47 protein-coding genes and 1 tRNA gene (1 of these 48 running past the window's edge) are annotated in these 48,593 nt (G+C 72.4%); 20 read left to right on the top strand and 28 right to left on the bottom strand.

The window, feature by feature from the left end:
- Positions 1 to 323 precede the first annotated feature (323 nt).
- The 4 genes from nhaA to ABT129_RS01790 all read left to right on the top strand — a co-directional run bounded on the left by nhaA (position 324) and on the right by ABT129_RS01790 (position 3,515).
- On the top strand, positions 324 to 1,721 hold the full coding sequence (gene nhaA, locus ABT129_RS01805; protein WP_351895255.1) for a Na+/H+ antiporter NhaA: 1,398 nt from the start codon (positions 324 to 326) through the stop codon (positions 1,719 to 1,721).
- Positions 1,722 to 1,778: 57 nt separating this feature from the next.
- Positions 1,779 to 2,264, top strand: coding sequence for a phage holin family protein (locus tag ABT129_RS01800; RefSeq protein ID WP_351895253.1), 486 nt, complete (start codon positions 1,779 to 1,781; stop codon positions 2,262 to 2,264).
- Positions 2,261 to 3,199, top strand: coding sequence for an alpha/beta fold hydrolase (locus ABT129_RS01795; RefSeq protein ID WP_351895251.1), 939 nt, complete (start codon positions 2,261 to 2,263; stop codon positions 3,197 to 3,199). Before ABT129_RS01800 ends, ABT129_RS01795 begins: the two co-directional genes overlap by 4 nt.
- Before the next feature lie 118 nt (positions 3,200 to 3,317).
- Positions 3,318 to 3,515 carry a hypothetical protein gene (locus ABT129_RS01790; RefSeq protein ID WP_351895249.1) on the top strand — a complete coding sequence of 66 codons (198 nt, stop codon included), beginning with the start codon at positions 3,318 to 3,320 and terminating at the stop codon, positions 3,513 to 3,515.
- Positions 3,516 to 3,527: 12 nt separating this feature from the next.
- Here ABT129_RS01790 and ABT129_RS01785 read toward each other — a convergent pair whose 3' ends face one another.
- From ABT129_RS01785 to nth, 3 genes are all read right to left on the bottom strand, one after another.
- On the bottom strand, positions 3,528 to 4,727 hold the full coding sequence (locus tag ABT129_RS01785; protein ID WP_351895246.1) for a MarP family serine protease: 1,200 nt from the start codon (positions 4,725 to 4,727) through the stop codon (positions 3,528 to 3,530).
- A gap of 66 nt (positions 4,728 to 4,793) precedes the next feature.
- Positions 4,794 to 5,489, bottom strand: coding sequence for an NUDIX hydrolase (locus ABT129_RS01780; protein WP_351895299.1), 696 nt, complete (start codon positions 5,487 to 5,489; stop codon positions 4,794 to 4,796).
- 329 nt (positions 5,490 to 5,818) lie between these two features.
- Positions 5,819 to 6,667 carry an endonuclease III gene (gene nth / locus ABT129_RS01775; protein ID WP_502981615.1) on the bottom strand — a complete coding sequence of 283 codons (849 nt, stop codon included), beginning with the start codon at positions 6,665 to 6,667 and terminating at the stop codon, positions 5,819 to 5,821.
- Positions 6,668 to 6,897: 230 nt separating this feature from the next.
- Between nth and ABT129_RS01770 the strand changes: the two genes are divergently transcribed.
- On the top strand, positions 6,898 to 7,572 hold the full coding sequence (locus tag ABT129_RS01770) for a Crp/Fnr family transcriptional regulator (RefSeq protein ID WP_015034542.1): 675 nt from the start codon (positions 6,898 to 6,900) through the stop codon (positions 7,570 to 7,572).
- A 77-nt stretch (positions 7,573 to 7,649) separates the two neighbouring features.
- Here the strand turns inward: ABT129_RS01770 and ABT129_RS01765 are convergent, their stop codons facing one another.
- From ABT129_RS01765 to sp36, 5 genes are all read right to left on the bottom strand, one after another.
- A complete protein-coding gene (locus ABT129_RS01765; protein ID WP_351895242.1) occupies positions 7,650 to 8,534 on the bottom strand; it encodes a prohibitin family protein in 885 nt (294 codons plus the stop codon).
- Between the two features lie 231 nt (positions 8,535 to 8,765).
- Positions 8,766 to 9,596: an MBL fold metallo-hydrolase gene (locus ABT129_RS01760; protein ID WP_351895239.1), complete on the bottom strand. Its 831-nt coding sequence runs from the start codon at positions 9,594 to 9,596 to the stop codon at positions 8,766 to 8,768.
- On the bottom strand, positions 9,593 to 10,606 hold the full coding sequence (locus tag ABT129_RS01755) for an NUDIX hydrolase (protein ID WP_351895237.1): 1,014 nt from the start codon (positions 10,604 to 10,606) through the stop codon (positions 9,593 to 9,595). Before ABT129_RS01755 ends, ABT129_RS01760 begins: the two co-directional genes overlap by 4 nt.
- An 87-nt stretch (positions 10,607 to 10,693) precedes the next feature.
- The gene (locus tag ABT129_RS01750; protein ID WP_351895235.1) at positions 10,694 to 11,164 is read right to left on the bottom strand and encodes a RidA family protein; all 471 of its coding nucleotides are present in this window, start codon (positions 11,162 to 11,164) and stop codon (positions 10,694 to 10,696) included.
- The gene (gene sp36, locus ABT129_RS01745; protein ID WP_015034547.1) at positions 11,161 to 11,319 is read right to left on the bottom strand and encodes a Sp36 family protein; all 159 of its coding nucleotides are present in this window, start codon (positions 11,317 to 11,319) and stop codon (positions 11,161 to 11,163) included. Before sp36 ends, ABT129_RS01750 begins: the two co-directional genes overlap by 4 nt.
- A gap of 123 nt (positions 11,320 to 11,442) precedes the next feature.
- Here sp36 and bagA point away from each other — a divergent pair, with 123 nt between their 5' ends.
- Together bagA and bagB are read left to right on the top strand one after the other, a co-directional pair.
- Entirely contained in the window at positions 11,443 to 12,405 is a 963-nt protein-coding gene (gene bagA, locus ABT129_RS01740) for an ATPase BagA (protein WP_351895232.1), read from the top strand.
- 221 nt (positions 12,406 to 12,626) lie between these two features.
- On the top strand, positions 12,627 to 13,955 hold the full coding sequence (gene bagB, locus ABT129_RS01735; RefSeq protein WP_351895297.1) for an ATPase BagB: 1,329 nt from the start codon (positions 12,627 to 12,629) through the stop codon (positions 13,953 to 13,955).
- Between the two features lie 134 nt (positions 13,956 to 14,089).
- On the opposite strand, the gene ABT129_RS01730 is transcribed toward bagB, so the two are convergent.
- Positions 14,090 to 14,434 carry a WhiB family transcriptional regulator gene (locus ABT129_RS01730; RefSeq protein WP_015034550.1) on the bottom strand — a complete coding sequence of 115 codons (345 nt, stop codon included), beginning with the start codon at positions 14,432 to 14,434 and terminating at the stop codon, positions 14,090 to 14,092.
- A 583-nt stretch (positions 14,435 to 15,017) separates the two neighbouring features.
- Between ABT129_RS01730 and ABT129_RS01725 the strand changes: the two genes are divergently transcribed.
- On the top strand, positions 15,018 to 17,261 hold the full coding sequence (locus tag ABT129_RS01725) for a transglycosylase domain-containing protein (RefSeq protein WP_351895230.1): 2,244 nt from the start codon (positions 15,018 to 15,020) through the stop codon (positions 17,259 to 17,261).
- 176 nt (positions 17,262 to 17,437) lie between these two features.
- Here ABT129_RS01725 and ABT129_RS01720 read toward each other — a convergent pair whose 3' ends face one another.
- A complete protein-coding gene (locus ABT129_RS01720; protein ID WP_351895228.1) occupies positions 17,438 to 17,902 on the bottom strand; it encodes a GatB/YqeY domain-containing protein in 465 nt (154 codons plus the stop codon).
- Between the two features lie 74 nt (positions 17,903 to 17,976).
- Between ABT129_RS01720 and ABT129_RS01715 the strand changes: the two genes are divergently transcribed.
- Together ABT129_RS01715 and ABT129_RS01710 are read left to right on the top strand one after the other, a co-directional pair.
- Positions 17,977 to 18,915 (top strand): metallophosphoesterase, encoded by a 939-nt coding sequence (locus tag ABT129_RS01715; protein WP_351895226.1) that lies wholly within the window; start codon positions 17,977 to 17,979, stop codon positions 18,913 to 18,915.
- 278 nt (positions 18,916 to 19,193) lie between these two features.
- Positions 19,194 to 19,267 (top strand) — tRNA-Pro (locus tag ABT129_RS01710).
- A 120-nt stretch (positions 19,268 to 19,387) separates the two neighbouring features.
- Here the strand turns inward: ABT129_RS01710 and ABT129_RS01705 are convergent.
- On the bottom strand, positions 19,388 to 20,266 hold the full coding sequence (locus ABT129_RS01705) for a glycosyltransferase family 2 protein (protein WP_351895224.1): 879 nt from the start codon (positions 20,264 to 20,266) through the stop codon (positions 19,388 to 19,390).
- Positions 20,267 to 20,555: 289 nt separating this feature from the next.
- Between ABT129_RS01705 and ABT129_RS01700 the strand changes: the two genes are divergently transcribed.
- A complete protein-coding gene (locus tag ABT129_RS01700; RefSeq protein WP_502981614.1) occupies positions 20,556 to 21,731 on the top strand; it encodes a serine/threonine-protein kinase in 1,176 nt (391 codons plus the stop codon).
- Between the two features lie 30 nt (positions 21,732 to 21,761).
- Here ABT129_RS01700 and ABT129_RS01695 read toward each other — a convergent pair whose 3' ends face one another.
- Entirely contained in the window at positions 21,762 to 22,043 is a 282-nt protein-coding gene (locus tag ABT129_RS01695) for a hypothetical protein (RefSeq protein ID WP_351895219.1), read from the bottom strand.
- Between the two features lie 161 nt (positions 22,044 to 22,204).
- Between ABT129_RS01695 and ABT129_RS01690 the strand changes: the two genes are divergently transcribed.
- The gene (locus tag ABT129_RS01690) at positions 22,205 to 24,043 is read left to right on the top strand and encodes an alkyl/aryl-sulfatase (protein WP_351895217.1); all 1,839 of its coding nucleotides are present in this window, start codon (positions 22,205 to 22,207) and stop codon (positions 24,041 to 24,043) included.
- A gap of 66 nt (positions 24,044 to 24,109) precedes the next feature.
- Here the strand turns inward: ABT129_RS01690 and ABT129_RS01685 are convergent, their stop codons facing one another.
- Positions 24,110 to 25,129, bottom strand: a complete 1,020-nt coding sequence (locus ABT129_RS01685) for a YdcF family protein (RefSeq protein WP_351895214.1) — start codon at positions 25,127 to 25,129, stop codon at positions 24,110 to 24,112.
- Between the two features lie 100 nt (positions 25,130 to 25,229).
- On the bottom strand, positions 25,230 to 26,573 hold the full coding sequence (locus ABT129_RS01680; protein WP_351895212.1) for a tetratricopeptide repeat protein: 1,344 nt from the start codon (positions 26,571 to 26,573) through the stop codon (positions 25,230 to 25,232).
- 209 nt (positions 26,574 to 26,782) lie between these two features.
- Between ABT129_RS01680 and ABT129_RS01675 the strand changes: the two genes are divergently transcribed.
- Entirely contained in the window at positions 26,783 to 27,817 is a 1,035-nt protein-coding gene (locus tag ABT129_RS01675; protein ID WP_351895210.1) for an Lrp/AsnC family transcriptional regulator, read from the top strand.
- Positions 27,818 to 27,906: 89 nt separating this feature from the next.
- Here ABT129_RS01675 and ABT129_RS01670 read toward each other — a convergent pair whose 3' ends face one another.
- Positions 27,907 to 28,737: a class I SAM-dependent methyltransferase gene (locus ABT129_RS01670; protein WP_351895207.1), complete on the bottom strand. Its 831-nt coding sequence runs from the start codon at positions 28,735 to 28,737 to the stop codon at positions 27,907 to 27,909.
- A 62-nt stretch (positions 28,738 to 28,799) separates the two neighbouring features.
- On the opposite strand from ABT129_RS01670, the gene ABT129_RS01665 reads away from it, so the two are divergent.
- The gene (locus tag ABT129_RS01665) at positions 28,800 to 30,644 is read left to right on the top strand and encodes a S9 family peptidase (protein WP_502981613.1); all 1,845 of its coding nucleotides are present in this window, start codon (positions 28,800 to 28,802) and stop codon (positions 30,642 to 30,644) included.
- A gap of 23 nt (positions 30,645 to 30,667) precedes the next feature.
- On the top strand, positions 30,668 to 31,408 hold the full coding sequence (locus ABT129_RS01660; RefSeq protein ID WP_351895203.1) for an SURF1 family protein: 741 nt from the start codon (positions 30,668 to 30,670) through the stop codon (positions 31,406 to 31,408).
- An 86-nt stretch (positions 31,409 to 31,494) separates the two neighbouring features.
- Here ABT129_RS01660 and ABT129_RS01655 read toward each other — a convergent pair whose 3' ends face one another.
- The 7 genes from ABT129_RS01655 to ABT129_RS01625 all read right to left on the bottom strand — a co-directional run bounded on the left by ABT129_RS01655 (position 31,495) and on the right by ABT129_RS01625 (position 37,838).
- Positions 31,495 to 32,670, bottom strand: coding sequence for a hypothetical protein (locus ABT129_RS01655; RefSeq protein ID WP_351895200.1), 1,176 nt, complete (start codon positions 32,668 to 32,670; stop codon positions 31,495 to 31,497).
- The gene (locus ABT129_RS01650) at positions 32,667 to 33,398 is read right to left on the bottom strand and encodes a SigE family RNA polymerase sigma factor (protein WP_351895198.1); all 732 of its coding nucleotides are present in this window, start codon (positions 33,396 to 33,398) and stop codon (positions 32,667 to 32,669) included. Before ABT129_RS01650 ends, ABT129_RS01655 begins: the two co-directional genes overlap by 4 nt.
- 264 nt (positions 33,399 to 33,662) lie before the next feature.
- Positions 33,663 to 34,721, bottom strand: a complete 1,059-nt coding sequence (locus ABT129_RS01645) for an aspartate-semialdehyde dehydrogenase (protein WP_351895196.1) — start codon at positions 34,719 to 34,721, stop codon at positions 33,663 to 33,665.
- Positions 34,718 to 35,989 carry an aspartate kinase gene (locus tag ABT129_RS01640; RefSeq protein WP_260228236.1) on the bottom strand — a complete coding sequence of 424 codons (1,272 nt, stop codon included), beginning with the start codon at positions 35,987 to 35,989 and terminating at the stop codon, positions 34,718 to 34,720. Before ABT129_RS01640 ends, ABT129_RS01645 begins: the two co-directional genes overlap by 4 nt.
- 128 nt (positions 35,990 to 36,117) lie before the next feature.
- On the bottom strand, positions 36,118 to 36,777 hold the full coding sequence (locus ABT129_RS01635) for a DUF5063 domain-containing protein (RefSeq protein WP_351895194.1): 660 nt from the start codon (positions 36,775 to 36,777) through the stop codon (positions 36,118 to 36,120).
- 35 nt (positions 36,778 to 36,812) lie between these two features.
- Positions 36,813 to 37,412: a recombination mediator RecR gene (recR, locus tag ABT129_RS01630; protein ID WP_351895192.1), complete on the bottom strand. Its 600-nt coding sequence runs from the start codon at positions 37,410 to 37,412 to the stop codon at positions 36,813 to 36,815.
- A 90-nt stretch (positions 37,413 to 37,502) separates the two neighbouring features.
- On the bottom strand, positions 37,503 to 37,838 hold the full coding sequence (locus ABT129_RS01625) for a YbaB/EbfC family nucleoid-associated protein (protein ID WP_030209773.1): 336 nt from the start codon (positions 37,836 to 37,838) through the stop codon (positions 37,503 to 37,505).
- 268 nt (positions 37,839 to 38,106) lie between these two features.
- Between ABT129_RS01625 and ABT129_RS01620 the strand changes: the two genes are divergently transcribed.
- Positions 38,107 to 38,811, top strand: coding sequence for an SLATT domain-containing protein (locus tag ABT129_RS01620; RefSeq protein WP_351895295.1), 705 nt, complete (start codon positions 38,107 to 38,109; stop codon positions 38,809 to 38,811).
- A gap of 65 nt (positions 38,812 to 38,876) precedes the next feature.
- Here ABT129_RS01620 and ABT129_RS01615 read toward each other — a convergent pair whose 3' ends face one another.
- The 3 genes from ABT129_RS01615 to ABT129_RS01605 all read right to left on the bottom strand — a co-directional run bounded on the left by ABT129_RS01615 (position 38,877) and on the right by ABT129_RS01605 (position 41,868).
- Positions 38,877 to 39,527: a putative DNA-mimic protein gene (locus tag ABT129_RS01615; protein ID WP_351895189.1), complete on the bottom strand. Its 651-nt coding sequence runs from the start codon at positions 39,525 to 39,527 to the stop codon at positions 38,877 to 38,879.
- A 198-nt stretch (positions 39,528 to 39,725) separates the two neighbouring features.
- Positions 39,726 to 40,436 (bottom strand): GntR family transcriptional regulator, encoded by a 711-nt coding sequence (locus ABT129_RS01610; RefSeq protein ID WP_351895186.1) that lies wholly within the window; start codon positions 40,434 to 40,436, stop codon positions 39,726 to 39,728.
- 67 nt (positions 40,437 to 40,503) lie between these two features.
- A complete protein-coding gene (locus ABT129_RS01605; protein ID WP_351895185.1) occupies positions 40,504 to 41,868 on the bottom strand; it encodes an aspartate aminotransferase family protein in 1,365 nt (454 codons plus the stop codon).
- Between the two features lie 208 nt (positions 41,869 to 42,076).
- On the opposite strand from ABT129_RS01605, the gene ABT129_RS01600 reads away from it, so the two are divergent.
- Together ABT129_RS01600 and ABT129_RS01595 are read left to right on the top strand one after the other, a co-directional pair.
- On the top strand, positions 42,077 to 42,700 hold the full coding sequence (locus ABT129_RS01600) for a DJ-1/PfpI family protein (protein ID WP_351895182.1): 624 nt from the start codon (positions 42,077 to 42,079) through the stop codon (positions 42,698 to 42,700).
- 7 nt (positions 42,701 to 42,707) lie between these two features.
- Entirely contained in the window at positions 42,708 to 43,199 is a 492-nt protein-coding gene (locus tag ABT129_RS01595) for a MarR family winged helix-turn-helix transcriptional regulator (protein WP_351895180.1), read from the top strand.
- 137 nt (positions 43,200 to 43,336) lie between these two features.
- Here ABT129_RS01595 and ABT129_RS01590 read toward each other — a convergent pair whose 3' ends face one another.
- The 3 genes from ABT129_RS01590 to ABT129_RS01580 form a co-directional block, all read right to left on the bottom strand.
- The gene (locus ABT129_RS01590) at positions 43,337 to 44,227 is read right to left on the bottom strand and encodes a glycoside hydrolase family 19 protein (protein ID WP_351895179.1); all 891 of its coding nucleotides are present in this window, start codon (positions 44,225 to 44,227) and stop codon (positions 43,337 to 43,339) included.
- Positions 44,228 to 44,406: 179 nt separating this feature from the next.
- A complete protein-coding gene (locus ABT129_RS01585) occupies positions 44,407 to 45,348 on the bottom strand; it encodes an FG-GAP repeat domain-containing protein (protein WP_351895176.1) in 942 nt (313 codons plus the stop codon).
- Positions 45,349 to 45,566: 218 nt separating this feature from the next.
- On the bottom strand, positions 45,567 to 46,508 hold the full coding sequence (locus ABT129_RS01580; protein ID WP_351895174.1) for an NADP-dependent oxidoreductase: 942 nt from the start codon (positions 46,506 to 46,508) through the stop codon (positions 45,567 to 45,569).
- 183 nt (positions 46,509 to 46,691) lie between these two features.
- On the opposite strand from ABT129_RS01580, the gene ABT129_RS01575 reads away from it, so the two are divergent.
- Complete coding sequence (locus tag ABT129_RS01575; protein WP_351895172.1) at positions 46,692 to 48,230, top strand: substrate-binding domain-containing protein; 1,539 nt, start codon at positions 46,692 to 46,694, stop codon at positions 48,228 to 48,230.
- Positions 48,231 to 48,256: 26 nt separating this feature from the next.
- Positions 48,257 to 48,593, top strand: the 5' end (the start) of a protein-coding gene (locus tag ABT129_RS01570; RefSeq protein ID WP_351895169.1) for a serine/threonine-protein kinase. It continues 1,595 nt past the right edge of the window; 337 of the gene's 1,932 nt are visible here — the first part of the coding sequence; it begins with the start codon at positions 48,257 to 48,259; its stop codon lies beyond the right edge, outside the window.

Here is a 48,593-nt window from a genome sequence, read left to right as displayed (position 1 = left end):
CTCTATTTATTTGTGGGTTCTTGTTTTTATGTGTTGTGATTTTCCTACCCCGCCCCGCCCCCGTCGCCGTCCCCCCCCCCCCCGGGCCGGGGGGGGGCGGGCGTTCACGTCGTACGGGTCCTGGCAGCCCCACGCCCCCGCGCACTCCCCGCGTCCGGCAGGACGAAAGGGGTGATTCTCCCTAAAGTGATTCTCGCCGGACACGACCCTCGCTCGTTAGGTAAAGTAAGGACCGCGTCAATGACGCGACAAGGAAACCTAGGTGCGCCGGGAAGTCTGGTCGGCATGTGCTCTGCCCTGCCCACCGACCGGAGGATTCCCCCGTGGCCGCGCCCTCACCGACCGACCGCAGGTTTCTCGGCCGTCTCTCGCTGCCCGAGCGGCGCTACCTCACCGACGCCCTGCGCACCGAGACCGTCGGCGGCATCCTGCTCCTCGCCGCCGCCGTCGTCGCCCTCGTCTGGGCCAACACCCCGCTGAGCGGCAGCTACGAATCCGTCAGCGACTTCCACATCGGCCCCGCCGCCCTCGGCCTCGACCTGTCGATCCAGCACTGGGCGGCCGACGGCCTCCTCGCGGTCTTCTTCTTCGTCGCCGGCATCGAGCTCAAGCGCGAACTCGTCGCGGGCGAGCTGCGCGACCCCAAGGCCGCCGCGCTCCCCGTCGTCGCCGCGCTCTGCGGCATGGCCGCGCCCGCCCTCGTCTACGCCCTGGTCAACACCGTCGGCAACGGCTCCATGGACGGCTGGGCCGTCCCCACCGCGACCGACATCGCCTTCGCGCTCGCCGTCCTCGCCGTCATCGGCACCTCCCTGCCCTCCGCGCTGCGCGCCTTCCTGCTCACCCTCGCCGTCGTCGACGACCTCTTCGCGATCCTGATCATCGCGATCTTCTTCACCAGCGACCTGAACTTCGCCGCGCTCGGCGGAGCCGTGGCCGGCCTCGTCGTCTTCTGGCTGCTGCTGCGCAAGGAGGTCCGCGGCTGGTACGTGTACGTCCCGCTGGCGCTGGTCATCTGGGCCCTCATGTACAACAGCGGCGTCCACGCCACGATCGCCGGTGTCGCCATGGGCCTGATGCTGCGCTGCACCACCCGGGAGGGCGAGGAGCACTCCCCCGGCGAGCGCATCGAGCACCGCGTCCGCCCGCTCTCGGCCGGCCTCGCCGTCCCGCTCTTCGCGCTCTTCTCGGCGGGCGTGAGCGTCTCCGGCGGCGCGATCCACGACGTCTTCACCCAGCCGGTCACCCTCGGCGTGGTCCTCGGCCTCGTCGTCGGCAAGGCCGTCGGCATCTTCGGCGGCACCTGGCTCGCCGCCCGCTTCACCCGGGCGGAACTCAACCCCGACCTGAGCTGGCCGGACGTCTTCGCCGTCGCCTCCCTCGCCGGGATCGGCTTCACCGTCTCGCTGCTCATCGGCGAGCTCGCCTTCGCCGGGGACGCCGTCCTCACCGACGAGGTGAAGGCCTCGGTCCTCATCGGCTCGCTCATCGCGGCCGTCATCGCCTCCGTCCTGCTGAAGCTGCGGGTACGGAAGTACCAGGCCCTCGTCTCCGACGAGGAGCGCGACGAGGACCAGGACGGCATCCCCGACATCTACGAGCAGGACAACCCGGAGTACCACCTGCGGATGGCCGAGATCTACGAGAAGAAGGCCGCCGAGCACCGTGAGCGCGCCCAACTGGCGGGGGCACCGCGCGACGGGGCCGACCGTCCGGCATGATCTGAGTCGGACCGCGTAGAAGAGAACTCGGACCGCAGAAGAGAAGAGGGAGCAGCGATGAGCGATCCGTTCGACGGAACCGAGCGCAGCCTCGGCCAGCTGGTCGCCTCGGCGACCGCCGAGATGTCCGCGCTGGTGCACGACGAAATCGCCCTGGCCAAGGCCGAACTGCGCCAGGACGTCAAGCGCGGTGTGTTCGGCAGCATCATGGGAATCGGCGCCGTCGTGGTGCTGCTGTTCTCGCTGCCGATGCTGAGCTTCGCGCTCGCGTACGCCATCAACACCTGGACCGGCGGGCACAACGGCAACGGGGGCTGGAACCTCGTCTGGTGCTTCCTGCTGTCCTTCGCCTTCAACGTGCTGCTCGCGAGCCTCCTCGGGGCGATCGCGGTCGCCAAGTTCAAGAAGGTCAAGCCGCCGGAGAAGTCCATCGCCTCCGCGAAGCAGACGGCCGCGATCGTCCAGAACGCGAAGCCGCACCCCCGCCCGGCGCAGCGCCCGGCGCTGGAGAAGGCCTCCGCTGTGGCACGCTCGTCCGTATGACCCTTCCCGAGAGCGGCAACGGCGGGCCCGTACGACTCGACGGGCCGTGGACCCATCGCGACGTGGCGGCCAACGGCGCCCGCTTCCACATCGCCGAGATGGGCGACGGCCCGCTGGTGCTGCTCCTGCACGGCTTCCCGCAGTTCTGGTGGACCTGGCGCCACCAGCTGCCCGTGCTCGCGGAGGCGGGCTTCCGGGCCGTCGCGATGGACCTGCGCGGCGTCGGCGGCAGCGACCGCACCCCCCGGGGTTACGACCCCGCCAACCTGGCTCTCGACGTCACCGGCGTGATCCGCTCGCTCGGCGAGCCGGACGCGGCGCTCGTCGGGCACGACCTCGGCGGCTACCTCGCCTGGACGGCGGCCGTGATGCGGCCCAAGCTGGTGCGCCGGCTCGTGGTCTCCTCGATGCCGCACCCGCGCCGCTGGCGCTCGGCGATGCTCTCCGACCTCTCGCAGTCGCGGGCCGGCTCGCACATCTGGGGCTTCCAGCGGCCGTGGCTGCCGGAGCGTCAGCTCGTCGCGGACGACGCGGCCCTCGTGGGCGAGCTGATCCGGGACTGGTCGGGGCCGCAGCCCCGTCCCGACTCGGACGAGGAGGCGATCGACGTGTACCGGCGCGCGATGCTGGTCCCGTCGACGGCGCACTGCTCGATCGAGCCGTACCGCTGGATGGTGCGCTCCCTGGCGCGCCCGGACGGCATCCAGTTCAACCGGCGCATGAAGCGGCCGGTGCGGGTGCCGACGCTCCATCTGCACGGCTCCCTGGACCCGGTGATGCGGACCCGGAGCGCGGCGGGGTCGGGCGAGTACGTGGAAGCGCCGTACCGCTGGAGGCTCTTCGACGGCCTCGGCCACTTCCCGCACGAGGAGGATCCGGTGGCCTTCTCCACGGAGCTGGTCAACTGGCTGAAGGACCCCGAGCCCGACCGCTGACGGTCCCTCTCCTCGGGTGCGTACAGACTTCCTTCGAACGGCCATGTGCCCCGCGCATACTCCAATTGGCGGGCCCCCGGGCGGTTACCGACCTTGGGGCAGGGGCAGACGTCGAGGTATGGGCTGGACGCACGACTACGGTGACACGACAGCACGCAACCGCCGCTCGGCCTCCGGGCCGGGCTCCCGCGAGGGGGGTGGCCCGCCGGACCCCGGCGGCACGCACGCCGTGCAAGGGGTGGGAATCTCGCGCATCCTGCGCCGCCGGGCCCGCTGGGTCTCGGCCCGGCTCCGGCATCCCCGCGACACCCCCTAGCGGACCCCGGGACTACAGGGCGCAGGCCTGGGTGTCGACCTGCTGGTCGGCTGCCCGGCCGCGCTCGATGTCCTCGCGGATCTCGTCGACCGTCAGGGCGTAGCCCGTGTTCGCGTCGTCGCGGGAGCGGGCGAAGATCACGCCGGACACCTTGCCGTCCTCGGTGAGGAGCGGGCCGCCGGAGTTGCCCTGGCGGACCGTCGCGTACAGCGAGTACACGTCCCTGCGCACGTCGCCCCGGTTGTAGATGTCGGGGCCGTCCGCGTTGATGCGGCCGCGTACGCGCGCCGAGCGGACGTCGTACGAGCCGTTCTCCGGGAATCCGGCGACGATCGCGCCGTCGCCGCTGCGGGCGTCCTCGTCGGTGAAGGCGAGCGGCTTGGCCTTGAGGTCCGGCACGTCCAGGACGGCGATGTCGCGCTGCCAGTCGTAGAGGACGACCTTGGCGTCGTAGAGCCTGCCCTCGCCGCCTATCTGGACGGTCGGCTCGTCGACCCCGCCGACGACGTGGGCGTTGGTCATGATGCGCCGGTCGGCGAAGACGAAGCCGGTGCCTTCGAGGACCTTGCCGCAGCTCTGCGCGGTGCCGACGACCTTCACGATGGAGCGCTGGGCACGGTCGGCGACCGGGCTGTCGGCGAGCGCCGGGTCGGGGGGCATGACCGGGGTGATCGGCTCGTTGGCGAAGGGGCTGAAGACCGGCGGGAAGCCGCTGCGGGCCAGCGTGGAGCTGAAGTCGTCGAACCAGCCGGACGCCTGATCCGGCATCACCTGCTCCACTCCGCGCAGGACCTGGGAGTTCCGCACCTCCTTGCCCAGGGTGGGCAGGGTGGTGCGGGCGAGGGCGGAGCCGATCAGCCAGGCCACGAGCAGCATGGCGACGACGTTGACCAGGGCGCCGCCGGTGGCGTCGAGGGCCCGCGCGGGCGACCAGGTGATGTGCCGGTGCAACTTGTTGCCGAGGTGGGTGGTGAGGGCCTGGCCGACGGAGGCGCAGACGATGACCACCATCACGAAGACGACCGTCGCCGTGGTCGAGACCTCGCTGTCGTCGGTGAGCTGGTCCCAGAGGATCGGGAGCAGCAGCACCGCGACGAGACCTCCGCCGAGGAATCCGATCACGGACAGGATGCCGACGACGAAGCCCTGGCGGTACCCGATGACCGCGAACCACACGGCGGCGAGCAGCAACAAGATGTCCAGCACGTTCACCGTCAATTGCCTCGCAGATTCGTTTCCGGTCGCCCGGCGCCAGCCTCTTCGCCGGGGTTCAGCCTGTCATGAGCGCCAGTCGAGCGGGACCTGCTTGGAGTGGTCCCACGGGCGCTCCCAGCCGGAGAAGTGCAGGAGCCGGTCGATCACCCCGGCCGTGAAACCCCAGACCAGGGCGGACTCGACCAGGAATCCGGGGCCCTGGTGGCCGCTCGGGTGGACGGTCGTCGCGCGGTTCGCGGGGTCCGTGAGATCCGCCACGGGGACGGTGAAGACCCGGGCGGTCTCTCCGGGGTCGACGACCCCTACGGGGCTCGGGGTGCGCCACCAGCCGAGGACGGGGGTGACGACGAAGCCGCTGACCGGGATGTAGAGCTGGGGCAGCACGCCGAAGATCTGGACGCCCGCCGGGTCGAGTCCGGTCTCCTCCTGGGCCTCGCGCAGGGCGGCGCGCAGCAGTCCGCCGTCCGCCGGGTCGCCGTCCTCGGGGTCGAGGGCGCCACCGGGGAAGGAGGGCTGTCCGGCGTGGGAGCGGAGGCTGCCGGCCCGCTCCATGAGGAGCAGCTCCGGCCCCCGCTCTCCCTCGCCGAAGAGGACGAGGACGGCGGACTGGCGACCGGCGCCGCTCGCGGGCGGCAGGAAGCGGCTGAGCTGCTCGGGCGCGACCGTGCGGGCGGCGTGGTCGACGGGCCCCAGCCAGCCGGGCAGCCCGTCCCGACTGAGCAGACCACCGGTCCCGGGGCCGATGCGTCGGCCGGTCACACCGTGGGGGGTGTCGGGGCCCGAGCCCTGGCGGGCGTCGGGGCCCGGACTGTGGCGGGCGTCGGGGGCGGGCTCCCGGCGGCCCTCGGGGCCGGAAGAAGCGTGGCGGGCGCCGGCGCCGGGCCCGTGGCCGGCCTGGATCCGTCCGTCGCGGTCGCCCTGGACCCGTCCGTCATGGACGTCCTGGACGTTCTGGACGTCCCGGACCCGTCCGTCGCGGACGTCCTCGTCGTGGATCTCTTCGTCAGTGCGCGTCATAGGCACCCCCGTGTTTCACAACGCCATCGATGGACGGGTTCGTTCCCTGCGGTCCGGTCGGCCGGAGGGGCTCAGCCGCTCGCGCCGAGCGGGGGTGCCGGCCGGCCCGGGTAGCCGGGCGGCGGGTCGAGCCGCTGGCCGGGGAAGCCGCCCATCTCGTACTTGAGCAGCTTCCTCGCCTTCTCGGGGTCGGTCTCCCCCTCCCCGTACGCGGGGCAGAGGTGGGTGATCGGGCAGGCGCCGCAGGCCGGCTTGCGGGCGTGGCAGATCCGGCGGCCGTGGAAGATCACCCGGTGCGAGAGCATGGTCCACTCGCTCTTCGGGAAGATCGTGGCGACCTCGGCCTCGATCTTCACGGGGTCGTCGGACTCGGTCCACCTCCACCGCCGGGCGAGCCGCATGAAGTGGGTGTCGACGGTGATGCCGGGGACCCCGAAGGCATTGCCGAGGACGACGAAGGCGGTCTTGCGGCCGACGCCGGGGAGCTTGACGAGGTCCTCAAGGCGGCCGGGGACCTCGCCCCCGAAGTCGTCCCTGAGGGCCGCGGCGAGGCCCATGATCGACTTGGTCTTCGCGCGGAAGAAGCCGGTGGGGCGGATGAGCTCCTCGACCTCCTCGGGCACGGCGGCGGCGAGGTCCTCGGGCGTGGGGTACTTCGCGAAGAGCGCGGGGGTGGTCTGGTTGACCCGCAGGTCCGTCGTCTGCGCCGAGAGGACGGTGGCGACGAGCAGCTCGAAGGGGCTGCGGAAGTCGAGCTCCGGATGGGCGTACGGAAAGACCTCGGCGAGCTCGCGGTTGATCTTGCGGGCGCGGCGGACCATCGCGAGCCGCGACTCGGGCTTCACCGCCTTCCGATTTGCGGCTTTCACCCGTTTCGACACGCCGTGTTCGCCCACGGCGGAATTACCTTCGGCCGACACTCTTTCAGCCCCCTTGGCCTGCGCTCTCACCGGCGAGTTGGACACCCGGCCAGCCTAGGGGCCACCACCGACATCCGCCCCGGGCGTGGCCGATCAGCCCCCAATCGGGCCCCTGACGTACGGACGGGCGGCTCGGTACGTCAAACTTGTTGTGATTGATCGCACTGTTTTGCACGTCCGGCATCATGGGACGCAGGTCCCTGAGCCGGTCGACAGTATGGAGAGAACTCGTGGACGACGTTCTGCGGCGCGCCCCGCTCTTCGCGGCGCTCGATGACGAGCAGGCCGCCGAGCTGCGCGCCTCGATGAGTGAGGCGACGCTCGCCCGTGGCGACGCGCTCTTCCACGAGGGCGACCCCGGCGACCGGCTGTACGTGGTGACCGAGGGCAAGGTGAAGCTGCACCGCACCTCCCCCGACGGCCGCGAGAACATGCTGGCCGTCCTCGGTCCCGGCGAGCTCATCGGAGAGCTGTCGCTCTTCGACCCGGGCCCGCGCACCGCGACCGCGACCGCGCTGACCGAGGTCAAGCTGCTCGGCCTGGGCCACGGCGACCTCCAGCCCTGGCTGAACGCCCGCCCCGAGGTGGCCACCGCGCTGCTGCGCGCCGTCGCCCGGCGCCTGCGCAAGACCAACGACCAGATGTCCGACCTGGTCTTCTCCGACGTCCCGGGCCGTGTCGCCCGTGCGCTCCTCGACCTGTCGCGCCGCTTCGGCGTGCAGTCGGAGGAGGGCATCCACGTCGTCCACGACCTCACCCAGGAGGAGCTGGCCCAGCTGGTCGGCGCCTCCCGCGAGACGGTCAACAAGGCGCTCGCCGACTTCGCCCAGCGCGGCTGGCTGCGTCTGGAGGCCCGCGCCGTGATCCTGCTGGACGTGGAGCGCCTCGCGAAGCGCTCGCGCTAGTCGCACTCGGTACGCGAGAAGGCCGCCCCGGTCGAACGGACCGGGGCGGCCTTCGTCGTACGCCTACCGGCGTGCGGTCAGCGCTTCGAGCCGTCCACGATCACCGGGGTGGAGGAACCGTTCCCGCAGGGCACGGCGTAGACCGGGTTCTTCGCCGCGGCCTCCTTGAACGCGTCGATGCACTGGTTCGCCAGGACCCGGTCGGTCAGCGAGTCGTTGAGGATCTTGTTGGCGCGGGCGATGCCCTCCGCCTCGATCCGGCGGCGGTCGGCCTCGGCCTTGGCGGTGCGGGCGGCCTCGGTGGCGCGCTCGGTGGCCTGCTGCTGCTGGATCTTGCGGTCGATCTGGCCCTGGAGGGCCTCGGAGGGCTTCACGTTGCGCAGGTTGACGGTGGTCACGTCGATGCCGCGCGGGGTCAGCCGCTCCTTGATCAGGGTGCCGATCTCGGCGTTGATCTTCTCGCGGTCGGAGGCGTAACCCTGCTCGCTGGTGTAGCGGGCGAAGACGTTACGGATGATCTCCCGGCTGTCGGGGAAGACGAGGCGCTGCTGGATGGCGTCCTCGCTGCCCGCGAGCTTGTAGAGCTCCACGGCGTTGGTCGGGACGACGGCCCACTTCACCGTCACCTCGACGTACATGACACCGCCCTGCGAGGAGCGGACCTCGACCACGTCCTTGTCGGAGAGGTTGAGGTCGACGGGGCGGGTGGAGAAGGTCGTGACGTCGGTGAAGGGCGACTTGACGTGCATGCCCGAGGTCATGGGCGAGCCGACCTTGCCGAAGGCGACCGGCACGCCGACCTCGTACGCGCTGATCACGTACGTCATGCTCACGATCAGCGAGAACAGGCCGGCCAGGACCGCGCCGAGGGCGCCGAACTTCAGCCCCTTGGAATCGTTGGCGCGGCCGACGAAAAAGAGCACCACTGCGGCTATGACCAGCAGGATGGCGATGACGAACACGGGCTTCCCCCCGAGAGCTACGGCCAGATGTAAGCGGAGCGTAAGACACGCGGGGAGCCCGGGAGGTTCCCGGGGTCCGCAAGCGGACTCTCGACCGGGACGCTCCCGGACCGGGCCGGCAGGTTCCCGGACCCGACCGGCGGGCTCCCGGACCGGGCCGGCGCGTTCCCGGACCCGACCGGCAGGCTCCCGGACCCGACCGGCACGGTCTCAGGCCGGGCCGGCGCGCGCTCAGACCAGCCCGCGCTCCCGCAGGTACTCCAGCTGGGCCCGTACGGACAGCTCGGCGGCCGGCCACAGGGAGCGGTCCACGTCCGCGTAGACGTGGGCGACGACCTCCGCCGGCGTCCGGTGGCCGTTCTCCACCGCCGTCTCGACCTGGGCGAGCCGGCTCGCCCGGTGCGCGAGGTAGAACTCCACGGCCCCCTGCGCGTCCTCCAGGACGGGCCCGTGCCCCGGCAGGACCGTGTGCACCCCGTCGTCGACGGTGAGCGAGCGCAGCCGCCGCAGCGAGTCCAGGTAGTCGCCCAGACGCCCGTCCGGATGGGCCACCATCGTCGTCCCGCGCCCCAGGATCGTGTCCCCGGTCAGCACCGCCCGGTCGGCGGGCAGGTGGAAGGAGAGCGAGTCCGAGGTGTGGCCGGGCGTCGGGACGACCCGCACCTCCAGGCCGCCGACCGTCACCACGTCCCCCGCGCCGAGCCCCTCGTCGCCGAGACGCAGCGCCGGGTCGAGGGCGCGTACGGCCGTACCGGTCAGCTCGGCGAAGCGGCCGGCGCCCTCCGCGTGGTCGGGGTGGCCGTGGGTCAGCAGCGTGAGCGCGACCCGCTTGCCGAGCTTCCCGGCGGTCTCGATCACCTGGCGCAGATGGGTCTCGTCGAGCGGACCGGGATCGACGACGACGGCGAGGTCCGAGCCGGGCTCGGAGAGGAGCCAGGTGTTGGTGCCGTCGAGGGTCATCGCGGACGGGTTCGGCGCGAGGACGTTCACGGCGCGGTCGGTCGCGGGCCCGGAGAGCACGACTCCGCGCGGCTGGCCGGGCAGGGCGGCGGCGTCGGTCATCGGGCACCTCCCATGGGGATGATCTTGGTGAACTCCTCGTGCCCCGGCCAGCTCAGGACCAGCTCGTCGCCGTCCAGGCGCGCCCGCGCGAGCACCGGGGCCATATCCTGCTCCGCCGCCCCCGCGAGGGCCTCGGCGGCCGTCCCGTACGGCTCCAGGGCGCGCAGGGTCGAGATCGTCGGCGGCATCATGGTCAGCTCGCCCCGGTCGTACCCCGCGGCGGCCTCCGCCGGGCGGATCCAGACGGTGCGGTCGGCCTCCGTGGAGGCGTTCCGGGTGCGCTGCCCGGCCGGCAGGGCGGCCACGAAGAACCAGGTGTCGTACCGGCGCTGCTCGAACTCCGGCGTGATCCAGCGGGCCCACGCGCCGAGCAGGTCGGAGCGGAGCACCAGTCCGCGCCGTTCCAGGAAGTCGGCGAAGGACAGCTCACGGGCGACGAGCGCCTGCCGGTCCCGCTCCCACTCGTCGCCGGTCGTGTCGCCCACGACCTCGTCCTCGGTCTCCCCGGCGAGCAGGACGCCCGCCTCCTCGTACGTCTCGCGCACGGCGGCGCAGACCACGGCCTGGGCCTGCGCGGGGTCGTCGAGGCCGAGCCGGGCGGCCCAGGTCTCCCGGGACGGCCCCGCCCAGCGCACCGGCTGCTCGTCGCGCGGGTCGACACCGCCGCCGGGGTAGGCGTACGCGCCTCCCGCGAAGGCCATCGAGGTGCGGCGGCGCAGCATGTGGACGTCGGGCCCGGCGGCCCCGTCCCGCAGGAGCAGGACGGTGGCGGCGCGCCGGGGCGTCACCGGGGTGAGCTCACCGGCGGCGAGGGCGCGGATGCGGTCGGGCCACTCCGGCGGGTACCACTGGCCGTTCGACTGCTTCGGCCGGCCCGAGGGCTCCGGCCGGTCCGACGAATCCGAGCGACCCGACGGCTCGGGGCGGACCGACGGCTCCGACGGCCCGGGCCGGCCTGTCGGCTCCTGCGGACTCGGCTCGCTCGACTGCTTCGGCTGACCATTCGACATGGCCGGATGCTATGCGCAAGCACCTGAATGCACGAGGGCCGGTTCCTCGCCATGAGGAACCGGCCCTGTGACGCGTACGACAGGCGGTCAGGCGTCGACCAGCTCCACCTGGACCTCGACCTCGACCGGGGCGTCGAGCGGCAGCACGGTCACGCCGACGGCGCTGCGCGCGTGCACGCCCTTGTCGCCGAGGACCGCGCCGAGCAGCTCGCTGGCGCCGTTGATGACGCCCGGCTGCCCGGTGAAGTCGGGGGCGGAGGCGACGAAGCCGACGACCTTCACGACCCGCTTGATCCGGTCCAGGTCACCGGCGACCGACTTCACGGCCGCGAGCGCGTTGAGCGCGCAGGTGGCCGCGAGCTCCTTGGCCTCCTCGGCGGTGACCTCGGCGCCGACCTTGCCGGTCAGCTGGAGTTCGCCGCCCACCATCGGGAGCTGGCCCGAGGTGTAGACGTAGACGCCGGACTGCACGGCCGGCTGGTAGGCGGCCAGTGGCGGCACGACCGCCGGCAGGGTCAGGCCCAGCTCGGCGAGCTTCGCCTCGACGGCCCCGCTCACGACTTGGCCCGCTTCAGGTAGGCCACGAGCTGCTCGGGGTTGTTCGGCCCGGGCACGACCTGGACGAGCTCCCAGCCGTCCTCGCCCCAGGTGTCCAGAATCTGCTTGGTCGCGTGCACCAGAAGCGGCACCGTGACGTACTCCCACTTGGTCATGGGGCCGACTGTATCCGCTGCCGCGGGGTGGCTCTCCGAGGCGGCCCCCGAAGCTCCCCCTAGGGAGCTTCTCGGGGGCGGCCTCCTGATTGGGCGCGGCCGCCAGTGGTTAGGCTCGACAGCGTGAGCAGGCTTCAGGTCGTCAGCGGCAAGGGCGGTACCGGTAAGACGACGGTCGCCGCCGCCCTCGCCCTCGCCCTCGCGACGGAGGGGAAGCGCACCCTTCTCGTCGAGGTCGAAGGCAGGCAGGGCATCGCACAGCTCTTCGAGACGGAAGCGCTTCCGTACGAGGAGCGCAAGATCGCCGTCGCCCCGGGCGGCGGGGAGGTGTACGCGCTGGCGATCGACGCCGAGCGCGCGCTCCTCGACTACCTCCAGATGTTCTACAAACTGGGCGGTGCGGGACGGGCCCTGAAGAAGCTCGGCGCGATCGACTTCGCGACGACGATAGCTCCGGGGGTACGGGACGTCCTGCTGACCGGCAAGGCGTGCGAGGCGGTGCGGCGGCGCGAGAAGCACGGCGGCCACACCTACGACCACGTGGTCATGGACGCGCCGCCCACCGGCCGCATCACCCGCTTCCTCAACGTCAACGACGAGGTGGCGGGCCTGGCGAGGATCGGCCCGATACACAACCAGGCACAGGCCGTCATGCGGGTCCTCAAGTCCCCCGAGACGGCGGTCCACCTGGTGACCCTCCTGGAGGAGATGCCCGTCCAGGAGACGGCGGACGGCGTCGCGGAGCTGCGGGGCGCCGAACTGCCGGTGGGGCGGGTCGTGGTGAACATGGTCCGTCCGCACGTCCTCGACGAGGCGGCGGTACGGGCCGCCTCCGGCGACCACCGGGACGCGATCGCGAGGACGCTGGCGTCCGTGGGCGTCGCGGACGGCACGACGCTGGTCGAGCCGCTCCTCGACCAGGCGGCCGAGCACGCCCGGCGGGTGGAGCTGGAGCGGGCGCAGCGGGCGGTCCTGGACGGCATCGGCGTCCCCTCGTACGAGCTTCCGTTCCTGGGCGACGGGGCGGACATCGCGGGGCTCTACCGGCTGGCGAAGGCACTGCGGAAGCAAGGGGTGGGCACGTGACGGAGAAGGCCGCCGGCACCGGGGACGGGCTCGGCACCGGCACAGGAGACGCACGCGACGCCGACAGCGGGGGCGGGGGCGGGACCGGGGGCGGGCTCGACTTCGGCAGCGGCAGCGGGGACGGCGGCGGGGACGGGGGCGGGTTCGACGCCGGCAGCGGGGACGGGCTCGGCAGCGGGGCAGAGGACGGGACCGGCACCGTCAGCGGGACCGGGGACGGGATCGGCAGCGGCGGCAGCGGCAGCAGCGGCGAGGGGCTCGACTCCGTTCCCGTTCTGGATCTCGACCCGCTGATCGACGACCCGGGCACCCGCATCGTCGTCTGCTGCGGCGCCGGCGGGGTCGGCAAGACGACCACGGCGGCGGCGCTCGGCGTGCGGGCGGCGGAGCGCGGACGGCGGGTCGTCGTCCTCACCATCGACCCGGCCCGGCGGCTCGCCCAGTCGATGGGGATCGACTCCCTCGACAACACGCCCCGCGAGGTCGACGGGATCAAGGGCTCCGACGGCGGCCGGCTGCACGCGATGATGCTGGACATGAAGCGGACCTTCGACGAGATCGTCGAGGCGCACGCGGACCCCGACCGGGCGCGGGCGATCCTGGAGAACCCCTTCTACCAGTCCCTGTCGGCCGGATTCGCCGGTACGCAGGAGTACATGGCGATGGAGAAGCTGGGGCAGCTCCGGGCGCGCGACGAGTGGGACCTGATCGTCGTGGACACCCCGCCGTCCCGGTCGGCCCTGGACTTCCTGGACGCGCCGAAGCGGCTCGGGTCCTTCCTCGACGGGAAGTTCATCAAGCTGCTCATGGCCCCGGCGAAGGTGGGCGGCCGGGCCGGGATGAAGTTCCTCAACGTCGGCATGTCGATGATGACGGGGACCCTCGGAAAGCTGCTGGGGGGTCAGTTCCTCAAGGACGTGCAGACGTTCGTCGCGGCGATGGACACGATGTTCGGCGGCTTCCGGACCCGCGCGGACGCCACGTACAGGCTGCTCCAGGCTCCGGGCACGGCCTTCCTCGTGGTGGCCACGCCGGAGCGGGACGCGCTGCGCGAGGCCGCCTACTTCGTGGAGCGGCTGGCCGCCGAGGAGATGCCGCTGGCCGGTCTCGTCCTCAACCGCGTCCACGGCAGTGGTGCCGCCCGGCTGTCGGCCGAGCGGGCCCGGGCCGCCGCGGAAAATCTTGACGAGGGGCGCATTGTGGATCAGGGGGGCGGGAAGACTGAGCGCAGTGGCTCCCCGGCCACCGCGCACGAGCCGTCCGATCTCGCCACCGCCGCCGCAACTCCCGTACCCGAGGCTGCCCCCACAGCCGAACCGGCACAGGAAACAGACGTGGACGTACGACATCTCACCGCTGGACTCCTGCACCTGCATGCCGAGCGCATGCGGGTGCTCGTGCGTGAGCAGCGCACGCGTGACCGCTTCACGGCGCTCCACCCCGAGGTGGCGGTGGCCGAAGTGGCGGCCCTGCCCGGCGATGTGCACGACCTCGCCGGGCTGCGGGCCATCGGCGACCGGCTCGCGGCCGGACGGAACCCCTCGGCCTGAAGGACCCCAACCCCGTCGGGGCCCGGCCCTGTTCCGAGCACGGCCCCTCCGACACGCCCCTCCGACATGCCTCTCCGACACGCCTTTCCGAGCCCGACCCTTCAGGGCCCGGCCCCGAAGGGCAGCGCGGGGGTCTAGCCCACCGCGGCGTACGCCTCGTACGTCGCGTCGTCCTCGATCGCCACGGGCAGCAGGCCCGCTCCCCGCTCGTACTCCGTGCGCGCGGTCTCCAGGAGCCGGCGCCACGAGGTGACGGTCGGCCTGCGGCGCAGCAGGGCGCGGCGCTCGCGCTCCGTCATGCCGCCCCACACGCCGAACTCCACGCGGTTGTCGAGGGCGTCGGCGAGGCACTCGGTCCGCACCGGGCATCCGGTGCACACCGCCTTTGCCCTGTTCTGTGCCGCTCCCTGCACGAAAAGTTCATCCGGATCGGTAGTGCGGCAGGCCGCCTGCGCACTCCAGTCAGCTACCCAGCCCATACCGGCGCCGTCCTCTCCCGAATCGAGGCTCCCCCACGGCGGCAGCGGCATATTCACCGCTGCCAGTTGGGACGTTACGGAAGGTGGGCACAGCGCAACACCCCCTTCGGGCCCAATCTTGGATGGCCCGAACGGACTATGCGTGCGCGTCAGATCACCCAGGGGAGTGATCGAAGGACATGCGTGTGATAGCGGACATATCGCGCAGATACGCCGTTCCTTGACGGTTCCATTTCGGACACCGTGTGACGCATGAGCCGGAATCGGACATGAGGTCCCCCTGATTCGGGGTCACGGGAATTCATGCCGATGTCACACCCGGGTCTTGATGCCAGACCACACTGCTGTGACAGTTGGGAGCAGCTTAGGCCAAGGCATATACGTGTGTCCGGCGAATCCGAACGTAGCCGCCCCGCCCTGTCGCGCCCTCGGGTTCGGGGATCGCGCGCCCCGCGTCCGAGCCCCGTCCGCGTCGGGGTCCCGACGGTCCGGCGGCCGCCGGATGTCACGGTCTGGTACTCGAACGCTCCGAGAGGCACCCGCTCCCGCGGTTCGCACATCACTACGGATTAGGCTGCCCCCCATGGCAAAGAAGCGCTCGGGCGGTGGTCTGACCGGGACCCAGCAGGCCGCCAAGTTCCTCGGTGTCAGTGTGCTCTCCGGAGCCGTGCTGGCGGGCATCGCCCTGCCCGCGGCCGGGGCACTCGGGCTGGCCGCGAAGGGCACGGTGGAGGGGTTCGACGAGATCCCCTCCAATCTGAAGACCCCACCGCTGAGTCAGCGCACCAAGATCCTGGACGCCGAGGGCGGGCTGATCGCCACGGTGTACTCACGGGACCGGACGGTCGTCCCGCTCGACAAGATCTCCCCGTACATGCAGAAGGCGATCGTCGCGATCGAGGACGGCCGCTTCTACGAGCACGGGGCGATCGACCTCAAGGGCGTGCTGCGCGCGATCAACCGCAACGCGCAGTCGGGCGGGGTCGCGCAGGGCGCGTCCACTCTCACCCAGCAGTACGTGAAGAACGTCTTCGTCGAGGAGGCCGGTGACGACCCCGAGAAGGTCGCGCAGGCCACCCAGCAGACCATCGGCCGCAAGGTCCGCGAGCTGAAGTTCGCGATCCAGGTCGAGGAGGAGCTGGGCAAGAAGAAGATCCTGGAGAACTACCTCAACATCACGTTCTTCGGCCAGCAGGCCTATGGCATCGAGGCCGCCTCCCAGCGCTACTTCTCCAAGCGCGCCGCCGACCTGAGCCTCGGCGAGGCGGCGATGATGGCCGGTCTCGTCCAGTCGCCCAGCCGCTACGACCCGATCAACGACATCCAGGAAGCAACCAAGCGCCGCAACGTGGTCCTCCAGCGGATGGCCGACGTGAAGGACATCAGCCAGGCCGAGGCCGACCAGGCGAAGGCAACCCCGCTGAAGCTGAAGGTCAAGACGCCGAAGAACGGCTGCATCACCGCCGTCGACGGCGCCGGCTTCTTCTGCGACTACGTCCGCAAGACGATCCTCAACGACCCCGTCTTCGGCAAGACGGCCGAGGAGCGCCAGAAGCTGTGGAACCTGGGCGGTCTCACCGTCAAGACCACGCTCGACCCGCGCGCCCAGGCCGCCGCCAACGAGGCCGCCGTCGCGAAGATCAACAAGGACGACCCGGTCGCCGCCTCGGTGGTGCAGGTCCAGCCCGGCAGCGGCAAGATCCTGTCGATGGGCCAGTCCCGCCCGTACGGCCTGGACCAGAAGCAGCACCAGACCACGCTCAACCTGGCCGTGGGCAGCCGGATGGGCGGCACCACCTACGGCTTCCAGGTCGGTTCGACCTTCAAGCCGATCACGGCGGCCGCGGCGCTGGAGAAGGGTCTGAGCCCGGCTCAGAGCTTCGACACCCCGTGGAAGATCACCCTGTCGGAGAGCGACTTCACGCGCTGCGACGGCAGGCCGGCCGGCAACCTCGAATGGCCGGTGCAGAACGAGCTCGAGTCGGAGAAGGGGGCGTACGACATGACGAGCGCCCTCGGCAAGTCCATCAACACCTACTTCGCCAAGCTGGAGCAGATGGCCGGCCTCTGCGAGACGCTGACGATGGCGAAGAACGTCGGCTACCAGCGCGAGCTGGGCAAGCCCATCAAGCAGAGCCCGTCGGTCACCCTCGGAAGTGTGGAGAGCACCCCGCTCGACATGGCGACGGTCTACGCGACCTTCGCCAACCGAGGCATCTACTGCACCCCGATCGCGATCGAGTCGGTCACCGCCGCCACCGGTGACAAGCTCAACGTGCCCGACACCAAGTGCACCCGGGCGATGAGCGACCGGACCGCGGACACGCTCAACCAGATGCTGAAGGGTGTCGTCGAGGACGGTACGGGTACGAAGGCCGGCCTCAGCGACCGCGACAACGCGGGCAAGACCGGTACCACCGAGGGTCGCAAGGACGCCTGGTTCGTGGGCTACACCCCGAACCTCTCCACGGCCGTCTGGGTGGGCGACGACGTCGGCGAGCGGCGCGAGATGTACGACATCACCATCGGCGGCGTGACGTACGACAAGGTCTGTGGTGGCTGCCTTCCCGGCCCCATCTGGAAGATCGCGATGACGGGCGCCCTGGACGCCGGCGAGACGCCGAAGTTCGCCCCCATCTCCGTGCCCCGGGCCGAGAAGCCCAAGGACCCGGAGGACGGGGACGAGGGCCCGAACAAGCCGGGCAAGCCGAACAAGCCCGGGAAGCCGGGCGACGACAAGCCGAACGACCCGTTCCCCGGGATCACGCTCCCGCCGGGTGTGATCGGCGGGCCCGGCGACGGCAACGGCCGCGGCGGAAACCGCTGACGCGGTAGAGGTACGAGGCCGGCGCCGTACGGACGAACAGGAAGGGCGCCCCACTTCGGTGGGGCGCCCTTCCTCGTCCTTCGGTCCGCGGGACCGGCCGGCAGGCCCGTGGGTCCAGACGGCGAGCCCGTGGGTTCAGCCCGGGGCCCGGGGGTTCAGCCCGGGGGCGCGGGGGTTCAGCCCGCGAGCAGCTTCTTCACGGAGGCGGCGACCCGCCCGCCGTCGGCCTGGCCGGCCACCTTCGGGTTCACGATCTTCATGACGGCGCCCATGGCACGCGGGCCCTCGGCGCCCGCCGCCTTCGCCTCCTCGACGGCCGCCGCGACGATCCCGTCGATCTCCTCGTCGCTGAGCTGCTTCGGCAGGTACGCGTCGAGGAGGACGCCCTCCGCCTTCTCGCGCTCGGCGGACTCCAGACGGCCGCCCTGCGTGAAGGCCTCCGCGGCCTCGCGCCGCTTCTTCGCCTCCTTGGCGATCACCTTCTGCACCTCGTCGTCGGAGAGTTCGCGCTTGGTCTTGCCCGCGACCTCCTCCTTGGTGATCGCGGTGATGGTCAGCCGCAGGGTCGAGGAGCGCAGTTCGTCGCGCTCCCGGATCGCGGCGTTGAGGTCGGCCTGGAGCTTCGCCTTGAGGGTGGTCATGGGGTCAAGTGTGGCAGGTGTGCCGCCCCAGCCGCCCGCGCATTTACGCTCCGCGGGTCTGCGACGATGGGGGGATGCGCGCACGGTACGGGATCCCCCTGAAGATCACGGCAGGCCTCACGGCGACGGCCGCCGCCGGACTCGTCTACGCGGCCGGTTTCGAGGCCCGCTCGTTCCGGCTCCGCCGTGTGACGGTTCCGGTGCTCCCACCCGGCATGAGCGACCTGCGGGTCCTCCAGGTCTCCGACATCCACATGGTCGGCGGTCAGGGCAAGAAGCGGGCCTGGCTCCAGTCCCTCGCGGGGCTCCGCCCGGACTTCGTCGTCAACACCGGCGACAACCTCTCCGACCCGGACGCGGTGCCGGAGGTCCTCGACGCGCTCGGCCCGCTGATGGAGTTCCCGGGCGTGTACGTCTTCGGGTCCAACGACTACTACGGTCCCCGGCTGCGCAACCCCGCCCGCTACCTGATGGAGAAGGCCCAGGGCCGCCACGGCCTCAACGGCAACAAGCCCGTCGTCGGCGCCGTCCACAACCCCTGGGAGGGGATGCGGGACGCCTTCGACGCGGCGGGCTGGGTGAACCTCACCAACACCCGCGGCCGGCTCAAGCTGCCCCAGGCGAACCTCGCGTTCACCGGTCTCGACGACCCGCACATCAAGCGCGACCGGTACGAGCAGGTGGCCGGCGGTCCCGACACCGAGGCCGACTTCACGGTGGGCGTCGTCCACGCCCCGTACCTGCGCTCGCTCGACGCCTTCACGGCCGACGGCTACGAGCTGGTCCTCGCCGGCCACACCCACGGCGGACAGCTCTGCATCCCCTTCTACGGGGCGCTCGTCACCAACTGCGACCTGGACACCGACCGGGTCAAGGGGCTCTCCACCCACACGGTCGCCGACCGGACCTCCTACCTCCACGTCTCCGCGGGCTGCGGCACCAACCGCTTCACCCCGGTCCGCTTCGCCTGCCCGCCCGAGGTCACCCTGCTCACCCTGACGGCCCGCGGCTGACCCCCGCGGTGGAGGGGTGACCACGCCCCGCACCGCGGCCGCCCCCGCCGTCCCGCCTCCCCCACCCCGCCGCCCCTGGGCGGCGGCCATCCGGAGCCTGGCCGCCCTCGCCCCCGGCTGGGGCGCCGCCCGCGCCTGCCCGCCCTGGGCCTCGCGATCGTCGGCCCGGACCGCATCCGACCCGCCCCGCGACCCCCCGAAAACCGGATTTCGTCTCAGCGCGCGCGTGGGCTAAAGTAAGCGATGTCGCCGCGACGTGAACAACAGAGCAGTGACATCGGGGTGTAGCGCAGCTTGGCAGCGCGCTTCGTTCGGGACGAAGAGGTCGTGGGTTCAAATCCCGCCACCCCGACAGCCGACATTCAGGGCCTGATCCGCTTCCGCGGGTCGGGCCCTGAGTGGTTTCCGGGGGTGGTGCGGGGACCCCGGCGAGCCGCCTCGTGGGCGGCTCCCCGGGGGCCGGGCGGTGGCGTCAGATCACCGGTGGGCGGCCGAGGCGGGTCATGCGGCGGACCGTGGACCAGCGCATGGGGTGGCGGGGGCCGCCCGAGCGGCGGACGCCCTCCGCGAAGCCGGCGAACCAGGACGCGAGGCCCGGCAGGGAGCGGGTGCGGGCCACGGTGAGGAGGGTCCAGACGCCCAGGTAGACGGGGACGAGCAGGGCCGGCAGGTTGCGCTTGGCCAGCCAGACGCGGTTGCGGGCGGTCATCCGGTAGTAGACGGCGTGCCGGGCCGGGCTGGTCTTCGGGTGCTGGAGGAGGAGCTTCGGCTCGTAGACGACCTTCCAGCCCGCGTCGAGGGCGCGCCAGGCGAGGTCGGTCTCCTCGTGGGTGAAGAAGAAGTCCTCCGGCCAGCCGCCGATCTCGTCGAGCATCGGCATCGACAGGCCGTGGCCGCCGCCGAGGAAGGTGGTGACCTCGCCGCCCCGCATCGGGTCCTTCGCCCCGAGGCGCGGGACGTGACGGCGCTGCGTCTCGCCCGTCTCGTCGGCGATGCGGAACGACACGACGCCCAGGAAGGGATCGGCCTCGTACAGGTCGGCCAGGCGGCTGAAGACGTCCGTGTCGACGAGGAGCCCGTCGTCGTCCAGATCCACGAGGACGTCGACGTCACCGAAGGACCGCAGCGTCTCCAGGGCGACGTTGCGGCCTCCGGTCACGCCCCGGTTCTCGGGGAGTTCGACCCCGGTCACGCCCTCGGGGAGCTCCGGGAGCGTCCCGGTGCCGTTGCCCACGACGACGATCCGGGCGGCCGGTTCGTCCTGTCGTGCCACGGCGTCGAGCAACGCCCCCAGCTCCACCGGGCGCGTGCCCATCGTCAGTACCGCCACACCCACACGAGGTCGCGCCACGCCCTGCTCCGTTCCCTGCTCACCGGCGTTCGCCGGTACCCACTCCGGACGCACTCCGGGCCGCGATGCTAACCGGCCGACGCCACCCGCCGTTCATCCGCACCTCGGTCGGCGTCCATCGGAGGAGGGTGCGCGAGGGGGGAGGGCCGGTCGGGAGCGGGGGCCGGGGCCGTCTTCACGGCTGTCGGCGCGCGTACCGGGGGGGGAGCGCGGCGAAAGGCGTGGTCGGGCGGCTCTACGCTGGTTCCCTTCCGTCAAGTTGATCGAATGTCGAAAGGGTGGTCTTCAGGTGCTGGTCGCGGACCGATATCGGCTTCATGTGTGTATCGGCCGGGGCGGCATGGGTGAGGTGTGGCAGGCCACCGACGAGGTCCTCGGCCGCGACGTCGCCGTGAAGCTGATGCTCGCGCACGGGACCGACCCCTCCGCCGCCGACCGGTTCCGGCTGGAGGCGCAGACCGCCGCCCGGCTGAGCCACCCGCACGTGGTGGGCGTCTTCGACTTCGGCACGTGGGACGGAAAGCTGTTCCTCGTCATGGAGTTGGTGGAGGGCGACAGTCTCGCCGGGAGTCCCTCCGATCCGCTGGTGCTGCCGGCCGAGCGGGTCGCCGTGGTCGCCGCCCACGCGGCCGCCGGGCTCGCCGCGGCGCACCGGCAGGGTGTCGTGCACCGGGACATCAAGCCGGGGAACCTGCTGGTCGACGCCGACGGGACGGTGAAGCTGGCCGACTTCGGCATCGCGCGCTTCGTCGACGACCCGTCGGGGGCGCTCACGACGACCGGTCAGATCGTGGGCACGGGGCTGTACCTGGCCCCCGAGCGGGCCCTCGGGCAGTCCGCGTCGCCCGCCTCCGACGTGTACTCGCTGGGCTGTGTGCTCTACCAACTCCTCACCGGGCGTCCGCCGTTCCGCGCGGACACGGCCACCGCCCTGCTGTACCAGCACATCGACACCGCCCCGATGCCGCCCGGCCGGCTGGGGGTGGCGCTGCCGCCCGAGTTCGAGACGTACCTGCTGAGCCTGCTGGCCAAGCAGCCGGAGCAGCGGCCGCCGGCGCAGGCCATCGCGGACTGGTTCTCCTCCGGCGCGTGGCGCGCCTACTCCCCGCCGGCCCCGGCGCACCACCGGCCCCCGGCGGCGCACCGCGCCCCCCACCACGCCCCTCACCACAGCGCGGGCCCGCCGTCGGCCGGCTCCACCGGGCCCGCGCCCCTGCCGCCGTCCGCGCCCATGCCCGTACCGGCTCCCAGACCCGCGCCCGGGCGGGGGCGCGGACCCGCGTCGGGGCAGATCCGCAGACCGGCGCAGACCGGCGCCGGCTCGTCCCGGCGGCGTGAGCGGCCCGGCACCTCCGGTGGCGGTCTGGCGGAGCTCTCCCGGCGCCGTCCCCGCAAGACGGCCGCCGTGGCCGGTGCCATCGCCTTCGTGGTCTTCCTGGTCATCGGGATGGCCTGGCTCTCCTGAGGCCGCCCCGCGGTCGGGCGGCCCCTCCGCTCAGTAGGCCCGCGGGGCCATCACCTGTGGCTCCCCGTCCGCCGTCGCGATCAGCAGGCAGCGCGGCGTGCCGGGCCCCGGGGTGACGCGTACCGCCACCGGTGTCGGTGGGTCGGTCGGCAGCTCGACCGGGACGGTGAGGGGCCCGTCGCCCTTGCTCTTGGCGTACCCGGTCTCCTTGCCGTCGACCAGGATCTCGACGATCCAGCTGTGCCCGGTGTGCACGGTCGTGGAGACCGAGTGTCCGAGGTGGTCGATGTGGAAGTGGTGCCGTCGGCTCATGGGTCACCTCCGTACCTCCAGAGTAGGGAGGGAGCGCCGGGTCCGCCGTCCCGACGGCGGCCGGAGACGGCCGGAGCGCGGCCGGAGTGCGGCGTCACCGGCCCGGTGTTCAGATGGACCGGTACGCCGATCACCGCCCGCGCGGAACGGAGCACCGGTTCATGAGCGACACCCTGCCCTCCTTCGAGGACACCACCGACTTCGAGAACGCCGACCGGGGCTTCCTGGGCGCCCTCGTGCCCGGCGCGGTCGCGGCCGCCGACGGCCGGACGGTCTGGGACGGCGACGTCTACGGCTTCCTGAAGGCGGAGTGCCCCGACACCGCGCACCCGAGCCTCTGGCGCCAGGCGCAGCTCTGTTCCCGGCAGGGCCTGTACGAGGTCACCGAGGGCATCTACCAGGTGCGGGGCCTCGACCTGTCGAACATGACGATCGTCGAGGGCGAGCGCGGGATCGTCGTCATCGACCCCCTCATCTCCACCGAGACCGCGGCGGCCGCGCTCGCGCTGTACAAGGAGCACCGCGGCGACCGCCCGGTCACCGGCCTGATCTACACCCACTCGCACGGCGACCACTTCGGCGGCGCCCGCGGTGTCCTCCCGCACGGCGCGGAGGAGGGGGTCCCGATCCTCGCCCCGGCCGGTTTCCTGGAGCACGCGGTCAGCGAGAACGTGTACGCGGGCAACGCGATGACCCGCCGCGCGAGCTACATGTACGGGGCGAACCTGCCGAAGGCGCCGGACGCCCAGATCAGCGCCGGCCTCGGCCAGACCACCTCCCTCGGCACCATCAGCCTGATCCCGCCGACCGTGGACATCACGGAGACCGGCCAGGAGGAGACGGTCGACGGGGTGCGGATCGTCTTCCAGCTGACGCCGGGCACCGAGGCACCGGCCGAGATGAACTTCCTCTTCCCCGACCACCGCGCCCTGTGCCTGGCCGAGAACGCCACGCACAACATGCACAACGTCCTGACCCTGCGCGGCGCGGTCGTCCGCGACGCGCGGATCTGGGCCGCGTACCTCGACGAGGCGATCGACTGCTTCCACGGGCGGTACGACGTCGGTTTCGCCTCCCACCACTGGCCGACCTGGGGCCACGACAACGTGGTGGAGTTCCTGGCCGGGCAGCGCGACCTCTACGCGTACCTGCACGACCAGTCGCTGCGGCTGCTCAACGAGGGCCTCACCGGGCCGGAGATCGCCGAGCGGATCGAGCTGCCGCCGGCCCTGGAGAAGTCCTGGCACGCGCGGGGCTACTACGGCTCGCTCCACCACAACTCCAGGGCGGTCTACCAGCGCTACCTGGGCTGGTTCGACGGCAACGTGGCCCATCTCTGGGAGCACCCGCCGACCGAGCTCGCCAAGCGGTACGTGGACGTGGCCGGCGGCCCCGCCGCGACCCTCGCCAAGGCCCGCGCGTACGCCGAGGAGGGCGACCTGCGGTTCGCGGCGACCCTCCTCGACCACCTGGTCTTCGCCGAGCCGGACGACGCCGAGGTGTACGGCGAGGCCAAGGAGGCCCTCGCCTCCGTGTACGACCGGCTCGGGTACGGCTCCGAGAACGGCACCTGGCGCAACTTCTACCTCACCTCGGCGCAGGAGCTGCGGGACGGCGTCTCCGGCGACATGGTCGACACGACCAACCCCGAGATGGCGATGGCCCTGACCGTGCCCATGCTCGTCGACTCGATCGCCGTCCGGATCGACGGCCCGCGCGCCTGGGACGAGGACCTGACCATCGACCTCGTCCTCGCGAACGAGGGGCGCCGCCGGCTCACCCTGCACAACGGGGCCCTCACCCACCGGGCCGTCGAGGGCGAGCCCCGGACTCCGGCCGGGCTCACCCTCACCCTGGGCAAGGCGCAGCTCCTCGGCCTGCTCGCCGGTGAGGAGCTGCGGGAGCTCGGGATCGGGGTGGAGGGCGATCCGGCCCTGCTGGCCCGGCTCTTCTCGTACGTCACGACGCCCGACCCCCGGTTCCCGATCGTCACCCCGTGAGGTCGCTCCGGTCCCCGCGTCCCGATCGTCACCCCGTGAGGTGGTCCCGATGACCGAGCGCCGTCCTCAGCGGCTCGCCCACGCGAGCGCCCCGAGCAGGATCAGGGTCAGGCAGATCCCGAGGTTGACCACCTTGTACTGGAGGAAGACCGCGACGAACTCGCGGATGGTCGCCGACGGCCAGAAGTAGGCGGCGGTCGGCGAGCCCACCACCTGGCCGTTCACGCCCGCCCTGCGGGCCGAGAGGGCGGCCCGGAAGGCGTGGAAGTTGTTGGTGACGATCACGCACGAGGAGCCCGGCCGGTCCCGCTCCATCAGCTCCTTGCTGAAGAGCATGTTCTCCTCGGTGGTCCGCGAGCGGTCCTCGCGGACCACGGCCTCCGGCGGGAACCCGCGCGCGACGAGGTAGTCGGCCATCGCGTGGGACTCGGGGAGTTCCTCGTCGGGTCCCTGCCCGCCCGAGGTGACGAGGACGGGGGCGTCGCCGTCCCGCCGCTCGTACGCGGCCAGCCTCTCGTACACCTCGCGTCCCCGGTCCAGGCGGCTGGCGAGGAGCGGGGGCACCCGGCGGCCGCCGATCAGGCCGGAGCCGAGGACGACCACGTAGTCGGCGTCGCGGCGGATCCGCATCCGGCCGTACAGGTAGGCGTAGCCGACGAAGCAGACGAAGAGGAAGGAGACGTAGCCGAGGACGAAGAGGGTGGTGACGACCACTATCCGCAGGGTCCAGGACTGGATGGCGGCCGCGGACACGGCCAGGGCCATCACCCCGAACATGCCGAGCCCGGCGAGGAGCGAGAGCAGGTTGCCCGGGCTTCTGCCCTCCTTGCGGACCATCTTCACGCCGTTCCACGTGAGCAGCCCCGCGAGGACCACCGGGCCGATCCCGAGCACGAGGAGCGCGACGACCATCACGGACTCGGCGACTCCGGGCGGGGCGTCGTCGATCCCCGCGATCAGTCCGATGCCCAGGAAGGTGACGGCGAGGCCGAGGAGCACGGCGTTGCCGAAGCGGCGCCGGTCCCGCCGCACGCCGAGCCCGAAGAACAGCAGGAAGACCGCGGCCACGGCGAAGGCGAAGGACATGCGGGCCATCGTAGGCACGGCGACCGACAAGGGCGTGAACGGCGGGGGCGCCCCGGGCCGGGGCGCGCTGACGAACCCGGGCCGGGTCCGGGTGCCGGCCCTACCCCTCCCCCGCCAGCGCGAACAGGCCGCGCCGTGCGCCCTCTTCGTACGCGCACCGCAGTTCCCGGCCGTCGAGCAGCGACCGGAGGACCGTCTCGCTGCGGGCGCGGGTCACGACGCAGTGCTCCGCCGGCCGGTACGAGGAGTCGAAGACGGAGCTCCGCAACAGGTCCACCGCGCCGAGCAGATGGGCCGCCTCGTCGCGCCGCCCGGCCGACACCCGGATCTGCGCCAGGAGTTCCGCCGCGGCGGCCGCACCCGCCGCCGAACCCATCCGCAGGTGCTCGCGCACCGCCCGCCGGGCGTGCGCGGCGGCCCGCTCCAGCTCTCCGTCCCACACGGCGAGTTCGGCCCGGACGTGGTGCGCCCAGGCCTCGGTACACACGTCACGGCCGGCCCGGGGCCACCGGCTCTCGCGGTCCAGCTCCCCCTGGTCCAGCGCCTCCTGCGCCGCCTCGGGGTCCGTGGGGCACAGGGCGAGCGCCAGGCCGACCCAGCACGCCTGCCGGGTCGGCCCGAACTCCGGGTCCTCCGCCATCAGCGCGAGCGCCTCCCGGAACTCGTCCGCCGCCGCGCGCGTACGCCCCTGGTAGAGGGCGGTCGCGCCCCGCAGATGGGCGAGCAGCCCCAGCGCGCGGTCGTCCCCGTCCCGTACGGCCGCCGCCCAGGCCCGGGCGAGGAGCGGGTCGGCGTCCTCGGGGCGGCCCGACTCCAGCTCCAGGAAGGCGGCGAGCCACAGGGCGCGGGCGGTCGGCTCCCCGGCGGACAGGGAGAGGGCGTGGCGCAACCGGACCCGGCCCTCGGCGGCCCGCCCGCAGGCGACCCAGAGGAACCAGAGGGAGACGACGACCTCGACCGCCGTGCCGGCCTCGCCGCTCGGCGAGAGCGGCGCGGTCGTCGGGTCCATGGCGGCGGCCAGGTCGGGGAGTTCGCGCAGGGCCAGGTCGCGCGCGTCGCACTGGCGGCCGCTCTGCCACCGGTCGGCGGCCCGCCGGGCGAGCTTCACGCACCAGCGCCGGTGGCGCAGGACGACGGCCCGGCGTTCGCCGCGCTCGGTGAGCCGGCGGGCGCCCACGGCCCGCACGGGGTGCGGCATCCAGTAGCGGGGCACGTCGCCCTCGCCGTCGAACAGGTCGTCGACGGGAAGGAGGGCGGAGGGGGCGAGCCGGTCGAGGACGGACAGGACCGTCGTCGGGGGCAGCGGGCCCGCGGCGCACACCTCGCGGACGGCGTCGCGACCGAAGGCCCCCTCGAAGACGGAGAGCCGCTCCCACAGGAGCCGTTCGGCGGGCCCGCAGCGGTCGTACCCTTGCTCGGCGGCGGCGAGCTGCTCGGGGCTCACCGGCTCTCCCCAGAGCAGCGTCGACTCACCGGTTCCCGGTGGTCTCCCGAACCTCATCAGCTTCCCCGTCCGCTTCCCCGTCCGTGACTTACACCCGATCCGATGGCGAACAGACGCCGATGCGGCTTGAATGCATACGCCTCGGTCCACATCCTGGGGCGCCCTGGGACCCACACCCACGGTTTGCCGGGGATCGACCAGGGAGGGAAATGAGTACCGAGGAATCCGTCCTGGGAGAGGCGGATCTTTCGCTGATCCACGCACTGCAGGTCGCCCCGCGCGCCAGCTGGACCCAGCTGTCGGCGGTCCTGGGGCCGACCCCGGACACCCTCGCCCGGCGCTGGGAGCACCTCACGGCCGGCGGGTACGCCTGGAGTTCGCTGCTCGCCGCCCGCCACGCGACGGACGCGATGCTCTACGCCTGGGTGGAGCTGGAGTGCGTCGCGGGCGCCGCCGAGGCCACCGCGGTCGAGGTCTCGGCCGATCCGTGCACCCTCGGCGTCCACCAGGTGACCGGCGACGCCGATCTGGTCCTGCTGGTGGTCTGCCCCGACCTGTACGCGCTCGACGCCTACCTCTCCGGGCGGGTGCGGCTGCTGCCCGGGGTGCTCCGGGCCCGGACCCAGGTCGTCACACGGCTGCACAACCGCCCGTACCGCTCGCGGATCGAGCAGCTCACCCCGTCACAGGTCCAGCTCCTCACGGAGCTCACGGGCGGGGACCGGCGGGCGCGGGCGCCGTCGCGCCCCCACCCGAACCTCACGGAGCTCGACCGCCGGCTGGTCGCGGAGCTGGCCGGGGACGCCCGCCGCAGCGCCGCCGAACTGGCCCGGCAGTGCGGTACGAGCGAGTCGACGGTACGGCGGAGGCTGGACGTCCTCACGGCGGGCGGCGTCCTCCACCACCACTGCCTGCCGGCCCCGAGGTTCTCCGGGCGCCCGGTGTGGGCGATGGTCACGACCGACGTACCGCCCCTGGAGGTGCCGACGACGGTGGCGGCGCTGGCGCGGCTGCGCCAGACCCGGCTGGTCACCTCGGTCACCGGCCCGCACAACCTCGCGGTCGCCCTGTGGCTCCGCACGGTCGACGAACTGCACGAGGTCACGGCGGCGCTCGTACGGGCCGCCCCGGCGCTCCGGATCGCGGGCACCGCGCTCTCGCTGCGCACCCACAAGATAGGGGCCCAGGTCCTCGGGCCGGACGGGCGGCGGACCCATTACGTGCGTCCTGACACGCCCGCCTGAGGCGTGGACCTCACGGGCGGACGCGCCGTGATCCGGCTCGGGCTGGCCCGGACGCCTTGGCCTCTCGGGGCGGCGGACGCCGTGGCCCCTCAGGCCGGCCTGGACGCCTTGACCGAGTACATCAGCGGGATGCGGGGGCGGTCCGCCGGGAAGCGGTAGTAGCCGTCCTCGTGCCGCTGGAGCGCTCCGTAGCGGGGGAACAGCGAGGCCTCGTGCTCGTGCAGGAACTCGATCCGCAGCCCCGCCTTCGCGAGCGCGGTGACGACCTCGCCGACCGGGTGCACCCATTCCACGCTGCGGTTGTGGACGGTGGCGGCGTCGAGCTCGGCGTACGTGCCCGGGGAGGTGTCCACCCAGGGTTCGCGGACGAAGTAGTCGTGCACGATCCGGCTGCCGGTCTCGTCGTCGAGCGAGTCGGTGAACGGATGGAACTCCGCCACGTACAGGAAGCCGCCGGGGGCGACGAGCGAGGCGGCGGTCTCCGCCCAGCGCTCGATGTCGGGCAGCCAGCTCAGCGCCCCGCTGCCGGTGTAGACGATGTCGTACGCGCTGTCCGGGACGGCCTCGGCGGCGTCGTACACGTCGGCGGCGACGAAGGCCGCCCGGTCCTGGGTGAGGCCCAGGTCGGCGGCGAGCGAGCGGGCGGTCTCGACGGCCGGCTCGGAGAAGTCCAGGCCGACGACGTGCGAGGCGCCGTGGCGCGCCCAGGAGAGGGTGTCCAGGCCGATGTGGCACTGGAGGTGCAGCAGGGAGCGTCCGGTGACGTCGCCGACCTCCGCGAGCTCGAAGTCCCGCAGGGCGTCCTTGCCCGCCCGGAAGGTGTCGAGGTCGTAGAAGGCGCTGGCGGCGTGGATCGGGACGCGCTCGTCCCAGCGCGCGCGGTTGGCCTCGCGCCAGTCCTCGGGGATCGGTGAGTACATGTCGGCGAGGTTATCCACAGGTTGAGGGGGACGCGACCTGATTGTCCGCCGCGCGGAGCATCATGGGAGCCATGACTGAGAGCAAGAACGCCGGGCTCGACGACGGGCTCACCGACCGGACCCCCACGTGGGAGCGGCGCTTCCGCGCACCGCGTGTCTCCCTGCCCGAGTGGGCCGAGGAGGCCCCCGACCACTCGCTCTTCGTGTCGAACGCGACGGGCACGTACGAGCTGTACGCCTGGGACCGGGCGAGCGGGGAGCAGCGGCAGGTCACGGACCGGCCGAACGGCACGACGGACGGCACGCTGTCGCCGGACGGCGCCTGGATCTGGTGGTTCGCGGACACCGACGGGGACGAGTTCGGCGTGTGGATGCGCCAGCCGTTCGGCGGCGGCGCGGACGAGCCGGCCGTGCCCGGCCTCGACGCCTCCTACCCGGCGGGGCTGGCCATCGGCCGGGAGGGCACGCTGGTGGTGGGCCGCTCCACGGACGAGGACGGCTCGACGATCCATCTCGTGCGCCCCGGGGCGGACGCCCCGGTCGAGATCTACCGGCACCGGGAGTCGGCCGGGGTCGGCGACCTGTCGTACGACGGCGCGCTGATCGCCGTCGAGCACACCGAGCACGGGGACGCGATGCACTCGGCGCTGCGGGTGCTGCGCGCCTCGGACGCGAGCGTGCTCGCGGAGCTCGACGACACCAAGGGCGGCACGGAGGAGCTGGGACTCTCGGTCCTCGGCTTCGCCCCGGTCGCCGGGGACACCCGGCTGCTCGTCGCGCACCAGCGGCGCGGCCGGTGGGAGCCGACGCTCTGGGACGTGGCGGCGGGCACCGAGACGGAGCTCTCGCTCGACCTGCCGGGCGACGTGTCGGCCGAGTGGTACCCGGACGGCTCCGGCCTGCTGATCGTGCACAGCTTCGAGGCCCGCAGCGAGCTGTGGCGGTACGAGATCGCCACCGGCGCGCTGGTCCGGGTGGAGACCCCGCCCGGTTCGGTGTCGAGCGCCACGGCCCGCCCGGACGGCAGCGTGGAGTACCTGTGGTCCTCGGCCGCCGAGCCGCCGGTGGTGCGCTCCACGGACGGCGGTGTCGTCCTCGATCCGCCCGGTCCCAAGGCTCCGCCGTCGGTGCCGGTGGAGGACGTGTGGGTGGAGGGCCCCGGCGGCAGGGTCCACGCGCTGGTGCAGCGCCCGGCGGGCGAGGGCCCCTTCCCGACCGTCTTCGAGGTGCACGGCGGCCCGACGTGGCACGACAGCGACGCCTTCGCCTCGGGTCCGGCGGCCTGGCTGGACCACGGGTACGCGGTGGTGCGGGTCAACTACCGGGGTTCGACGGGGTACGGCCGGGAGTGGACGGACGCGCTCAAGCACCGGGTCGGCCTGATCGAGCTGGAGGACATCGAGGCGGTCCGCGCGTGGGCGGTGGAGAGCGGCCTCGCCGACCCGGCGCGGCTCGTCCTGTCCGGCGGCTCCTGGGGCGGCTACCTCACCCTCCTCGGCCTGGGTACCCGGCCCGACGCGTGGGCGGTCGGCCTCGCGGCGGTCCCGGTCGCGGACTACGTCGCGGCGTACGAGGACGAGATGGAGGCCCTCAAGGCGCTGGACCGGACGCTGCTCGGCGGCTCCCCGGAGGAGGTGCCCGAGCGGTTCGCGGCCTCGTCGCCGCTGACGTACGTGGACGCGGTGAAGGCCCCGGTGCACATCTCGGCGGGCGTCAACGACCCGCGCTGCCCGATCCGTCAGATCGAGAACTACGTCGACCGGCTCGTGGCCCGGGGCGCGGTCCACGAGGTCTACCGCTACGACGCGGGCCACGGCTCGCTCGTGGTGGAGGAGCGGATCAAGCAGGTCGCCCTGGACCTCGCGTTCGCCGCGAAGCACCTGGGGACCCGGCCGACGGAGGGCTGAGGCCCCTTGCGTACCGTGGGGGCGTGTACCGGTTCCTGAGAACGCCCCGCTGGTGGGGGATCAACGTCTTCGTCCTGCTGGCGATCCCGTTCTGCGTCTTCATGGGGACCTGGCAGATGGGCAAGTTCGAGGATCGCGTCGACTCCCATCAGGAGGCGGAGCAGCGGCCGGCCGCGAGCACGCTGAAGGCGGAGCCGCTGGACGCGCTGCTGCCGGTGGACAAGGAGACCTCGGGCCGGTCGGCCGAGGCGCGCGGCCGGTTCGGGGACCAGTTCCTCGTCCCGGGCCGTGAGCTGGACGGCCGGACCGGTTCGTACGTCCTGACGATGCTGCGGACGGACGCCGGCCGGTCGCTGCCGGTGGTCCGGGGCTGGCTCCCCACGGGCGCGAAGGCCCCCGTACCGCCGTCCGGCGAGGTCACGGTGGTGGGCGCGCTCCAGGCCTCGGAGAACCCGGGCACGAAGGGCGTCCGCACGGCCGGCGGGCTGCCCGAGGGCCAGCTGGGCATGATCAGCGCGGCGGCTCTGGTGAACGTGGTCACGGACGACGTGTACGACGCCTGGATCACCCTCGCCGACTCCCCCGCGGGCCTCAGCCCGGTCCCGGCGGCCGCGGCGGCGGGCACGAGCCTGGACGCCAAGGCGTTCCAGAACCTCGGTTACACCGCGGAGTGGTTCGTCTTCGCGGGCTTCGTGATCTTCATGTGGTTCCGCCTGGTGCGCCGCGAGGCGGAGGCGAACCGCGACGAGGCTCTGGGCCTGTAGACGGCACGGCCCCCGGGACCGGGGGCCCGAGGGCCGCTCCCGTTCCGGGGGTCCGTGAACCGTTCCGTGCTCCGGGGGCCGGGGGCTCAGCCGGCCAGGACGCCGGTGCGGTAGATGGTGCCCGCGCAGGCGTTCGGGATGGACGCCGACGCCGAGGGGCCGCCCGGCTCAGCGACATGGCTGACCAGGACGCTGCCGTCCGCGAGGCCGCCGTCCGCGCGGAGCAGCTGCGGCGCGGCACCCGCGTCCGCGCCCGCCTCCGAGCCGGTGCCCGGCACGGTGCCGCCGCCCCCGGAGCCCGCGCCCTCGGTGGGTTCGGGGTTGCCCGTGGGTTCCGTCGGCGGGGCCGTCGTGGGCGGCGTGGTCGGCTCCACGGTCGGCGGGGGCTCGGTGGGCGTCGGGGTGGTCCCGGTCGTGGGGCAGGTCTCGCTCGGCACCCAGACGAACTTCACCTCGTAGGAGCCGCTCGGCTTCAGGAGGAGCGAGGACGACTCCTGCGAGGGGTCGGGCAACCCGCCGCCGCCGTCGCCCGAGGTGTGCCGGACCACCGAGATCCGGCCGGGGTCGGCCGCGCCGCGGGCCTCGAAGCTGACGATCCCGCTGCCGTCCACGACACAGTCCTGGCCGGAGACGTTGGCGATGCGGAAGGTGCCGTACACCCGGCCGTCGCCGTCGGGTCCGCCGGCGTCGGCGCCGCTGACGCCGAGCTGGCCGGCCTCGCACCGCGGCGCGGAGCCGCCGCCCGCGCCCTGCGGCTGGCGCGGGCCGGTGCCGGAGATGCCGGGACCGGGTCGCTGCGGCTCGCCCTCGGAACCGTCGGCCGCGCCCTGGCTCGGGGAGACGCTGCTCGCGGGGGCCGTGGAGCTCTTGCCGCCCTCGACGCCGGTCTCGGTGCCGGTGCCGCCCTGGGCCTCCTCGCCGTGGCCCGCGTTCACCGGGTTGCCGGCGGCGGAGACGCCACCGGAGGCGGCGACGTGCACGAAGGCCGGGACGGCCGTGCCGATGAGAACGGCCGCGGCGGCGGCGCCCACGATCGCCTGGCGCTTGCGGGCGCGCCGGGCGGGCACGGCGCGGCGCAGGTGCTCCAGCGAGCCCTGGGAGGGCTCCAGGCCGGACACCGCGCCCTGGAACAGCCGCCGCAGCGCGAGTTCGTCGTCTCCGTCGCCCTCGCCGGGCTCGATGTTCACCATGCGCTGTCCACTCAGATCGTCACGTTCGTCTCGGGCGTCGCCGTCGCCGTCCTTGGCAGGTGCCTCGCTCATGACGTCGTCGCCCCCATCGCGACGCGCAGCGCCGCGATGCCCCGCGAACCGTACGCCTTCACCGAGCCCAGGGATATTCCGAGCGCCTCGGCGACCTGCACCTCGGTCATGTCCGAGAAGTACCGCAGGGCGAGCACCTCGCGCTGGCGCCGCTGGAGTCCGCGCATCGCCTTGATGAGGTCCTCGCGCTCCAGCTGGTCGTAAGCGCCCTCCTCCGCGCTGGCCATGTCCGGCATCGGCTTGGACAGCAGCTTGAGTCCGAGGATGCGGCGGCGCAGCGCGGACCGGGAGAGGTTGACGACGGTCTGGCGCAGGTAGGCGAGCGTCTTCTCCGGTTCACGGACCCGCTTGCGGGCCGAGTGGACGCGGATGAACGCCTCCTGGACGACGTCCTCGCAGGAGGCCGTGTCGTCGAGGAGCAGCGCGGCGAGACCGAGCAGCGACCGGTAGTGGGCGCGGTAGGTCTCGGTCAGGTGGTCGACGGTGGTCCCGGCCGCGGCGGCGCCTTCGGCGCTCGTCCGGGGCGACGGGATGCCGTCCACCGCGCTCGCGCGGGATCCGGTGGGCACGGGCGCGATCACCGGCATGCCGCCGAGAGGGCGCGGGCGCCTGAACGCGCCGGCCGCTGGGGTGCGTACGGGGACGACGCCGACGCTCCGCACGGGGAGCACCGCCGTGCCCGCGCCGCGCAGCGGGGCGATGGTCGCGATGTCGAGTACCTCTGCCACGCCTGTTGGACACGCTTCCCCCCGGCAGGGTTGTACGCGTACGCCACCCTTTTCAACGGTGAGTTGTTCATCCCCATGCGTAACTGTTCTCCCCCTATGCCCCACTTTCACAGCGTGTTCCGCGCCACACGGTCGTGGGTGCACGCAGAGACGCCCCCCACCCAACTACTGGTTGCAGCAAGGGGGAAGAGCATCGTCAACCACGGCATCACCGCAGTTCAAGAGGTATCTGACGCCTAATTGCTCACAGGTCGTTCACAGATCCTACAAAGCTGTGACAACCGATTCCGCGATCTGGAGGGCGTTGAGGGCCGCTCCCTTGCGCAGATTGTCGGCGCAGACGAAGAAATCGAGCGCCCGCTCGTCGTCCATGGAGCGCCGCACCCGCCCGACCCAGGCGGGGTCGGTGCCGACGACGTCGGCGGGGGTGGGGAAGTCGCCCGAGGCGGGGTCGTCGTACAGCACGACCCCGGGCGAGGTCGCCAGGATCTCGTGCGCGCGCCCGACCGGCACGGGGTGCTCGAAGCGGGCGTGCACGGAGACGGAGTGCCCGGTGACGACGGGAACCCGCACACAGGTGGCGGCGACCCGCAGGGCGGGAAGTCCGAGGATCCGGCGGGTCTCGTCCCGTACGCGCTCCTCCTCCGAGGAGGCCCCGCCGGCGCCCGCCGTGCCCGACCAGGGCAGGACGTTGAGCGCGAGGGGCCCGGGGAAGGGGCCGGTGGTCTCGCCGACCGCCCGCCGTACGTCTCCGGGGTGGGTGCCCAGGTCGCCGCGGCCGGCCACCAGGCCGAGCTGGGCCCGGAGCGCCTCGACGCCCGCCTGGCCGGCCCCGGCGCCGCTGGCGGCCTGCTGGGCGGTGACGACGAGCTCGGTGAGCCCGAACTCGGCATGCAGGGCGCCCACGGCGACGATCAGCGCGAGGGTGGTGCAGCCGGGGCTCGCCACGATGCCCCGGGGCCGGACGCGCGCCGCGTGGGCGTTGGTCTCGGGGACCACGAGGGGCACGTCGGGGTCCGCCCGGAAGGCGGCGGAGGTGTCCACGACGACGGCGCCCTTGGTGGCGGCGACGGGTGCCCAGCGGGCGGCCACCGCCTCGGGCACCAGGAAGAGCGCCAGGTCGACGCCTTCCAGCGCCTCCTCGGTCAGCGCGAGGATCTCGCACTCCTCCCCGCGCACGGGGGCCTTGCGGCCCGCCGAGCGCGGGGAGGCGAGGAGGCGTATGTCGCCCCAGACGTCCGCGTGGTGCGTGAGCATCTGGAGCATCACCGAGCCGACGGCCCCGGTCGCACCGACGACCGCGAGCGTCGGCTTCGGTGTCATCGGCCGGTGCCTCCGTAGACGACGGCCTCGTCCGAGTCGCTGTCCAGGCCGAAGGCGCTGTGCACGGCGCGCACGGCCTCGTTGACGTCGTCGGCGCGGGTGACGACCGAGATGCGGATCTCGGAGGTCGAGATGAGCTCGATGTTCACGCCCGCGTCGGAGAGCGCGCGGAAGAAGTCCGCGGTGACGCCCGGGTTGGTCTTCATCCCGGCGCCGACCAGGGAGATCTTGCCGATCTGGTCGTCGTAGCGGAGCGAGTCGAAGCCGATCGCGCCCTTCGCCTTCTCCAGGGCGTCGATGGCCTTGCGGCCCTCGGCCTTGGGGAGGGTGAAGGAGATGTCCGTGAGGCCGGTGGAGGCGGCGGACACGTTCTGCACGATCATGTCGATGTTGATCTCGGCGTCCGCGACGGCACGGAAGATGGCCGCGGCCTCGCCCGGCTTGTCCGGCACGCCGACGACGGTGATCTTCGCCTCGGAGGTGTCGTGGGCGACGCCCGAGATGATGGCCTGCTCCACCTTGCGGTCCCCTTGCGGCTCGTTGCTGACCCAGGTGCCCTGCAGTCCCGAGAAGGACGAGCGGACGTGGATCGGGATGTTGTAGCGACGCGCGTACTCGACGCACCGGTGCAGCAGCACCTTGGAGCCGGAGGCGGCGAGCTCCAGCATGTCCTCGAAGGAGATCCAGTCGATCTTCTTCGCCTTCTTCACCACGCGCGGGTCGGCCGTGAAGACGCCGTCGACGTCGGTGTAGATCTCACAGACCTCGGCGTCGAGCGCCGCCGCGAGGGCCACGGCGGTGGTGTCGGACCCGCCACGGCCCAGCGTGGTGATGTCCTTCTTGTCCTGGGAGACGCCCTGGAACCCGGCGACGATGGCGATGTTGCCCTCGTCGAGGGCGGTACGGATCCGGCCCGGCGTGACATCGATGATGCGCGCTTTGTTGTGGACCGAGTCGGTGATGACACCGGCCTGGCTGCCCGTGAAGGACTGGGCCTCGTGGCCCAGGTTCTTGATCGCCATGGCCAGCAGGGCCATCGAGATCCGCTCTCCCGCGGTCAACAGCATGTCGAACTCACGCCCGGCAGGGATCGGGGATACCTGCTCGGCGAGATCGATCAGCTCGTCCGTCGTGTCGCCCATCGCGGAAACCACGACGACCACCTGGTGGCCGTTCTTCTTGGCATCCACGATCCGCTTGGCGACGCGCTTGATGCCTTCGGCATCGGCAACGGAGGAGCCTCCGTACTTCTGCACGACAAGGCCCACGTGCGCTCCTCGCTCAGTGTGTGCCGCAGCCGGTGCTGCGATCGACTCAGTCTAACGAGCGACCCGCGAACACCTACGTGATATCGGATGGTGAGACAGGGCGCTCACGGAGTGATCATCACGCGCTTTCAGAGCCGCTCGGACAGCCCCAGCGGAGCACCGATCTCCTCCGCCATCACACGGCCCGCCTCCTCGGCGAGGTCGTCCTCCGTCAGGTCCTCGTCCGTGTCGAGGCCGTCGAGGGCCGCGAGCGGCTGGTCGAGGCGGACGTGGGCGACGAGGGACTGGAGGGCGCGGAGGGTGGCCGAGGCGGTGGGTCCCCAGTTGGAGAAGTACGAGAACTGCCACCACCACAGGGCCTCGCTGGTCCGGCCCGCCCGGTAGTGGGCCAGACCGTGCCGCAGGTCGGTGACGATGTCGGCGAGGTTGTCGGAGATGCGGGCCGGGACCGGGGCCTTGCGCGGCTCGTACGGGTCGAAGACCTCGGAGAAGACGTCGACCGGGTCGAGGAGCACGGCGAACCGCTCGCGCAGGTCGTCCACGTCCGGCTCGGGACCGGTGTCCGTCTCGTACTGCTCGTCCGGGACGATGTCCTCGTGCGCGCCGAGCCGCCCGCCCGCCAGGAGCAGCTGGGAGACCTCCAGGAGCAGGAAGGGCACCGCGCTGTCCGGCTCGTCGCCCTTGGCGACCTCGGTGGTCGCGACGATGAAGCTCTCGATGGAGTCGGCGATCTGGACCGCGAAGTCGTCGGGGTTCTGCGTGATCGCGTGCAGCGTGGGGTCAGACATCGAGGAGCCTCCCTGAGAGCGCGCCGGCCCGGTCGTCATACATCTAGCAGCCTCCGCCCCTCGAAAGCACGGCCGAGGGTCACTTCGTCGGCGTACTCCAGGTCGCCGCCGACGGGGAGCCCGCTCGCGAGCCGGGTGACCTTCAGTCCCATGGGCTTGATCATCCGCGCCAGATAGGTCGCGGTGGCCTCGCCCTCCAGGTTCGGGTCGGTCGCGAGGATCAGCTCGGTGACGGCGCCGTCCGCGAGCCGCGCCAGCAGCTCGCGGATGCGCAGGTCGTCCGGGCCGACGCCGTCGATCGGGCTGATCGCGCCGCCGAGGACGTGGTACCGCCCCCGGAACTCGCGGGTCCGCTCGATCGCGACGACGTCCTTGGGCTCCTCGACCACACAGATGACGGTCAGGTCGCGGCGGGGGTCGCGGCAGATGTTGCACTGCTCCTGCTGGGCCACGTTGCCGCAGACCGCGCAGAACCTGACCTTCTCCTTGACCTCCAGGAGCGCGTGCGCGAGCCGGCGGACGTCCGTCGGCTCGGCCTGGAGGATGTGGAAGGCGATCCGCTGCGCGCTCTTGGGACCGACGCCGGGCAGCCTGCCCAGTTCGTCGATGAGGTCCTGAACCACGCCTTCGTACACGGAACGCCCCTTCAAGGGAGTGCTTGATTCTTACGGTAGTGGCTGAAAGCGAGCCTTAGAAGCCCACGGGGGTGAAGGAAGCGGGGGGGCTCAGAAGCCCAGGCCCGGCATTCCGCCCATGCCCTGCGCCAGCGGACCGAGCTTGGCCTGCTGGAGCTGCTGCGCGTTGTCGTTGGCGGCCTGGACGGCGGCCACGATCAGGTCGGCGAGCGTCTCGGTGTCCTCCGGGTCGACCGCCTTCGGGTCGATCACGAGGCCGCGCAGGTCGCCGGAGCCGGTCACGGTCGCCTTGACCAGGCCGCCGCCCGCCTGTCCCTCGACCTCGGTCGCGGCCAGCTCCTGCTGGGCGCGGGCGAGGTCCTGCTGCATCTTCTGGGCCTGCTGGAGAAGCTGCTGCATGTTGGGCTGACCACCACCGGGAATCACGGTCACTCCTGAGGTTCGGTACGTCCGTATGTCGGTACGCCGAGCCTACGTGGTCCCCGCTCGCCCTGCCTCCATCACTCTTTCGGGTGAGAAACTGCGGGCTCCTCTACCTGATCAACACCCTCTTGCGGGCGGAAATCCTGGGATTCCGGGCCCGTCGCCCACCATTCGGCGGTAGGAAGGGCAGGCACCACGTGCACCGCACGTCACAGAAGGACACGAGCACTGAGCTGAACAGAGGAGTCCCCCGGTGAGCCAGCAGCCGGAGATGCAGCCACCGGGACCCCCCGGGGGAGACGTCCACCGCGATCTGACCGGTACGCCGTTCCCCCTGGGCGACTGGGGCGAGCCCGCCGAACGGCTCGACGAGCTGTACCGCCGGGTGGAGTCCCACGCCCTGCGCACCGCCGAGTGGTACCTCTCGGACCGCGCCCGCAAGCGCCGCGGTGCCCGGATCCTGCGGATCGGCACGGCCGCCGGGGTGATCGCCGGCGCCGCCCTCCCGCTGCTCGACCTGACCGGCGTGACGGAGGGCACCGTCGGCTGGGGCTACCTCTCGCTGCTGCTCGGCGCCGCCTGCGTGGCCTGCGACCGGTACTTCGGCCTGACGTCCGGCTGGATGAGGGACGTGGCGACGGCACAGGCCGTGCAGCGCCGCCTCCAGGCCCTCCAGTTCGACTGGGCCTCGGAGAGCGTCCGGGAGGTGCTGGGCCCCACCGAGGGCACCGCCAGCGAGGCGGCCGAGCGGTGTCTCGGCGTGCTGCGCCGCTTCTCGGAGGACGTGACCGAGCTCGTACGGGCGGAGACCGCGGACTGGATGGTCGAGTTCCGCTCGGGTCCCGCGCCGCTCGCGCTCCAGTCGGTGGGCGTGATGCCCGCCCGGACCGAGGGTTCCCACCCCTCGGGCCGCTTCCCGCTGCCGCCCGGGACCCGTCCGAACATGCCGCGCCAGCGGCCCCCGGAGGCCCGCTAGGACCGTCCGGGGCCGCTCGGCTCCGGGTCCGCCCGACTCCGGGCCGCTCGGCCCGGGCGCGGCGGCTAGCTGAGGATGATCATGGAGCCCTGTGCCAGGCTCCGGGTCGCCGCCGCGTGCAGGCCGAGCCACACATGGCGCTCCCGGGCGAAGGGGCCGCCGTCCGGCGGGGTCGCCACGGCCGGCTCCTCCAGGGAGGTCGGCCGCTCCGGCGGCAGGGGGGCCGCCGGCGGGTTCGCCGGGTCGATGCCGATCGCGGGCGCCACGAACTGGAGCTCCCGCAGCAGCCCGTACGAGGAGCCGAGCGGCCCGCCGCCCTCCAGGAGCTCGTCGCTGGCGAGCGGTACCGGGAAGTCGACCGGGACGTACGCGCCCGCGTGGTCGTAATGCCAGACCAGGTGCGACTGCTGGGCGGTCGCCTCGAACATCTCCAGGAGCTGTTCGTAGTCGCCGCCGAGCTCACCGACCGGTTCGACCGGCAGCCCGCACATCTGGAGGAGGTACACCCGCCGCAGGAAGTGCAGGGCCTCGTAGTCGAAGCCGGCGATCGGGGCGACATCACCGGAGAGTCCCGGCATGTACGCGTAGACGGGCACGGTCGGCAGACCGGACGCGGTGAGCACGGCGTCGTACTGGGCGATCTCTTCGGCGAAGGGGTTGTCGGGGCTGTGGCACAGCACGTCGACGAGGGGGACCAGCCACAGGTCACAGGCCAAGGGAGGCTCTCTCTCCGTCAGTTGCGGGGGACGCTCGCGGGGCGTACGCCAGGCATTTGCAGGGACGGCCAGGTTAGTCGGCGCCCCACGGACACCGTCCACCCGCTGAGGAACTGCCCCCGGAGGCCCGGCCTCAACCCGAACTCGGGCCCCGGCCCCACGCGCCGCGCCACCGGTGCGCGCCGGCCGGCCCCGGCCTCAGCGGGCCCGAGCCTCCAGGTACCCCGCCCATTCCAGCGCGTGCGCGTTGTACTGCCGTACGACCGTCACGGCCGCCTGCGCGTCCCCGCGGGTGATCGCGTCGACCAGCTCGACGTGGTCGCTCCACAGCCAGCCCAGCATGTCCCGCTCGGAGCGCAGGTAGGGCACGGAGAAGACCCAGGCCTGGACGCGGAGCCGGTGCAGGAAGTCGGCGATGTGGTCGTTGGCGGAGACCAGGCGTCCCAGCTCGCGCCAGTAGCGGATGTCGTACCCGATGAGGATGTCGAGGTCCCCGGCGCGGGCCGCGCGGGCCGCCGCCTCGCCCCTGCGCCGGACGGAGACGAGCGCGACGCCGATCCCGAGGTCGGGTCGCGGGGCCGTGGCGGGGGGCAGCGGCACGGCGGGCGTGTGGCGGCGGAAGATGCCGTCGACGACGAGCATCCGGGCCTCGACCATGGCCCGGTAGTCGTCGACCGAGTACTGGTGGACGCGGAAGCCGCGGTGCTGGTCGGAGTCGAGGAGGCCCTGCGCGCAGAGGTCGACGAGGGCTTCGCGTACGGGGGTCGCGGACACTCCGTACTGCTCGGCGATCTGCTTGACCGTAAACTCCTCGCCCGGTTGGAGACGGCCCGCGAGCACCTCGTCACGGAGCGCGTCCGCGATCTGCTGTCGCAAGGTGTTGCGGGTGACAGCTCCGCTCGCGGGCATGGGTCGGCCCCCTCCGTCCGGCTCCGGACACCCTAGTCCAGACGGAAGGGGCCTCTCCGGGTCGCGGTCAGACGGTGTGCTCGTCGGCGACCGAGAGGGCCGCGTCGAGGGCCGCGAGGCCTTCCTTGGCCTCCGCCTCGGTGACGTTGCAGGCGGGGACGGCGTGGGTGCGGTTCATGTTGACGAAGGGCCACAGGCCGTTCTTCTTCGCCGCGGCGCCGAAGGCGGCCATGGGCGCGTTGGCCTCGCCGGCCGCGTTGTACGGGACGAGCGGCTCGCGGGTCTCGCGGTTCTTGACCAGGTCGAGCGCCCAGAAGACGCCCAGGCCGCGGACCTCGCCGACGGACGGGTGGCGCTCGGCGAGTTCGCGCAGGCCGGGGCCGAGGACGTGCTCGCCGATGTGGGCGGCGTTCTCGACGACCTTCTCGTCCTCCATCACCTGGATGGTGGCGACGGCGGCGGCGCAGGCGAGCGGGTGACCGGAGTAGGTCAGTCCGCCCGGGTAGGGGCGCTTGTCGAAGGTGGCGGCGATCTCGGCGTTGATGGCGACGCCGCCGAGGGGCACGTAGCCGGAGTTCACGCCCTTGGCGAAGGTCATCAGGTCGGGCACGACGCCGAAGTGCTCGGCGGCGAACCACGCGCCGGTGCGGCCGAAGCCCGCCATGACCTCGTCGAGGACGAAGACGATGCCGTACCGGTCGCAGATCTCGCGGACGCCGGCGAGGTAGCCGGGCGGCGGGGTCATGATGCCGGCGGTGCCGGGGACGGTCTCCAGGATGATCGCGGCGATGGTCGCCGGACCCTCGAAGGCGATCGTGTCCTCCAGGTGCTGGAGGGCCCGCGCGCTCTCCTCCGCCTCGGTGGTGGCGTAGAAGGGCGAGCGGTAGAGGAACGGCGCCCAGAAGCGCACGACGCCGGCCGAGCCGGTGTCGGAGGGCCAGCGGCGCGGGTCACCGGTGAGGTTGATCGCGGTGGAGGTGCCGCCGTGGTACGAGCGGTAGGCGGAGAGCACCTTCGTACGGCCGGTGTGCAGCCGGGCCATGCGGACGGCGTTCTCGACGGCCTCGGCGCCGCCGTTGGTGAAGAAGATCTTGTCCAGGTCGCCGGGGGTCCGCTCGGCGATGAGGCGTGCGGCCTCGGAGCGGACGTCGATGGCGAAGGCGGGCGCGAAGGTGGTGAGCTTCGCGGCCTGCTCCTGGATGGCGGCGACCACGCGGGGGTGCTGGTAGCCGATGTTGGTGTAGACGAGGCCGCTGGTGAAGTCGAGGTAGCGGTTCCCGTCGTAGTCCCAGAAGTACGAACCCTCGGCGCCGGCGACGGCGAGCGGGTCGATCAGGCCCTGGGCGGACCAGGAGTGGAACACGTGCGCGCGGTCGGCGGCCTTGACGGCGGCCCCGGCCTGGGGATCGGGTTCGATGACATGAGGGGTCATGGGTCGAGGGTAAGGAACCGCAGGTGGGAAGGGCCATGGCCATCTTGTCCACCGAGACCGGGGCGGACGCGACACCTTGTTCCCTCCCTCCGTGCCGTCGCCCTCCCCGCCGTCCCGCGCGGCTTCCCTCCCGCCTCCGGTACGGCTCGCCCACGGCTTGGACCCCCCTTCCATTGACAGCATGCTGTCGACATGACAGTCTTCTGTCATGGGAACCGAGAGCGACACCAAGACCGTCCACCTCGCCGTCTACGACACCCTCGCCGACTGGGAGACGGGCCACGCCACCGCCTGGCTCGCCCGCGCCGGCTACACGATCAGGACCGTCGGCCCGGTCGCCGGAGAGCCCGTCACGACCCTCGCCGGCATCCGGATCGTCCCCGACCTCGCGCTCGCCGACCTCGCGCCGGGGGACAGCACCCTGCTGATCCTCCCGGGCGCCGAGAAGTACGACGAGGGCGACGACCTGGCCCCGTTCACCGCCAAGGCCCGCGCCTTCCTCGACGCCGGGGTCCCGGTCGCCGCGATCTGCGGGGCCACGGCCGGCCTCGCGAAGGAGGGCCTGCTCGACGACCGCCCGCACACGAGCGCGGTCTCCTTCTACCTCGACGCCACCGGCTACAAGGGCGGCGCGCACTACACGGACGCGGACGCGGTGACCGCCCCCGGCGCGGCCGGGACCGGGGACCTCGTCACGGCGGGCCCCACGGAGCCGGTCGCCTTCGCGCGCGAGATCTTCGCCGTGCTCGGCGCGTACGAGGGCAAGCGGGACGCCTGGTACCGCCTGTTCCACGACTCGGACCCGGCGGCCTTCGCCGAGCTGAACTCCTGAGGACCCGGTGAGCCGCGCACCGCAGGACGCCCTCTCCCGTACGGCCCTGGGCGTCTTCCGTCTCAACGGCCAGTTCCTCGCCGTCTCCGAGGAACTGGCCGAACCGGCGGGCCTGACCGCCGCCTGGTGGCAGGTCCTCGGAGCCGTACTCCCCGAGCCGCTGCCCGTCGCCGGGATCGCCCGCGTCATGGGCATCACCCGGCAGAGCGTCCAGCGGATCGCGGACCTGCTGGTACGGGAGGGGCTCGCCGCCTACGAGCCGAACCCCGCCCACCGCCGCGCCAAGCTCCTCGCCCCCACGGAGGCCGGCCGGGCGGCGATCGGCCGGATCGAGCCGGGGCACGCGCGCCTCGCCGCCGCGCTCGTGGGGGAGCTGGGCGGCCAGGAGGCCTTCGACGAGACGGTGCGGGTGCTGGAGCGGCTGTCCGGGGCGCTGGAGCGGGCCGGGGGGACGTACCGGTCCTCGCCGGACCCGTCGGACCCCTCGGACCTTCCCTGAGGGCTCCCGACGCGTGCTCCGTCGCCGGGAGGTCCGTCCCGCCGGGGGGTTCCGCTCCCGCCCCGCACACGACGGCGGGCCCCACGTCGCCGTGGGGCCCGCCGCCAGGACCGCCGTTGTCCCCCGGCGGTGGCCGATCAGCAGTACAGGTTCGCCCCGGTGGGGACGCCCAGGATCTGGGTGAACTGCTGGTACTTGGTGACCCGGCTCTGGACCTGGGCCGGGTTCGCCCCGTTGCACTCCAGGGTGCCGTTGATGGAGCGGATGGTCTCGCCGAAGCCGGCGCCGTTGACGATGGCGTTGTGGCCGGTCATGGTGCCGGGGCCGCTCTGGGTGTTCCAGTACCAGAGGCCGGTCTGCATGGCGACGGACGGGTCCTGCTCGACGCGCCACGGGTTGTTCAGCAGGTCGATGCCGAGGGCGTCACCGGCGGCCTTGTAGTTGAAGTTCCAGGAGAGCTGGATGGGGCCGCGGCCGTAGTAGGCGGCCTGGCCGGCGGGGCAGCCGTAGGGCTGGTTGCGGTCGCAGTAGTGCGGGTAGTTGGCGGTGTTCTGCTCGACGATGTAGTAGAGACCGCCCGTCTCGTGGGAGACGTTCGCGAGGAAGGCCGCGGCCTCCTGCTTCTTCACCGTGTCGCTGCCGGTGTTGGCGAAGCCGGGGTAGGCCTTGAGGGCGGCGGTGAGGCCCGCGTAGGTGTAGAAGGGGTTCCGGTTCGGGAACATCTGGTTGAACTGGGCCTCGGAGACGACGAATCCGGTGGGGTTCGGCTGCTCGCCGCCACCGCCCGTGCCACAGGCGCCCTCGTCGCGCCAGACGTCGGAGGAGCCGGGACGCTCGTTCTGGGTCCACCACTTGGCGTACCAGTTGCGGCCGTTGTACGAGGCGGTCATGCCGCCGGTGTAGACGCTGCCGGAGTTCCAGGCGCCGACACAGGCGGGGGCGGCGCCCGCCGGGGCGGTGGGGAGGAGGACGGCGAGACCGACGGCCGTACAGAGCGCGGCCAGGAGGACGCCCAACTTGCGCAGCATGCGTGTTCCTTCCGGGTGGGGCCGGTGGGGGAAGCCACAGCGAAGCGCGATTGGTCTGGACCTGTCAAGGTCCAGACCAGAACTTGTGACGGACGGGGTGCGGACACGGAACGGCCCCGGGCCCGGAAGACCGGGACCCGGGGCCGCACCCGAGCGTCAGGACCGCAACGGGCCCGCGACTACAGCAGGTTGTAGATCTGGAAGCCGTGACCGATCTTGACCGGCTGCTGGAACGGCGCCGCGGCGCTGCCCGAACCCGAGTAGCGGAGCAGGTCGCCGTTGGGCTTGCGGGCGATCAGGTCCGACCGGCCGTCGAGGTCGAGGTCGCCGACCGAGAGGATCCGGTCGAAGGTGTTCCACCCGCCGCCGATCTTCGTACGGGCGGCGAAGGGGGCCTTGTAGTCGCCGGTGCCCTTGTAGAGCCACAGGACGCCGGTCTTGTCGCGGGCGACGATGTCGGCCTTGCCGTCACCGGTCAGGTCGCCCTGGCCCTCGACCTGGGTGTACTGACCCCAGCCGCCGCCGACCCGGTGACGCGGGGTGACCTTGCCGTTCGGGTAGGCGAGGTACGACCACAGGACACCGGCCTTGTCGACGCCGAGGAGGTCGGCCTCCTTGGCACCGCCGATGCTGCCGGGGGAGAGGACCGTGCGGTAGGTGTTCCAGCCCGTGCCGACCTGGACCTCGTGGAAGTTCAGCTCCTCGTCGATGTAGGTGTAGTCGATGGTGCCGTCCTTGTAGACGGTCCAGCCACCGTCGGCCGAGCCGTCCTTGTCGTTGTCGACGTCGATCGAGTCGGCCCACTCGGGCACCGGGATCGCGATGTGGTCGCGGGGCTCGAAGCCACCCGCGTAGTTCGGGAAGTACAGGTAGAACTCGAAGCTCTGCTTGTGGACGGCCGTCAGGGCGAAGCTCGGCGTCTCGACCGGAGCGTCGTCGGCGGCGAGCGCCCCCGCCCGGGCGGACTCCCGGACCTGCTGCCGCTCGGCCACGGCCTCGGCGCGCGCCCGGCCGGCCGGGTCGCCGGCGGCGAAGGCCGTACCGGCGGTGGCGGCCAGGGCGACCGTGGCGGCGGTGGCGGCGAGGGCGCCCCGGAGCACGCGGCTACGTCGGATGGTCATGATGATTCCCCCCTGGGATTCATTCCTCAGATGTGGTCGACGGCGACGCGCTCGCGCCACCGCCGGACACCGGAAGCCTCTCACGGGGGTACGACAACACCCGGGCCGGGCCCGGGTGTTGTGGGATCGGACGGAGTCGGGTCAACGGAGTCGGACGAACGGGGCCGGATCAGCGGGTTCGATCAGCGGGGCCGATCGGCCGGGCCGGATCGACGGGGTCAGATCAGCAGCACGATCCGGCCGGGGCGGCGGCCCGCCTCCGCGCGCCGGTGGGCCTCGGCGGCCGACTCCAGGGGGAGGACGTCCGCCACCCGGGTGATCAGCTCCCGGTTCGCCACCTTCTTCAGCGTCTCCGTCAGTTGGGCGGCGTCCGGCCGGGCCCGGACCGGCTCCACGCGGATGTTCCGCTCCCCGGCCGGCTCCTGACCGGGGACGAGCGCGACGAAGACCCCGTCGTCCTTCAGGACCGGGAGGAGCGCGCCGCCGGTGAACGATCCGTCGAAGACCGCGTCCACCCGCTCCGGATCGCCCTCGACCACCCGCGCGACCACCTCCTCCGGCGTTCCGCGCTCGACGACGTGCGCCGCGCCGAGGACGTTCAGTTCCCGCTCGTCGCCCTCGTGGGCGACGGCCACCACCCGCAGCCCGGCCGCCGCGGCGTACTGGACCGCGAGACGGCCCACCACCCCGCTCGCACCGGTCACCAGCAGCGTCGAACCCTCCGGGAGCCGCAGCCGGTCCAGGCCCTGCTGCGCGGTCAGCGAGGCCAGAGGGACGGACGCGGCCACGGTGAACTCCACGTCGTCCGGGATCGGGGCCAGCCAGGCCGGATCGGCGAGGATCACCTCCGCGTACGTGCCGTGCCCCGTCAGCTCCTCGTACCAGGGCACGAAACCGGCCACACGGGTCCCCTCCGCCATCCCGGGCACGGGGTCGAGCAGGGTGCCCGCGAAGTCCGTCCCCAGGACGAACGGGGGCTTGAGGTCGCCGACCACACCGGCGTACTCACCGGCCCGGATCCGCAGGTCGGCCTGGTTCACACCGACCGCCTTGAGGCGCACCCGCACCTTGCCGGGCTCGTCCCCGGCCTCCGGTTCGGGCCGGCGGGCCATTCTGAGCACCTCGGGTCCGCCGTAGGCGGTCACTTCGACGACACGCATGGGGTACTCCTCAGACAGAAGGCCCCCTCGTGGCCATTACACCCACGCTCCCCACCCCCGGCAACCTCTGATGACCCGCCCGCGTCGGTTCGCTCCCGGGCCCGGCTGACGGAAGGAAGAACTCCAGGTGGCAGTCGGCGACGTACCCCCCGTCACCGCACACGTGTCCGTACCGTCGCGCGGGTGGACTGGCTCACCGCTGAGAACCTCATCGCCGTGCTCACCGCGCTCCTCGGTGTCCTCGTCTCGACCGGCGCCGTCTGGTACGAGCGGCGCGTGCCGCACCAGCGGCGCGTCGGCTACCGCGTCCAGCTGGACACGGCCATCGGGAACGCCGCCGCCGACGGCGCCCCGACCGGCGCCGTCGTCCGGCGCGGCTTCTTCAACGCGAGCCCGGACCTGTCCGACGCCACCCTCGTCCTGCTCCGGATCGAGAACGACGGAGCCCTGTCGATCACCCGCGAGCACTACACCGACGGTGACGACCACGGGCTCACGGTGGAGTTCGGCGGACGGCGGCACGTGAAGGCGGTCGTCGTCACCGCGCCCGACCACCCCCGGCTGCTCAGCCACTTCCCCGACACCTGGACCGGCCCCGCGGAGGGCGCCACCAGCATCCTGCTGCCCAAGGTGCCGCTCAACCGGGGCTCCCACTACAAGCTGCTCGTGCTGCTCGCCGGCGGCCCCATCGGCAGCCCCGTCACGGTCGACGGCAACATCGCCGAGGGCCACGTCCACCTCAACCACAGCACCACCCCCGACGACAAGGCGCCCGTCTTCAGCCGGGTCGCCCGGACCGTCACCGTCGTCCTCACCGTCTGCGTGGTCGCCCTCGCGGCGATCATCGTGCGGGAGCAGGAGCCGCCGCCGATCGGCTGCGCCCGGGGCACCCTCACCGTCACCGGCTCCACGGCCTTCGCGCCCGTCGTGCGGGAGCTCGCGAGGAAGTACGAGAAGGACTGCGAGGGCGCGACCGTGGTCGTCGAGGCGCACGGCTCGACCGCCGGGATACGGGCGCTGGCCGAGGCCGGGGCGAAGTCGGCCAAGGGCTCCCCCGCCGTCGTCGCGCTCTCCGACGGGCGCAAGCCCGGCGGCTACCCGCAGCTGCGGGAGAGCATGGTCGCCGTCTCCCTCTTCACCCTCGTCGTCCACGACGGCATCCCCGTCGACGACCTCACGCTCGACGAGATCCGCCGCGTCTACCGGGGCGAGATCACCAACTGGAGCACGCTCGTGCCCGGCCTGGACCAGCCCGTCCTGCTGGTCAGCAGGGACGCCGGCTCCGGCACCAGGGAGGTGTTCCAGCGCCGGGTCCTGGGCCGCAACGAACCCGCCCACTCCTCCCGGGACTGCGAGCACGCCGACGACCCCGAGGCCGAGGTCATCCGCTGCGAACTCGACTCCACGGAACAGGTCCTGGCCACCGTCGCCCGGCTCCCCGGGGCCATCGGCTACACCGAACTGCGCTCCGGCAGCGGCCTCAAGGGGCTGCACCGGGTCGCGATCGACGGGCGGCGGCCCGTCCTGGAGGAGCTGGGCGAGTCGGGCTACCCGTACCGGGAGATCGAGTTCGCCTACACCTGGGGCGAACCGCCGGCGGACTCGCTGACCTCCAGCTTCCTCACCTATCTGAACCGGGGCAGCGGTCAGGACGTCGTCCGCACCCACGGCCACCTGCCCTGCGCCACCCCGAAGGGGCTGCGGATCTGCGGGGACGGGTGACGCGCGGTCTGGCATGCTCTGACGACGTGGAGCCTTTGAACGCGGAAGACCCGGTCAGCATCGGCCCGTTCCGTCTGCTCGGCCGCCTCGGGGTCGGGGGAATGGGCCGGGTGTTCCTGGCGCGTTCGGCCCGCGGACGGACGGTCGCGGTGAAGGTGGTGCACGCGGAGCTGGCGGCCCAGGACGAGTTCCGGCGCCGGTTCGCCCGCGAGGTCGCCGCGCTGGAACGGGTCGGCGGCACGGGCACCGCGCCCGTGCTCGGCTCGGACACCGACGCCGAGTCGCCGTGGGTCGCCATCGGCTACGTGCCGGGGCCCTCGCTGCGGACCGTGGTCGGCGACGAGTTCGGGCCGCTGCCGCCCG

The organism is Streptomyces sp. NPDC002057, assembly GCF_040296665.1.
Classification (GTDB): Bacteria; Actinomycetota; Actinomycetes; order Streptomycetales; family Streptomycetaceae; genus Streptomyces.
This window is presented reverse-complemented; position numbering and strand designations above follow the sequence as displayed.

Bases quoted from the DNA above. Each gene is read 5' to 3' on its own strand.
- sp36 (WP_015034547.1), bottom strand. From the start codon at position 11,319: ATGACCAAGTGGGAGTACGTCACGGTGCCGCTTCTGGTGCACGCGACC.
- ABT129_RS01610 (WP_351895186.1), bottom strand. From the start codon at position 40,436: ATGCCCGCGAGCGGAGCTGTCACCCGCAACACCTTGCGACAGCAGATC.
- ABT129_RS01730 (WP_015034550.1), bottom strand. From the start codon at position 14,434: ATGGGCTGGGTAGCTGACTGGAGTGCGCAGGCGGCCTGCCGCACTACC.
- ABT129_RS01760 (WP_351895239.1), bottom strand. From the start codon at position 9,596: ATGACCGACGCCGCCGCCCTGCCCGGCCAGCCGCGCGGAGTCGTGCTC.
- ABT129_RS01645 (WP_351895196.1), bottom strand. From the start codon at position 34,721: ATGACACCGAAGCCGACGCTCGCGGTCGTCGGTGCGACCGGGGCCGTC.
- ABT129_RS01590 (WP_351895179.1), bottom strand. From the start codon at position 44,227: ATGCTGCGCAAGTTGGGCGTCCTCCTGGCCGCGCTCTGTACGGCCGTC.
- ABT129_RS01715 (WP_351895226.1), top strand. From the start codon at position 17,977: ATGCGCGCACGGTACGGGATCCCCCTGAAGATCACGGCAGGCCTCACG.
- ABT129_RS01795 (WP_351895251.1), top strand. From the start codon at position 2,261: ATGACCCTTCCCGAGAGCGGCAACGGCGGGCCCGTACGACTCGACGGG.
- ABT129_RS01665 (WP_502981613.1), top strand. From the start codon at position 28,800: ATGGGAGCCATGACTGAGAGCAAGAACGCCGGGCTCGACGACGGGCTC.
- ABT129_RS01605 (WP_351895185.1), bottom strand. From the start codon at position 41,868: ATGACCCCTCATGTCATCGAACCCGATCCCCAGGCCGGGGCCGCCGTC.
- ABT129_RS01720 (WP_351895228.1), bottom strand. From the start codon at position 17,902: ATGACCACCCTCAAGGCGAAGCTCCAGGCCGACCTCAACGCCGCGATC.
- ABT129_RS01635 (WP_351895194.1), bottom strand. From the start codon at position 36,777: ATGTCTGACCCCACGCTGCACGCGATCACGCAGAACCCCGACGACTTC.
- ABT129_RS01620 (WP_351895295.1), top strand. From the start codon at position 38,107: ATGCAGCCACCGGGACCCCCCGGGGGAGACGTCCACCGCGATCTGACC.
- ABT129_RS01600 (WP_351895182.1), top strand. From the start codon at position 42,077: ATGGGAACCGAGAGCGACACCAAGACCGTCCACCTCGCCGTCTACGAC.
- ABT129_RS01685 (WP_351895214.1), bottom strand. From the start codon at position 25,129: ATGTCCTTCGCCTTCGCCGTGGCCGCGGTCTTCCTGCTGTTCTTCGGG.
- ABT129_RS01800 (WP_351895253.1), top strand. From the start codon at position 1,779: ATGAGCGATCCGTTCGACGGAACCGAGCGCAGCCTCGGCCAGCTGGTC.
- ABT129_RS01655 (WP_351895200.1), bottom strand. From the start codon at position 32,670: ATGAGCGAGGCACCTGCCAAGGACGGCGACGGCGACGCCCGAGACGAA.
- ABT129_RS01675 (WP_351895210.1), top strand. From the start codon at position 26,783: ATGAGTACCGAGGAATCCGTCCTGGGAGAGGCGGATCTTTCGCTGATC.
- ABT129_RS01585 (WP_351895176.1), bottom strand. From the start codon at position 45,348: ATGACCATCCGACGTAGCCGCGTGCTCCGGGGCGCCCTCGCCGCCACC.
- ABT129_RS01695 (WP_351895219.1), bottom strand. From the start codon at position 22,043: ATGAGCCGACGGCACCACTTCCACATCGACCACCTCGGACACTCGGTC.
- ABT129_RS01690 (WP_351895217.1), top strand. From the start codon at position 22,205: ATGAGCGACACCCTGCCCTCCTTCGAGGACACCACCGACTTCGAGAAC.
- ABT129_RS01725 (WP_351895230.1), top strand. From the start codon at position 15,018: ATGGCAAAGAAGCGCTCGGGCGGTGGTCTGACCGGGACCCAGCAGGCC.
- ABT129_RS01580 (WP_351895174.1), bottom strand. From the start codon at position 46,508: ATGCGTGTCGTCGAAGTGACCGCCTACGGCGGACCCGAGGTGCTCAGA.
- ABT129_RS01755 (WP_351895237.1), bottom strand. From the start codon at position 10,606: ATGTCGAATGGTCAGCCGAAGCAGTCGAGCGAGCCGAGTCCGCAGGAG.
- ABT129_RS01670 (WP_351895207.1), bottom strand. From the start codon at position 28,737: ATGTACTCACCGATCCCCGAGGACTGGCGCGAGGCCAACCGCGCGCGC.
- ABT129_RS01790 (WP_351895249.1), top strand. From the start codon at position 3,318: ATGGGCTGGACGCACGACTACGGTGACACGACAGCACGCAACCGCCGC.